The organism is Hymenobacter terrigena, from assembly GCF_054776515.1.
Genome location: NZ_BAAHBU010000005.1, coordinates 1 through 55,897, shown reverse-complemented (window position 1 = coordinate 55,897; position 55,897 = coordinate 1). Strand labels below are relative to the sequence as shown.

Here is a 55,897-nt window from a genome sequence, read left to right as displayed (position 1 = left end):
CAAAAGCAATGGCTTCTTCCATGTACACCATGGCCCCGGCCTCGGCAATGACTGTCTCGTTGGGGTCGAGCTCAATTTCAAGCACCTGGATATCGGAGCCGAGGATGCGGTAGTCAACGTCGTGGGAGGTCATGGCGGGGTGAATGGTTGGTGCGGCCAAAGATAGAGCCGCCACCATATCTACAAGCAGGCCGGCCATCTTTTCAGCCACCGGCAATTTGCTCCGAAAGGGTGGCCCGGTGCACAATATTTTGGCGGGCTTGCGTTGGGTATTATCTTTTAACTAATTTTATAGTTAAAGTTAACTGCCTTGCCGTATGCGCCTTACTCGTCTGCTCCTCCTGGGTTGTTTTGCTTTGCTGCTGGGTGCTTGTGCCGGTACGCGGAGCACCGCGCACTACGGCCCCCGGGGCTTCTGGCGGCCCAACCGCTTCGACCGGCACGGGCTGGAAACCGGGCACTGGCGCACGTATTACGACTCGGCCGCCCGGCAGCCGTTCACGGCGGGGCGCTACCGCCACGGCCGGCCGGTGCGCACATTTCGCTACTATGCTCCCACGGGCCAGCTCGACCGCAGCGAGCAGTACCGGCGTGAAGGATTTTGTGAGGTAACATACTGGCATCCGGGCGGGCAGGTGGCCCGCAGGGGCAACGCCCAGTGGGTGACGGGCAACGGCCAAACGCCTCGTTTCTACTGGTTTGGCCCGTGGACGAGCTACAACGAAGCCGGCCAAGTTACCAGCATCCAAACCTATGCCGACGGCACCTTGACCCGTACCGAAACCTACGAAAACGGCCAGCTCACGCAGGTCGAAACCTTCGACAAAGACAAGCGCACCCGCGTCGAAACCTACGTCGACGGCCAGCTTATCAAAGTAGAGTCCTTTGAAAAGGGCCTGCGCACGGGCACCACCAACACGTTGTAACCGTCGCCGCTTTATTCTTCCAGCGGGAGCTCGCCGCGGGTTTCGGCGGCTTCTTTGTCGGGGTCGCCTACGGTTTTTTTGCGTTTGGCCTCGCGGCTGGTGCGCTTGATGAAGTCCTCATCCGATTCCTCGGGCTCGGTGTGGCCGTCTTCGATGGGGAAGTCGGCGTCTTCGGCGTCATCATCGCCGGGCTTTTCGCCGAACTGGCCGGCGCGGTCCACCAGCTTTTTGTCGCGCACGTGGCGCCCCAGAAACTGGTTTATCTGCTCGATGGAGTAGTTGGACGTGATTTCGCCCAGCGGATTCACCCCAATCTCAAAGCCCTCCAATTCTTTGTGAACGCGGGCTTTTTTGGCGGGGTCGGTGGCCGCTTTCTTGGGTTTGACGGGTTTCTTAGCCATGACGGGATGCAGAGACGGAGAAATACTCCGCTGCTGTACGCGAAATCACAGGTTTGGGTGCTGGCAAGCGGACTTCAAGAACAAAAAAGCGAGTGTGCCGGCTCCCACGAGGCGGCACTTTTGGCCCGGTGCTTCAGCTGCGCCGGCTGCGGGCCTGCAGTTCGGCTTTGGAATTGATTTGCAGCTTATCATACACGGTGCGGATGTGGGCGCGCACTGTGTTCAGGCTGATGCCGAGGCGGTCGGCCACCAGCTTGTAGCTCAGGCCCTGCTCCAGGGCTTCCACAATCTGCTGCTCGCGTGGGGTGAGGGCAGTGGCAGGCGCGGCGGGCCGGAAGTAGCGCATCACGTGCCGCGCAATGGCCGGCGACATGGGCGAGCCCCCCGCCAGCACATCCAGCAGGGCCTGCCTGATGGCCGGCAGTGGCGTGCTCTTCACCAGATAGCCCACCGCCCCGGCGCACAGGGCTTGAAAAGTGCGCTCGGCATCCTGATACACGGTGATGAGCACCACCTCGGCCTGCGGGGCCATTTCCCGAATCAGCCCCACGCCCTCAATGCCCGTAGCGCCGGGCAAGCCGATATCGGACAGCACCAGGCGCGGCGCGGCGGTGCCATCGGCCAGCAGGCTCAGCAACTCCTCTACCGAGCCCACCACGGCCACGCACTCAAACTCCGGCTGTGCACACAGGTACGTATGCAGCACCTCGCGGATGGCGGGTTGGTCTTCCACAATGGCCAGGCGAATTTTCATGGGGCAAAGGTCCGGCGGATTTGCAAGCGGCGCTATCGCATGTTGATGCGATGCCCAGGTGGTGGCGCGGCCCTTGCAGGTCCAGCACGGCAAGTCGATTAGACGCTCTTCTTCAGCCCAAAGGCCCGACGCGGGCTGGCCAGCGGCACGGCCACCTGCACCCGGAAGCCGCCGCCGGTTACGGGGCCGGCAGTGGCGGCTCCGCCCATGGCTTCGGCGCGCGTGGCCATGTTGCGCAGGCCGTGGCCCGAGCGGCGGCCAGTATCAGTCTGGGCCGGGTCGGCGCTCGGGGCGTTGTCTTGCACTTCCAGCACCAATTGGGGCACGCTGCTGGCCACGTAGCGCAGGCGCACGGCCACGGCGGTGGCACCGGTGGCGTGCTTCAGCACATTGTGCAGGCTCTCTTTGTAGATAAGGTACAGGTTGCGGCGCAGGAGCACCGATAGCCGCTGGTCGGGGAGGTCGGTCGCGAAATCGAACGTTACGGCGAGGCCCGCCAGGCCCAGCACCTCGTAGGCATAGTCGCGCATGCGGTCCAGCAAGTCGGGCAGGTGGTCGTTGTGAGCGTCGATGCTCCACACCACGTCGTTGAGTTGGCGCACGGCCGAGCGGCTGGCTTCGGTGATTTCACCCAACTGCTGGCGCTGGCCGGCCGCATCGGCCAGGCCTTCCTGAAGTAGGCCGCTTTGCAGGGCAATCTGGCTCAGCAGGGTGCCCACATCATCGTGCAGGTCGGCGGCCAGGGTATTGCGGAGGGCTGTTTCGCGGCGGCGCTGGCGCTGGCGGTAGCGCCACAGCAGGGCTGCGCCACCCATGGTGGCCAGTAGCAGCAGCACCAGCAGGCCGGCGGCCTGGCGCTGCCGCCGCAGGCGGGCTAGTTCCTCCTGCTGGCCCAGCAGCTGCAGCTCGGCGCGGTGCTGGGCGGCCGCGTGGTTGAAGCGCAGGGCGGCGGTGCGGCGGCTCACGTCGGCCCCATGTAGGCTGTCGTTGTAGGTATCGAAGCGGCGCTGGTCCTGGTAGGCGGCGGCCCAACGGCCCTGTGCAGCGTGGGCCAGCGCCAGCACTTCGTAGGCCGCCCGCAGGCCTTCGAGGGACCGGGCCTGGGCGCTGGCCTGACGGCCGCGGGCGGCGTAGGCCAGGGCGCTGTCGGGGCGGCCCTGGTGCAGCCAGGCGCGGCCCAGCAGCGCCAGCAGCTGCGGCACCAGCAGCACGTCGTGGGCTTCGGCCGCCTCGTGCAGGGCCGTGCGGGCCAGGGGCAGAGCGGCGGCATGGTCGCCCAGCCGCTCGGTCACATCGGCCAGGTGGAAGCGCATGGTGCGCACTGTGCCCTGGTCGGCCACGGCAATGCGGTGGCTCACGGCAATGCTCAGGCCGTAGAAGCGGCGAGCTTCGGCCCAGTGCCCCTGGGCACGGTTGAGCTCGCCCAGCTCTGCCATAATCAGGTTGAGGCGGTCGGGGTAGTCGTGGTAGCGGGCAATGGCCAGGGCTTCCTGCAAGTATTGCCGGGCCGGGCCAAACTCGCCCAGCCGGGTATAAAGGCTGGCCGCGTGGATTTTCAGGCTGGTATGGAAGCGCCGCTCATTGCCCGTCGAGCTAATGGCCATGCCGCGCAGGCAGTAGTCAAGCGCCTCGGCCAGGCGGCCCTGCTGGTCGGCAATGCGGGCCAGCCGGCCCAGGCCCCGCATCTGCCCGCCCAGGTCGTGTAGGCGGGCAAACTCGCGGCGCGACTCTTCCAGCGGCTTACGGGCCGAGTCGTACTGGGCCAGGGCAATGTGGTAGTCGGCCAGGCTCAGCAGGGCCTCGGCCAGAAAATCGCGGTAGTGCAGGCGGCGGGCCAACCGGAGCGTTTCGCGGCGAACCGCGCCCACGGCACTCACGTCAACCTCCATTAGCTCATCGCTCAGGTCGAACAGCAGCTTTATCCGTATGGTGTCGGGCTGTGGGTGTGCCTGCAGCAAGGTCCGCAGGCTGTCGATGTGATGAGGGTTTGCCTGTACCTGTGCCGCAGCTTGCCCGGGCAGCACTAGGCCTGCGCCCAGTAGGCAGCAACATATAGCAATGCGGAAAGAGAGCAGGCAGCGCCCGTAAACAGCCACGGAAATAATAAACCAGAAGCCCCGCGTTTAGCAGAGCAAGAGCCTGAAAAATGCCACCTGAGTAATAACCAAATGCCAGTCAAAGGTATGCTGGCCTGAGAAATAGAGCAGGCTGCGGAAATTACAAGTTTATGACTAACTGCGTTGGAGCACTCGAATAGCTGAGCTTTCGATAATCCCATAAAAAAGTCCGGCTGCCTGTTAGCAGGCAGCCGGGCTGTAAGCAGCAGTCGAAACCGCCGCTACGCCGCTACGGGAATGGTAGCCACGGCCGTGCGCAGGCGCTCGGCCACTTCGGGCACACCCAGAATCACGAGCGTCTCGAACAAATCGGGGCCGGCGGCGGCACCGGTCACGGCCACGCGCAGGGCTTGTAGCACCTGGCCGGGCTTGAGGCCCTGGGCCGCCATGGTGTCGTTGAACAGCGTTTTCAGGCCTTCGGCCGAAACTTCGGGGGCGCTGGGCAGGGCTTCGGCGTAAGCTGTAAGGGCGGCGGCCACGGGGGCGTTCCACTTCTTGCTTACCACGGTTTCGTCGTAGGTATCGGGGGGCTGAAAGAAATACTTGGCCTCCTGCCAGAAGTCGTTCGGGAAGCTCACGCGCTCCTTCATCACCCCCACAATTTGCTCGGCCTTTTCCTGCGAGCACACAATGGCGTGCTCGTGCAGGGCCTTGAGCAGGTAGGGCGCCAGCTCGGCGTTGGGCTTGGCGCGCAGGTAGTGCTCGTTGAACCACTTCACCTTGTTCTGGTCGAATTTGGCGGGCGACTTGCTCACCCGCTCAATCGAGAAGGCTTGAATCAGCTCGTCCATCGAGAAAATCTCCTGCTGGGTGCCGGGGTTCCAGCCCAGGAAGGCCAGGAAGTTCACCAGTGCCTCGGGCAGGTAGCCGTCTTCGCGGTAGCCGCGGCTGATGGTGGCCTCGCCGGTTTCGCCGTCGGTGCCGTGCCATTCCAGCGGGAAAACGGGGAAACCGAGGCGGTCGCCGTCGCGTTTGCTCAGCTTGCCGGTGCCGTCGGGCTTGAGCAGCAGGGGCAGGTGGGCAAACTGCGGCATGGTCTTCTCCCAGCCCAGATAGCGGTAGAGCAGCACGTGCAGCGGCGCGCTCGGCAGCCACTCCTCGCCCCGGATTACGTGCGAGATTTCCATCAAATGGTCGTCCACAATGTTGGCCAGGTGGTAGGTCGGCATGCCGTCCGATTTCATCAGCACCTTGTCATCCACCGCCGAAGAATGCACCACCACCCAGCCGCGAATCAAATCCTGGAAACGGATTTCCTCCTTGCGGGGCACTTTCAGGCGAATAACGTACTGCGCGCCGCCATCCAACAGCGCCTTCACCTCGTCCTCGGGCAGGGTGAGGGAGTTGCGCATCTGGGCGCGGGTGATGGAGTTGTACTGTGGGTTGGGCACCTTGGCGGCCTGCAGGCGGGCGCGCATGGCGTCCAGCTCTTCGGCGGTGTCGAAGGCGTAGTAGGCGTGGCCGTCGGCAATGAGCTGGTCGGCGTATTGCTTGTACATGGGCTTGCGCTCACTCTGCTTGTAGGGACCGTGGGGGCCGCCCACGCCCTGGCCTTCGTCAATCACGATGCCGCACCAGGCCAGCGCTTCCAGGATGTATTCTTCGGCGCCGGGCACGAAGCGGTTTTGGTCCGTATCCTCAATGCGGAGCAGCATTTTGCCGCCCAGCTTGCGGGCCAGCAGGTAGTTATACAGGGCGGTGCGCACGCCGCCAATGTGCAGCGGCCCGGTGGGCGAAGGTGCGAAACGCACCCGGACTTCTCTCTCGGTCATAACAGAAAAAAAGCGCGCCCCGGAGTTCGGAACGCGCTGCAAAGGTAAGACGGTTGGCCGGTCGGCACGAAGCCCGGATTCGGCTCTTCTCAGGGGCTTCGCTATTCACTCGCCCCAGGGGTAGAGGTCGGGCGGCCCGTTTTCTTCGGCGTGAATTGCCAGCGGGTGCAAGGGCTTGGTGTGGTCCAAGAACGCGAAAGCGTCGTAGCGGTCAGGAATGAGTGAGGGCACGTAGTTGCCGAAATGCTCAAGCTGCGGTCGGTACACCACCCCGATGGCCCGGTGCCCAACGGCCCGCTCCAGCCGCGCATCACCCCGGATTTCTGCAGAAAACAGCAGCGCATTTTCGCCGCCCAGCTGCGCATGCAGCATGGCCTCCCAGGAATCACGCGGGGCGGCGGGTACGGGCATCTTCTCCAGCGGCGCGCCCCATTCCTTGCCCGCCACCACGCCGCCCTGGTACGAGCCAAAGCCCACGCTGAATACCTGCGCGCGGCCCAGCTGCTCCCGCGCCAGCTGGCCGATATTCACCATGTCTTCGCGCCGCATGTCGGTGTAGCGGGCATCGCCCACGTGCGTATTATGCGCCCAGATGATGGCCTTGCTGCCCGGCCCGTGCAGGCCTAGCAGGCGGTTGAGGGTTTCCATCATGTGCTCGTCGCGCACGTTCCACGAGGCCCCGCCGCCGCGCAGCATGGCTTTGTAGTAGCGCTCGGCATTCACGGCCACCAGGGCATTTTGCTCGGCAGCGAAGGCTTGTTCGCGTTCGGGCAGCGTAGCATAGGTGCGGGTGGCGGCCTGACGACGCAGCGCGCGGAGCACAGCCGTCACCTCGTCCTGGCAGTCTTCAGAAATGAAGGCTACGGCCCGTGCGTACTCCTGCGGGTCGTGGCCGTAGGGCTCAAAGCAGCGGAATGCTTGGCGGGCGGCGGTTATCGCGCCGTCGCCCTGCTGTTCAGCATACTGCAGCACGGCCTGCAACGATTCCCAAAGGCTGTACACGTCGAGGCCGTAGAAACCCACGCGGCCCTCGGCGGGCCGGTGCTGGTTTTGGTGGTGCAGCCATTCTACCAGGGCCGCAATTTCCCAGTTGCCCCACATCCAGGTGGGCCAGCGGTTGAATGTGCCCAGCAGGCGGGCCGCCGTGCCGTAGGTGTTCGTGTCCTGCTTAATGGCCGCGTTCACCTCGAAGCAGTCGGGCCAGTCGCCCTCCACGGCAATGAAGTCGAAGCCTTTTTCTGCAATCAGCCGCTTGCTCAGGGCCGTGCGCCAGGTGTAGTACTCGTGGGTACCGTGCGAGGCTTCGCCCAGCAGCACCACACGGGCCTCGCCAATGGCCGTTAGCACGGGGTCCAGGTCGGCCGCCGTGCGGAGTGGGTGGGTAGGAAAGGGCATTGCCATAACTGGCAGGGGTAGGCGCGGGCAGCGGTGCCCGGTCATGTTATTCTGCCTACGTGTTTGACCAGGTGCGAGTTAACGACGAGCTTGTTGGTCACTCCCTGGAATTCTCCTCCTATCCCCGGGCCTTAAATCCCAGCCAGAGCACCAACCCCAGCAGCGTTATGCCGCCCCGAATACCCCACGCCACGGCAGAACCCCACCGGTCAATCCACGTGAGGAAAACGTAGTGGATATTGGGGTTGATAAACGGCAGCGCCAAGGAAATAAGCCCAATAATGAGCAGCCCGAGTCCAAGTTCTTTCATGCGATGTGGGCGTTAGACCAAAAATAATTTTTCAGCCCAACGCCCACATTGCCCGGATATTATGCTTATGCGCCTACCGCGATGCAGGAAATTTCCACTTCCACATCGCGCGGCAGGCGGCTTACTTCTACCGTTTCCCGGGCCGGGGCCGTAGCGTCATCGAAGTAAGAGCCATACACTTGGTTGATGGTAGCGAAGTTGCCGAGGTCTTTCACGAAGATGCTGCACTTCACCACGTCGATCAGAGCGAGGCCGGCCGCGGCCAGCACAGCGGTCAGGTTCTTCAGCACCTGGTGCGTTTGGGCGGCCACATCGCCGGCCACCAGTTGCCCGCCCGCATCCAGCGGTATCTGGCCCGAAACATACACGGTATTGCCCGCCTTCACAGCTTGCGAGTAGGGGCCAATGGGGGCCGGAGCCTGGTCGGTAAGGATAATCTGGTGGGCCATGTGGTGATTTGGTGGATTTGTAGTTTGGGGAGTGGATTATGGAGCGCAAATAACGCGAAAAGCCGCCCCTGTTTCCAGAAGCGGCTTCTCCAAGGTAAGTTTTAGAAACCTACCAGTTTATAATTCACTGCTATTCCACCGTCACCGACTTCGCCAGGTTGCGGGGCTGGTCAACGTTGCAACCGCGCAGTACGGCAATGTGGTAGGAGAGGAGCTGCAACGGAACCACCGACACCAAAGGCATCAGCACTTCCGACGTGTGAGGTACCTCAATCACGTACTCGGCCATGGCCGGAATTACCGTGTCGCCCTCACTCACAATGGCGATGATGCGGCCCTTGCGGGCTTTTACTTCCTGAATGTTGCTCACCACCTTCTCGTACGAGCTGTCGCGGGTGGCAATCACCACCATTGGCATGTTCTCGTCAATCAGGGCGATGGGGCCGTGCTTCATCTCGGCCGCGGGGTAACCCTCGGCGTGGATGTAGCTGATTTCCTTAAGTTTCAATGCGCCTTCCAACGCAACCGGGAAGTTGTAGCCCCGGCCCAGGTACAGGAAGTTGGTGGCGTCCTTGAACTCCTCGGCAATTTCCAGAATCTGGGCATCCAGCTCCAGCGCCTTGGTCACTTTGGCCGGAATCGTCTCCAATTCCACCATCAGCTCACGCAGCTTGGTATCGGTGATGGTGCCGCGCTTCTGGCCCATAATCATGGCCAGCAGGGTCAGCACCGTTACCTGGGCCGTGAAGGCTTTGGTCGAGGCCACCCCAATTTCGGGGCCGGCGTGGGTGTAAGCACCCGCATCCGTAGCGCGGGCAATGCTGCTGCCCACCACGTTGCAAATACCGAAGATGGTCGCGCCCTTGCCCTTGGCCAGTTCGATGGCGGCCAGCGTATCAGCCGTCTCACCGCTCTGCGAAATCGCAATTACGATATCGCGCTCCGTGATAATCGGGTTGCGGTAGCGGAATTCCGATGCGTACTCCACTTCCACCGGAATGCGGGCCAGGTCCTCAATCAGGTATTCGGCCACCAGGCCGGCGTGCCAAGAGGTGCCGCAAGCCACGATGATGATGCGCTGGGCATTGATAAACTTCTGCTCGTAGGCCCGAATACCACCCATGTTCAGGTGGCCAGCTTCCAGCTCCAGGCGGCCGCGCATGGAGTCGAGAATGGAGCGGGGCTGCTCGAAAATCTCCTTCAGCATGAAGTGCGGGTAACCGCCCTTCTCGATGGAGTCCAGCTCCATTTCCAGCTTCTGGATGTATGGCGTCTGGCTAACGTCTTCGCGGCTGCGGATTTCCAACTGGCCGTCGCGGATAACCGCGATTTCATAGTCGTTCACATACACCACTTCGTTGGTGTACTCGATGATGGGCGTGGCATCGGAGGCGATGAAAAACTCGCCTTCGCCGATGCCAATCACCATCGGCGAGCCCTTACGGGCGGCGATGAGTTGGTTGGGCGCGTCCTTGCTGAGCACCACGATGGCGTAGGCGCCCACCACTTCGTGCAGGGCGAGGCGTACGGCCTCTTCCAGCGAGCAGTGGTTCTGCTTCTGGATTTCCTCAATCAGGTTCACGAAAACTTCCGTGTCCGTATCGGAATGGAATACGTGGCCCTGCTGCTGCAAGTGCGTTTTCAGTGCCGCGTAGTTTTCAATAATGCCGTTGTGGATGATGGCAATGCGCTCCGACGTGGAGTAGTGCGGGTGAGCATTCTCGTCGTTGGGCTCGCCGTGGGTGGCCCAGCGGGTGTGGCCCATGCCCACGTTGGCGTGCGTGTTCTTCTCGGCGATAAACGCCTCTAGGTCACTTACTTTGCCTTTCTTTTTGTAGACGGTCAGGTCGCCGTTGAGCAGCGCTACGCCCGCCGAGTCGTACCCGCGGTATTCGAGCCGATGCAGGCCTTTGAGGATGATGGGGCAGGCCTCACGATGGCCCAAATAAGCAACAATGCCGCACATGGCAAACGGGTTTAAAGAATTAAAAATCAGGAAGTCAAAGAGGCGGTTGATGAGCCCCTGCCCGGCGCTAGCGCTGGGAGTAGTATACCCGCAAAGTTATTTTTGCGGCATCAATAGCTGCCCGGTCAAGGCTCAGGGTATTCGAGCCAAGATTACCGTACGAGCGGAGGTTGGGCACCAGCACCAGGGCATCGGGGGTACTATCGAGTTTGTTGGTCAGGTAAGCCTGCAGGTAGGTCGTAACGGGAATGCTGTAATACGGTTGGGTTGAGGTCCCATCAACCAGCAAGCTATATGCGGGGTTTCCGGCGCCCACCTGGGTTGTGCCATCGGCCTGCACTACCCGGTCCACGGTCGTATAGTTCACTAATCGTTGCAACACCTCGTTCGCGCTGTTCACTTCCACGGCGAAAAGCCGAGCGGGGTTGGAATACAGGGCGTTGGAAAAAGGTTTGACCGGCACGCGCAACTCGGCGCGGTTGATGGTCAGGCCGGGCTTGGCGGCCAGGGCGGCCAGGCCCGTGAAGGTGATGCGCGTGCCCAGTCCGGTGCCTTCTTGCGCGTAGCTGGTGTTATTCAGGTCGCCCGAGGGCACGAAGCCGGGACGGGTGGCCAGGGCCTGTAGCGCAGTAGGCAGCGTATTGGTAATCTGGGTGTAGTAGCGCGGGTCGCCGGCTGCGGCCGTGCCACCGCTCCCGTATAGTGAGCCGAAATATATCGGAAAGTAGTGCGAAAGGACATTATTGGTGGCTCCCATTGAATGGAAATACACCACAATGCGCGGAATATTGGACTGGCCAAAGCTCAGGATGTTGCCCGTATGGCTGGCACTGGGGACTATGGCCAATCCTTTCAGCAAGGTATTAAGCTGGTCCTGCGAGAAGCTGGACGACTGCTGGAGCTTCTGAAAAAGCGTGGTGAAAAACGGCGACGCTACCGCGGGCTTCCCGGCCGAGGCCGTGGTGCGTTGTAATATCAGGCGCACGGTGGGGTCGGGCACGATGGTCGTCACCGCCGGGATGGCGGCGGTGGTGGCGGTGGCTGCTACGGCTGCCGTCACGGTTTGCACCTGCGTGCGGTCGAGGCGGCTGATCAGGTTCTGGCCCAGCAGGTTGCCTACCGGAGTACTGGTGCCCGCATCGTACACCTGCCGTTCATCAAGCGCAGTTGGGAGTTGGTAAACATCGTATGCCACCGGCGTGGTGCTGCCATTCACTTTGTCGAAACCCAGCACCATCACCACCGAATCCATCACCGGGGAGGTGAATTTGGACGGCAGCGAGTCGTTTACGGCCCCGTTCACCACGTTGAAATACGCCCGGGCTTCGGTCATGCCCGCCACGTTGTCGTTGAGGCGGCCGACGAGGAAGTGGTCCGTTTTTAGGCTTTGCACCGGTGCCAAGCGCACGGTGCCGCTCGTCACGGGCAAGTCCAGGTATTGGGTGCTGATGCCCGTGGTATCGGGCAGGTCCACGTTGAGGGCAGTGCCCGTGTCGCAACCCGTCAGGGCCAGTGCGGCAAACGCGACCAGCGGGGCACAGCGGCTAGTTAGCCAATTCATTGTAGAGCGCTAGGTAAGAAGAGTGCAGGTTTTCGTCGGTAGCCACCTGGCTGAGCTTGTTGTGCAGGGCGTATTCGTGGAACATGCCGTTCATGTTTTCCGAGAAGTCCTCGTCGGAACGCACCACGGTGTCGGCATACTCCATGCCCATTTTGATAAAGCCGCTAAAATCGGCAGTTTTCAACGAGGCCAGCATGGCGTCGTCGATGTCGAGCATCTTGGCTTTCTCGAGGATGTTGCCCTCGAATTTGTCTTCGAACTCGTTGTTGTAAATCGAGAACACCGATTTGGCGTCCTTGAACACCGGGTCTTTTTTGTAGGTGGTTTTCAGGTACAACGGAATCAAACCGGTCATCCAGTCGGAGCAGTGCACGATGTTGGGCGACCAGCCCAGCTTCTTCACCGTCTCAAGCACGCCTTTGCAGAAAAAGATGGCGCGCTCGTCGTTGTCGGCGTAGAATTTATCGTTTTTGTCGACCAAAGCCGACTTGCGGTGGAAATAATCTTCGTTATCGATAAAATAAACCTGCAACTTTGCCGTCGGAATCGAGGCAACTTTGATGACCAGCGGTTTTTCGTCATCGCCCACGGCGATGTTGATACCGGACAGGCGCACTACTTCGTGCAAACGGTTCTTGCGCTCGTTGATGATGCCAAAACGTGGCACGAAAATCCGGATTTCGCAGCCCATCTCCTGCATGCTGGCGGGCAGGCGCCGTAGCATTTCAGCCACCTTGGTGGTCTGGAGAAACGGGTCAATTTCGGTGGCCGCGTATAGGATTCGTAGCTTCGACATAAAGGAATTATTGAAGAGAATGGGACAAGGCCATGCTATGGGTGCACAAAATTAAACAATTTTGAGCGGAAATTCAACATAAGCTACTTTGGGGGCCGTTCCAATTGCCTTCCTCTCCTATGCAGATACTAACTACCGCCGCCGGGTTGCAAGCCTACACCGAGCAGGCGCGCCAAGCGGGCAAACGGGTGGGCCTGGTGCCCACCATGGGCGCCTTGCACGCCGGCCACATTCAGCTGGTGCAAGCTGCTCGTGCCGAGTGCAATGAAGTGATAGTCACCATATTTGTCAATCCTACGCAGTTCAACAATGCCGACGATTTCCGGCTCTACCCCCGGGTGCCGGAGGCCGATGCGGCCCTGCTAGAGCCGGCTGGTTGCACGGCCTTATTTGTGCCTTCGGTGGAGGAAATGTACCCCCGGCCCACGGTGCTGCGGTTCGATTTCGGGGCCTTGGAACAAGTGATGGAAGGCGCACACCGGCCGGGACATTTCAACGGTGTGGCCACGGTGGTGAGCAAATTGTTTCACATGGGCCGCCCGCACCGGGCGTATTTCGGGCAGAAGGACTGGCAGCAGGTGGCCGTGGTGCGGCAACTGGTAGCTGACCTGTCGTTCGACCTCGAAATCGTGGCCTGCCCCACCATTCGGGAAGCCGATGGACTGGCTATGTCGTCGCGCAACCGCCGGCTCGACGCATCGGCGCGGGCCGTGGCCCCGCTGCTTTACCAGGTGCTGAGCGCTGCTGCTGCCCAGGTGCGGCAGGGCGTGCGGCCGGCCCAGGTGCAAGCCGACGCGCTGGCTACGCTGGCCCAGGAGCCGAGCATCACCCCCGAATACGTAGAAATAGCCGATGCCCAAACCCTGCAGCCGCTGGCCGAATACGCGCCCGGCCGCCCCGTGGTGCTGTGCCTGGCCGCCCACCTGGGCGGCGTGCGGCTGATTGATAACGTGGTGGTGGATGGGTAGGCCCGGCCTAGCTGGGGCAGGGAAGAGGTTATCTTTGTGGCCCTAACCAATGCCCTTGGGCCAAGCTATGCACATTGAAGTAATGAAGTCCAAAATCCACCATGCAACGGTCACGCAGGCCGAATTGCACTACGTGGGCAGCGTGACGATTGACGAAGACCTGCTGGATGCCGCCAATTTCGTGGAAAACGAAAAGGTGACCGTGGTGAACGTGAATAACGGCGAGCGTTTCGAAACCTACACCATTCGCGGGGAGCGGGGCTCGGGCACCATTTGCCTGAATGGCCCGGCGGCGCGTAAAGTGGCGGTGGGCGATGTGGTTATCATTTTCTCCTACGCGCTGGTGGATTTTGCCGAAGCCCGGCAGCACAAGCCCACGGTTATTTTCCCCAACGAGCACAACCGATTGGCTTAAAACAATGAGTGAATGGGCAAATGAGTGAATGAGCGAATGACTCTCGCGGCCATTTGCTCATTCACTCATTTGCCCATTCACTCATTCGCCCATTTACTCATTGATTAAATGAAACACCTGCTTACGATTGTTAAATACGTGCTGCTGCTGAGCATTTCGGTGGCGCTGATGTGGTATGCGGTGCGCGGGCAGGACCTGTCGCGCATCGGGCACTACATTGCCACGGCCAATTATTTCTGGCTCACGCTCACGCTCACGCTCTCGGCGCTGGGCTATTTCAGCCGCGCCTATCGTTGGCAGATGCAGCTCAATGCCTCCCAGACGCCGGCCCCCTATTGGGCCGTGTACCACGCCATGATGGTGGGCTACCTCGCCAACCTGGTGCTGCCGCGCATGGGCGAAGTCATTCGCTGCTCGGTGCTGCGACGCACGAGCGGCGTGCCCGTGCAGGTGGCGCTGGGCACGGTGGTAACGGAGCGCGTGATTGATGTGCTCGTGCTGCTGGGCTTGATTGTGAGCCTGCTGCTGCTGGATTTCAATACTTTTTGGAATTTCGTGACGGTGCAGGTGCTGGGCGGGCGTTACGAGGCGTTGGCCCGCAACCGCACGCCGCTGCTCATTGCGGCCGTCATTGCGGGGGTGCTGCTGCTGGCGGCGGGCTACGCGCTGTTTCGCAACCTGGAGCGGCTGCGGCAGAATGCCATTTTCAACAAGGGCGTGCTGTTTGTGAAGGGGCTGCTGGCGGGGGTGTTCAGCGTGCTAAAGCTGGAGAAAAAGGGCGTGTTTCTATTGCACACGTTGTTTACCTGGGCTGTATACTACCTCATGGATTACCTGGCCTTCTTCTGTTTTCCCGAAACCTACAACCTCGATATGAAGGCCGGACTGGCCGTGCTCACCTTCGGAGCCTTTGGCATGGCCGCGCCGGTGGCGGGCGGCATCGGGCCGTTTCACGTGATGGTGCAGGGCATTTTGCTGGTGTACGGCGTGAGCAAAGAGGCCGGCATTGCCTACGCCCTGGTGGTGCACGGGGCCCAAACGCTGCTGGTGGTGCTCATGGGCGGCATCAGCTTCGTGGCCGTGGCCGCCGCCGACAAGCGCAGCCTGCTCACCGAAGCCGAGGCTCTGGCCGAGGAACCGCTTACCACAGAGTGACTGAGTGAGGGAGTGGTTGAGTGAAGGAAGGCTTTTCATTCTGTCGCCGCTTCAGTCATTCCCTCACTCAGTCACTCCCTCACTCATTGAATTATGTGGACAAAAGATAAAATCCTGACTCGTGAGCAGCTGCCGGCCACCCTGGCCGACTGGCGTGCGCAAGGCCGCAAAGTGGTATTCACCAACGGCTGCTTCGATTTGCTGCACCTCGGCCACGTCGACTATCTGGAGCAGGCCCGGCACCTGGGCGATGCGCTGGTGGTGGGCCTGAACACCGACATCTCGGTGCGCTGCCTCAAGCCGGGCCGGCCCATTCAGGACGAGGTGGCGCGGGCCCGCATTCTGGCCGCCCTGGCCTTCGTGGATGCCGTAGTGCTCTTTGGCGAGCCCACGCCCCTGGCCCTCATCGAGTTGGTGCAGCCTGACATTTTAGTGAAGGGCGACGACTACGCCGTGGAGCGCATTGTGGGCCACGAGCTGGTGCTGGCCCGGGGCGGGCAGGTGCTCACGGTGCCGCTGGTGGCGGGTTACAGCACCTCGCGCATCGTGGAGCACATCATCGCCACGCAATAGTCATTTTGGCAGGGCCGAAAGACTGCATCTTTTTTGCAGAGCAGGTGTTTTCATAGCAGTGCCGGGTAGCGGCCTGGGCCTCGGACACGTGGTCCGGACGCCAGCTCCTGGCCGCAATTAATCCCTTCATCTCATTTTCTTCCCATGTTTTCTTCCTATTGGCTCATCATTGTGCTGATGGCAGCCAGCGCGGCCATTCAATGGCGGCTGCGCAGCAAGTTCAAACAGTACGCCCAGGTTGGCCTGAGCTCGGGCCTGAGCGGGGCTGAAATCGCCGCCCGTATGCTGGCTGACCACGGCATCTACGACGTGCGCATAATCAGCACCGCCGGCCAGCTCACCGACCACTACAACCCCACCGACAAAACCGTAAACCTGAGCGAAGGCGTGTACGCCGAGCGCAGCGCGGCCGCGGCGGCCATTGCGGCCCACGAATGCGGCCATGCCGTGCAGCACGCCACGGCCTACTCCATGCTGCAGTTCCGGTCGGCGCTGGTGCCCACGCTCAGCGCCGTGTCGCGCTACATGCCCTGGATTTTGATGGCGGGCATTCTAATGCTGCGTACCAGCATCATTCCGCTGGGCGTAGGCATCGGTTTGTTTGCCCTCACCACGCTGTTTTCGTTCATCACCCTGCCGGTCGAGTTCGACGCCTCGCGCCGGGCGCTGGCCTGGATGGACCGGCGCGGTGTGGTGACCGTGCAGGAGCACGCCATGGCCAAAGATGCGCTGTGGTGGGCCGCCATGACCTACGTGGTAGCGGCCCTGGCCTCGCTGGCCACGCTGCTTTATTACGTGGGAATTTTCATGCGCCGCCGGTAGGCCACCGTCGCATTTTTCTCCAGCAAGAGCCGCCCTTCTGCTTGCAGAGGGGCGGCTCTTTTTATACCCCGGAAACTGGTGAGGGTGAGGAAATAGGGCACAGGTGCTGTTTTTTGTCAGGACTTAATTATTTAAATAATGAATATTAAGGTTTATCAAATCTAAAATACTACTTTGGCAGTTCCTTCCGCCTGTTGCCTGCGCCGATGCTTTGCCTCCGAAAGCCTATGGGTCAGCGGGTTCACCGCGTCGTGTCTGCCAAAGTCATGATTTCTTCTACCCCCACAGCCTTGGTGGCCGCCGCCCCAACGCTGCTTCGGCAAGGCCTGATAGCTACTCTGAAGGAGCAGTGGCCCCAGCTCCAACTCACTCTCACCGCCGATGCCACCCAGGTGGTGGAATTGGTCAATCACTCTGCTTTCAGCCTGCTGTTGCTGGATGAGCATCTGCCCGGCCGCCACCTGCCCGAGTTGCTAAGCCGGCTGCACCGCGCCCGGCCCAGCTTGCGCCTGGTGGTGCTCACGGACCATCAGGTGCCCGCTTCCTCGTCGGCCGCCCTCGGCAAGCTCCTGCAGTTGTCGCGCCATGTGCTGCCCCACGCCTTAGTTGGCGTGCTGGCGCAGTGGCTCGATGCACCGGGCCATCCTGCTGAGACTAGCCGCTCGCAGCGGGCCTGCGCCGTACCCGACCCGTTCAGCCGGCGCGAGCTGGAGGTGCTGCGTCTGGTGGTGGCCGACCATTGCAACGAGGAAATTGCCGACCGGCTTTGCCTGAGCGTGCGCACCGTGGAAAGCCACCGCCGCATGCTGCTCCAGAAAGCCGGCACCCGCACGCTGGTGGGCCTGGCCGCTCGCGCCGTGCGCGAAGGCTGGGTGGCGTGAAGTATCAGTGTTGGCACTGGTGCACATAGCGGGGGAAATGCGGTGCTTTATGCCGTCAATGCCGTGCAGTAAGCCGGCACTTGCCAGCGCTGGATTTTTTCACAACTATGGCAAATTGGAAAGGCATTATCGGGGCCAGCGTCACGCCTGCCGCTTGGGCCCATTGCCTCCGGCCAACCGATATAATGGGTTCCCTGTGCCGGAAGGGCCGGCGGTTGTGCCGCCAGCGTGCTGGCTAACCCTGGAGCAGTTTCGGGGCCGGTGAATAGTAGCGCGAACTTTCAGTCCGCGTCGCGGAACGACTTGTTGCGACGGCGTAGGAACGTAAACTAAAAAATCGTGCTACGGCATCTGTTCAACGACCTCGGAACTGTTCTAGCGGATTACCTCCAGGGAGCCTTTGAGACGCTGGTCGGAATGGCGGTTGCGCAGCAGGTAGTAATAAATGCCTGCCGACTGGTTGGGGGCGTTCCAGCGGTTGTCGTAGCTGTCCTGCCGGTACACCAGCCGGCCCCAACGGTTGTAGATGTCTAGGCTCCAGTCGCGGGCTTGCAGGCCAACGAGGCGAAAGGCTTCGTTCGCTAAGTCGCCGTTGGGCGTTATCACGTTAGGTATCTGGCACGCCACGGCCACGGTAGTATCGGTGCGCACACAGCCCTGGTAGTTGCGCACTTCTACCCAGTACCGGCCGGGCTGGCTTATCGTTAGCAGATTGTTAGCTGAGCCGTCGGACCAGCGGATGGTGGTGCCGGCAGGCTGCTCCGGTATGCTTAGCAGTGCCGAACTGGCGCATAGCCTTACCGTATCGGGCAGCTCGGCGGTTGGGAGCGGCGAAATAATAATGTTGCGATGGAAGCGATAGTATTGCCCACGCAAAGAGGTCGAAAGCTTGACCTCGAAGGTTCCGGCTACCGGGTAGGTACGCGTGGCAGAAGGGCCCTGCACGGAGTCGGCCACACCGGTCAGCGGGTCGTAAAACGTCCAAGTAAGCGGGCCCGTGCCGGTCGGGATTTCGTAGGGCGCAAACGACACCGTGGAACCTGCGCAAGCGGTTTCAGCCATGTAGTCGAGGGCCGGTGGTTGTAGGCGGACGATGTTTTGCAGGTTGTTGCCATTAGCACCCGTAATGTTGTTGACTGTCGTCGTTGGTAATCCAACGGGACGGTAATTCGCGGCCATTCCCTGCCGGTTAGGACGGTCTATGATGCCGAGCGTATTGCCGGAGGTAGCATAAATGCGGCCATCGGGACCTATTTCAATATCTGACATCGGCCGAAAATCTGGGTCTGTGACCAACGCTTTGTGGATGACAAACTTGGAGCTGCGAATGGCGGCTGTTGAACCCGCCCGTAAGTCGTATTGGTACAGGATAGTGGTATCAAAGGCACTGCTGGGGCCTGAACGCATCCCTTGAACCTGGTAAAGCTTGGAGGCGTCGGCCGAAAACTCAAAGTCGTAGATGAATGAGTTAGTGACGTCTGTGTCCAGTATGCGCGCATTGCTCAAAAGCCCCGTGCCCCCGTCAAAATCAAAAAGCTCGACTGGCGCATAAAGCCCGGCACGCACTAGTCGCTGGCCATCCGGCGCAAATTTCATCATGCTGATGTTCGTGCTTAGGCTGCCACCGGTACTGGTCACCGGCGTTCCATTAATACCAGACGGTGTCACCAAAAAGCTGTAGAAAGAATTGGTACCTAAACCATGCACCACTACCCACACGTCTCGGCGGTTGGTGTGCTGCATTCCCACCACACCCTCTGTGATTTTGCCGGTAGGGGTTGGCGTGGGCAAGCGCACGTTGCGCACCGCCGTGACGCCGCCCAACCCACCCCGAAGCGTCATTTCTACTTCGGTGTAGGACAGGCCGCCATTGAGTAGGTTTTGCTGGGAGTCGGTGGTGAAGATGTAGTAAAGCGACTGGCTTCCTGGCCGCTGCACAATCAGAGCACCGTGGTGGGCTCCAAATCCGGCGTTGAGTTGGGCAATGGCCCCGTTGCAGGTACTGCAGGCATCGGGCATGGGGTTGTGCTGGCTGTCCCAGACCGTGATGCCATTGGTGTAAAACAAGAGCCGGCCGCTAGCGTCGGAAATAGCGGAGCAGCTGCCGGCCGAGTTTCGGAAGCTGGTGGGAATAAAGGCAGGCCCCGAGGGCCGAAAATTCAGCCCATACAAAAAGTTGAAAGCCCAGTTGTTGTTCTCGCCTTGCGCCCGCGCCTGCTCCCAACCCGTCAGCAATAGCAAAAGAATAGTAAGAAAACGCATAGGCAGTGGGATGAGGAGAAAACTAACTTTTTCGGAACGATAAGGCAAAGCAAAAATTGAGCCCACCGCAGGCGGTATGCCCTGGTTTAAACGAACACGCCCCGCCGAACGAACGGCGGGGTGTGTTTATTGTCAAGCTCTTAGGGTTTTTACCCCAGCTTCTTATACCGCACACGCTTCGGCTCCACGTCGCCCAGGCGCTTGCGCTTGGCTTCTTCATAATCGGAGAAGTTGCCCTCGAACCACACCACCTCCGAGTCGCCCTCGAAGGCCAGGATATGCGTGGCCAGCCGGTCGAGGAACCACCGGTCGTGGCTGATGATAACAGCGCAGCCGGCAAAGTTTTCCAGGGCGTCTTCCAGCGCCCGGATGGCGTTAACGTCCAGGTCGTTGGTGGGCTCATCGAGCAGCAGCAGGTTTGCGCCCTGCTTCAGGGTCATGGCCAGGTGCACGCGGTTTTTCTCGCCGCCCGAGAGCATGCCCACTTTCTTCTCCTGGTCGCCACCGCCGAAGTTGAACTTGCTCACATAGGCACGAGAGTTCACCGGCCGGCCGGCCAGCAGCATGGTTTCGGTGCCGCCCGTGATGGTATCAAATACGCTTTTGTTCGGGTCCAGCGTGTCGTGCTGCTGGTCGATGTAAGCCGTTTGCACCGTGGGGCCCACTTCGAACGTACCCGCATCGGGCTCCAACTGGTGCGTGATGAGGCGAAACAGCGTCGTTTTGCCGGCGCCGTTCGGCCCAATGATGCCCACAATACCGCCCTGCGGCAGTGAGAAGCTCAGGTTCTCAAAAAGCAGCTTGTCGCCAAACGCTTTCGTGATGCCCTCGGCCTCAATCACCTGCGCGCCCAGGCGCGGACCGTCAGGAATGAACAGCTCCAGCTTCTGCTCCTTGTCCTTGGCCTCTTCACTGGCCAGCTTGTCGTAGTTGGCCAAGCGGGCTTTGCCCTTGCTCTGGCGGGCTTTGGGCGACATCCGCACCCATTCCAGCTCACGCTGTAGGGTTTTGGCGCGCTTGCTTTCCTGGTTTTCCTCTTGGGCCAGGCGAGCGGTTTTCTGCTCCAGCCACGAGGAGTAGTTGCCCTTCCACGGAATGCCCGAGCCGCGGTCCAGCTCCAGAATCCAGCCCGCCACGTTGTCGAGGAAGTACCGGTCGTGGGTCACGGCGATGACCGTGCCTTTATATTGTTGCAGGTGCTGCTCGAGCCACAGCACGCTCTCGGCGTCGAGGTGGTTGGTGGGCTCATCAAGTAGCAATACATCCGGCTCTTGCAGCAGCAGGCGACACAGGGCCACGCGGCGCTTCTCCCCACCCGAGAGGTTGCCAATGATGGCCTCCTGCGGCGGGGTGCGCAGGGCATCCATGGCGCGCTCCAACTTGGTGTCGAGGTTCCAGGCGTCGAGCTGGTCCAGCCGCTCCTGCACCTTGCCCTGGCGGTCGAGCAGCTTGTCGAAGTCGGCATCTTCGGCCCCAAAGGCCTCGTTGATTTCGTCGTATTCCTTCAGCAGGGCCACGGTTTCGGCCGCACCTTCCTCCACCACTTCGCGCACCGTTTTGGTAGGGTCGAGATGGGGTTCCTGCTCCAGATAGCCCACCGAGTAGCCCGGCGAAAACACGACTTCGCCCTGAAACTGCTTATCAACGCCGGCAATGATTTTCAGCAAACTCGACTTGCCCGAGCCGTTCAGACCCAGCACGCCGATTTTGGCCCCGTAGAAAAACGAGAGGTAGATGTTTTTAAGAACTTGCTTCTGCGGCGGGTAAATCTTACTCACGCCGGCCATGCTGAAGATGATGGTCTGGTCGCTCATGGGGTGGGGGTGGGGCTAATAAAAGAAATGCGACTGCAAAGAACGACAGCCGCCGCTTGCAACCCATACCCTGGCCTGGGTTACGGAAGCGGGTTGGTCCGGCCCTGGCTGCCGAACGGGCCGGTTTAGCCGGGGTTTACCGAATGCTACATCTTTTCATCACGTTTTTACCGTAAACTTGTACTCCCTTCCCGTCCGCGTTTCAGCCGCAGCCCCTACGTTCTTTTTTGTCTCTTCTGCCCAAGTACCCCACCCTCCTACCCACGAGCTTATTCCCTGTTATGGAACCAACCGACCACCTGCTGGCCGAAGCCAAGCGCTACGGCTACGTGGAAGCCGACGGCGTATGGCTACGCCCCGTGCTGGGCCAGCCCGCCCGCCGGATTGGCCTAGTCAAAGATTCGGACGATGCCGCCCTGCGGTACTTCAGCCAACGTTTTGAAGCCCTGCGCGCCAAAGTCGATTCGCTGCTCGAAAAAATGGAGGCCAGCGAAAACAAAGGCTCCTTCCTGATGAAGGCGCTGCACCTCAAAGAGCTGCTGCTGAGCTATGATGGCCTCGGCGATTTTGCCAGCCTGCACCGCCGCCTCACCGAGGCCGAGGACGCCATTGCCGTGACCGTGGCCCGCAACCGCGAAAAAAACCTGGCCACCAAAATCAGCTTCATTCACGAAGCCGAAGCCCTCAGCGAAAGCGTGGAATGGGTTTCGGCCAGCGAGAAGGTGAAGGACCTTCGCCAGGGCTGGCTCAAAACCGGCCCCGTCGACAAAGCCATGACCGATGAGCTGGAGCACCGCTTCCAGTTGGCCATTCAGGTATTTTTCGACCGTCGCAAAGCCTTCCAGGCCGATAAAAAGGCCATGACCAACCGGGTGCAAAACCGGTACCGCGACCTCATTCAGCAGGCCGAAGCCCTCAAAAACTCCGACCAGTTCGAAACCACCTCGCGCCAGCTCAAAGCGTTGCAGCAAGCCTGGCGCGAAGTAAACGGCAACTTGCCCAAAAAGCAGGCCTCCGAACTCTGGACACGTTTTCGCGCCGCCAACAACCACTTCTTCGAGCGCCTCAAGGTGCACATCGCCGCTCAGCAGTCGGCGGGTGCGCCCGGTGCTCCCGCCACCCCCGAGGTGCTGCTGGCCCGTAAACGCACCCTGGCCGAGCGTGCCGAAGCCCTGATGGCCATTCCGCCCCAGGAAGCTATTCACCAGGCCAAGTCCCTCCAAGCCGAATGGAAGCAGGTAGGTACCGTGCGCGGCGAGGAATCGGACCGTATCTGGCAGCGCTTTATGGTGGCCTGCGACAAGATTTTTGAGCTCAGCGCCCTCGAATACCACCTGCGCAAGCGCGCTGAGGGCACTCCCATGCCCTCGGCCCCGGCCGAGCGTGCCCGCTTCCGGGCCAGCACCCTGCGCGAGCTGCTCAAGGATGACCACGAGGAGCTTAACACGCTGCGCGCCAACCTCGACAACCTCAGCCCCAGCGCCGCCAACGATGCTTTTCGGCAGATGCTGCAAACCAAAATCCGGTCCTTCGAGCGTAAGATTCGCACGAAAAATGACCTAATTGCCTTGTTCAGCCAGCAGGCGCAGGCTGCGGGCTAACCTTGGCCAACATTTTGCGTTGTCGGTTGAAATGGCCCGGCCATTTGTATCTTGACGGGAAACTGTTACCTTCGCCCACCTTTTTTTATCCGCTTCACTATGTATTGGACACTCGAACTGGCTTCCTACCTGGAAGATGCTCCCTGGCCCGCCACCAAAGACGAACTGATTGACTTTTCTATCCGCTCGGGTGCGCCCATGGAGGTAGTAGAGAACCTGCAAGCCTTGGAAGACGACGGCCAGCCCTACGAAAATATCGAAGAGGTATGGCCCGATTACCCGACCAAGGAGGACTTCATGTTCAACGAGGACGAGTACTAAGAGTAGTAAGTATTAAGTAGTTAGTGTTTCACGGGAGACGCTTATTCGCGCTTTCGGGTCTTACTACTTATGGCTCAATACTCCATACTAATAGAAAATCTGGTTGCGGGCTACCCCGGTAGGGTGTTGGTCCGCAACCTTTTTTTGTGCCTGCCCGCGCCGGCTTTCGTGGCCGTGGTGGGGCACAACGGTAGTGGCAAAACCACCCTGTTTCGGGTGCTCACCGGGCAATTGCCGTATGAAGGGAGCGCCAAGTTGCACGGCCACGAAGTGCGCGACCTGCGCCGCGCCGCCACGGCGGGCCTGCTGGGTTACCTGCCCCAGCGCGGCAGCCTCGACTTCGCCATTGCTGTGCGCGAACTGGTGGTGATGGGCCGCTACCGCCACCACGGCCTGCTCAGCGCCTACGCCCCGGCCGATTATGCGCTGGCCGATGCCGCGCTGGCCCGCATAGGCATGGCCCACCTAGCCGCCCGCGATTTCACGCAACTATCAGGCGGCGAGCAGCAGCTGGTGTGGCTGGCCCAGCTCAGCCTACAAGATGCGCAGGTGTATTTGCTTGACGAGCCCACCCAGCAGCTCGATGTGTACTACCGTCGCCAGGTATTCACTCTGGTGCACGAATGGGCCACCCAGCAGGGCAAAACCGTGCTATGCAGCACCCACGACCTCGACAACCTACCTGAACTCACCGGCTACCTGCTCAACCTATCGGAGCCGGAGCTACAGCTGCGCCCCATTTCCGAAGCCTCAGTGCGCGAGGCGCGGGCGTGGCTGGAGCAGGCCCCAAGGCCAGTGGAATAAGGAATTACCGCCGGCCCGGCCGGCCGCGCAGCACCTGCCCGATGGACTGCATAAACGGGCCGGCCGACACCGAATTCATCACTCGCAGGTTGTCGGCCCAGGAAGTCTGCTCATCCAAAAAACGGAAGATGCGCTCCACCGGGTTGCGCTCGAATAGCTGTTGGAAGATGTCGCGCACGGTTTCGCCCCGCCGCTGCATGATGTCAAGTAGTAGCGTGTCGAACAGCCGGAACTGCCATTTGTCGCCGGTGGCGCCTGCGGGCGGGTGGCCGGTTTTGGCCAGCGCCGCTACCAGACGCGCCGAGTGCTGCTGAATGCGTTTGAAGGCGTAGCCGGTGCTGGGTTTGGCCCGGCCGCCCCGCGTGCCCAGGTTGATGATGTGCGCGCCGTTGCGGGCCGGCAGCGGGTGGTCCGTCATCGGAATCGCGCCTACTTCTTCGGCAGTGATGCGGTAGCTTTTCAGGCCCAGTGTATTGCTCAGGTATTCCCGAATAGCTGCTTCATATTCCGCTTTGGGTAAAACGGTTTCTGAAAATAACGTGTACTCAACCAGTGCTTTGCGGGTGGCAAACGGCAGCACGTACATGAACCTCGCCTCGTGCCGCTGCTCACCGCGAAAGTCCATAAACTCCACCGTGGCCGGGTCGAATACATCGGTATCCGTCTCAATCTCCCAGCCTACAAAATGCTGCAACAGGTAGCGGTGCTTCTCAGGTTGCTTCAGCTTCGCTAAGTCCGGTGGGCGACTATCGAAGCCGTAGCACGCGGTGTAGACTCCGCCAGCAGCGGTGGTGGCACGCACGCCAAGTGGTATATTTTCTACCTGCGCAACATTGCCGCGTACCCACGTGAATTGCGGATTATCAGCCAGCTCCTGCTGCACGAAACGGTAGTAGTCCAGCCCGTTGATGGTTTTGTAGCGGTAGCGACCCAGGTCGATAACGCGCTCGAAGCCGGGGCTGCGGAAGGCGATTTTACGCCACTCATGCGCCACGATGCCATCAAACATCCCCGGCTCATCGGCCCAGAACGACCAGGTTCGGTCGTTCTGCGTCTTGGCTTCGGGCTCGATAATCAGGACTCTTTTATCGGCTAGCCGAGGTTCTTGCGCAATGTGATACGCCAGACTCAGCCCCGCCGCCCCGCCGCCCACGATGAGGTAATCGAACGCAAACAGGGAATCGGTAGCGGGCATGGGAGTGGGAAATCAACCGCAAAAATGGTGAGCCGGCAAACAAAAAAGCCGAACCATACGGCCCGGCTTTCTCGGTAGCTGAACAACGGACTGCAGCCTTAGAAGTTCGGCGACAGCAGGTACTTGTGGTAGAAGTCGTCGATGATTTTCACGGCTTCGCTGGCATCGTCCACAATCTGCACCAGGTTCATGTCCTCGGGCGAGATGTTGTGCTCCTCGTGCAGCATCACGTCCTCAATCCACTTGAACAGGCCGTTCCAGTAGGCCGAGCCCACCAGCACGATGGGGAAGCGGCTGATTTTCTTGGTCTGAATCAGGGTCATGGCCTCAAACAGCTCATCGAGCGTGCCGAAGCCGCCGGGCATGCCCACGAAGGCCTGCGCGTACTTCACAAACATCACCTTCCGCACGAAGAAGTAATCGAAGTTGATGCACTTGTCCTGGTCGATGTAGATGTTGTGGGTCTGCTCGAAGGGCAGCTCAATGTTGAGGCCCACCGACTTACCGCCCTCGGAGCGGGCACCTTTGTTACCCGCTTCCATGATGCCGGGGCCGCCGCCCGTGATAACGCCGTAGCCGTGGCGCACCAGCTTGGCCGCAATCTCTTCGGCCATCTGGTAGTAAGGGTTGTCGGGCTTAGTGCGGGCCGAGCCGAAAATGCTCACGCAAGGGCCGATTTTGGACATCTTCTCGAAGCCCTCCACAAACTCGGCCATCACCTTGAAAATCTGCCAGGAGTCGGCGATTTTGATTTCGTTCCAGTCCTTGTCCACGAAGGCTTTGCGCAGGCGCTGCTCGTCTTCGAGGGCCATGGCGGTCTGGCCGTTGGTGGTCTGGCGCATCTCCGTGATGGAGGTGAGCTTGTCGTCGTTGACATTAGGCTGCTTGATGGTTTTGCCGCTGCCGGCATTCAGCATGTCGTCGGAGACCTTGGTTTTGCTGGTCTTGGCTTTTTTCAGTGTAGACATATTATTCAATTGGGAATTCCTGCAAAAACAAAATCGCCCCGAATGCGGGGCGACCAAAAGTAGGGCGTCAAAGTTATCGAATTGTTGCCAAATAAAAATGCTGCTGGTAGTAAGGAATTTTGTCTCTCATCCCGAGCGCCGCGAAGGCCCTTATCACGCCGAAATCGTTTGCAGTAAATAAACTGCTGCAAACGTGAGCAGGTCCTTTGTTGCGCTCGGGATGAGAGACGGTGGTTTTGTGTCTCTAATGGGCTCTATACCAGCTGCCGCAGTGCCATCTCGAAGGAACGCTGCGCGATGCCAGTGGGCTGCGCATTCTCGGCGTGCGCGCGTTCTAGGGCCGCGCCGATGATGCGCGAGGTATCGGCGAAAATGGCTTGGTCGGTGATTTCGGCGCCGGTTTCCATCAGGTAGGCAAACACGCGGGCCATGCCGCAGTTGGCGATGAAATCGGGGATGACGGCCGTGCGCTCATCGGCGAAAACGCCGGTGGGGCCGAAGAAAATCTCAGGGTCGGCAAACGGCACGTTGGCCCCGCAGCTGATGACCTTGAGGCCGCCAGCCACTAGTTGCTCCACCTGCGCGCGCGTCACAAGGCGCGAGGCTGCCGCCGGAATAAAAATGTCGGCCCCCATAGACCATACTTTCTCGTTCACTTCCTCAAAGGAGAGCAGGTTGTCGGCCGTCAAGGCATTGCCCCGGCGGGCCAGCAGCAGCGCCCGGATTTCTTCCAGCCCAAAGCCCTCGGTGCTCAGCAGCCCGCCGGCCCGGTCGATGATGCCCACGATGCGCACGCCCTGCCCGGCGAGGTAGTAGGCCGCCGCCGCGCCCACGTTGCCCCAGCCCTGGATGATGGCGCGCTGCCCGGTCATTTCGGTGCCGGGCCACAGGCGGTAGTAGTGGCGCACGGCCTCGGCCACGCCGTAGCCGGTGATGAGGTCGGCCACGGTGTATTTGCGGGCCAAGTTGGGCGAAAACGTGGCATCTTCCACCACTTTGATGACGCCCTGGCGCAGCTGGCCGAGTTTCTGAATCTTCTGGGGCTCGGTGGCGTGGTAGTAGCCGTTCACCACGCCTTCCTGCGGGTGCCAGAGGCCGTATTCCTCGGTGATGGCGATGACTTCGTGGATTTCGTCCACGTTGAGGTCGCCGCCGGTGCCGTAATAATTCTTCAGCAGCGGAAACACGGCGCGGTACCAGCGCTCCAGCACGCCGCGCTTGCGGGGGTCCTGCGGGTCGAAGTTGATGCCCGACTTGGCCCCGCCAATGGCCGGTCCGGACACCGTGAACTTCACTTCCATGGTCTTGGCCAGGCTCTCTACTTCGCGTTTGTCGAGACCTTTTCGCATGCGGGTACCACCACCGGCGGCTCCGCCCCGTAAGGAGTTGATGACAACCCAACCTTCGGCTTCGGTTTCGGCGTCTTTCCATTCAAAGACGATTTCGGGGCGCTTATTTTCAAACTTTGTGAGCAGGTCGAGCATAGAAAGAAAAGGGTAAGAAAGCCTGCCAATAAGCAGAACCACAAAGGTAGGTGCCACTGCTGAAGTGGCTGGCGGCCCAGAATAGTATTTCAGTAAGAAATGAAAATGGATAAATATTAAAGTATTTTAGGAATAGCAAACCCCTTTAACGCTATTTTGCGTAATGATTAGGAACTAGCTCAGCAGTACGGCTGTATTGCACTTATTCTACTCTTCCTCTTCTTCCCCCTTCACTTTTTATTGACTTCATGAAACCATTGCACTCGCGTGTAGAAGCGCAACAGTTGGACCGCGCTGCGGCTATGCTCAAGGTTCTCTCTCATCCCAAGCGCCTTGCCATTGTGGATTTGCTGGGAAAGACCAAGGGCAAAGACACCCAAATGTCGGTAACCGACATCTACCAAGCGCTTGATTTGCCTCAGGCCATTGCATCGCAGCACTTGATTACCCTAAAAGACCGGGGCGTATTGAAGTCCAGCAAAATTGGTACAAAGATTTACTACTCACTAGCAGTGCCCCAACTATTGAAAGTGATTGATACACTGGAAGATTACTCGGGCCGTATCTAAGCCTTCCCGTAGTAAAAGAAAAAGGCTGCCCCGCAAGAGGCAGTCTTTCTTATTTATGGGTATTCGGTTGGGAGCTAAAGGCGGCGTGCAGCGCCAGCACCTGCGGTAGCAGCGGGTGCACGTCATCGTTGGTTAGTACGTAGTCGGCCCGCGCCATTTTTTCTTCTTCGCTTAGCTGCTTGGCCATTATGGCTTGGACATCAGCAGGTGAGCGGTGCGGGTCGCGTTGCAGCACGCGCGCCGCCCGCACCGCCAGCGGCGCAAACACGGTGATGACCCGGTCGAGCTGCTTGTAGGAGCCCGCTTCAAACATAAGAGCTGCTTCTTTGAGCACGTAGGGATGGCCGGCCTGTGCCTGTGCCCCGGCCCAGTGCTCAAAATCGGTGCCCACGTGCGGGTGCACCAGTGCATTGAGTTGGGCCAGCAAAGCTGGGTTATTGAACACCGTGCCGGCCAGCACGGGCCGGTTGAGGCGGCCGGCGGCATCATAAGTAGTGGGGCCGAAGGCAGCGGTGAGCTGCTGGCGCAGTTCCATATCGTTTTCCATTACCCAACGGGCGCGGGTGTCGGCATCGTAAATGGGCACGCCCAGCGCGTGAAACAGGCGGCTAACAATGCTTTTGCCCGAACCGATTCCGCCGGTAATGCCGATGCGCAACATAAGAGAATGGAATTGGGAAAACAGCTGGAAACTAGCGCCGCGTCTGGCGCAGGCGCACCGTAGGCACGGAAGCCCGAATTCGGGCCGGCGTTTTCACGTCAGCCTCAACTTCCTCCGCCTTGCCGCGGGCTGAGGGCTGCGGCGGCACCACAGGGTAGGGACTGGGCAACTCGTTCACCAAGCTGGCCGGCCCCCGAAACGTCACCATTGCGGGCGTGAAGCTGGCCTTGTAGCGCCGGGCCGAGTCGGGCGGCAGGGCCAGGGGCAGGCGGCGGCTGGCGTAGCGGTCGAAGGTGAGGCGCAGCGTATCGCCGGCCCATTCGGTTACCTGCACGCCTTCCAGCGCGTTTTGCAGGCCGCGGCGCCAGGCGGTAGCGGGCAGGTAGCGGGTGCCGGGCAAGGGCACGGGGCGCAGGTCGGCGGGGTGCGTGCCCCAGCCCAGGTTGGCCCGCAGCAGCCGCCAGCCCTGGCCCGTGACCGTGACGGGCAGCGCCGTCGGCAAGGGCCGCATGGGCACATAATGTACGGAGTCGTAGTGCCAGGCCAGTGGGAAGTCGATGCGGGTGGTGTAGGTCTTATTCAAGGCATTCATCTGCCAGAACAAGCCCGCCGCCAGCAGGCAGGCCGTGATGGCCCGGTAGAAGCTGGGCTCTTGGCCCGCGAAAGGCCGCACGAACCAGCGCAGCAGCCAGCTTGCCCGATTCAGCGGCCCGTCCATGACTTAGGCGGCGGTAATGGTGTCGGCCCCAGTACCGGTGTTGGCTTTGTTGCCCACTTCGCGGGCAATGGCCGAGCGGTCGAAACGCAGCTTGGTGCCGCGGTCTACTTCCACGACCACGGTGTCGTCGGTGAGCTCCACAATCAGGCCATGCAGGCCGCCGATGGTGACAATGCGCGAGCCCTTGGTCAGCGACTGGCGAAAGGTTTTGGCATCGTTCGCCCGCTTTTGCTGCGGCCGAATCATAAAGAAATAGAAGACGCCAGCGGCAATCAGCAGGAAAAGCGGCTGAGCATAGTCGGCGCCGCCGGCAGCTTGCAGCAAAAGGGTCAGGAACATGGCGTTTGGGTAAGAAGCTGGAAAAGGCTAGTTGGCCTTGGGAGTGAGTACGTTGCCTTTGATGAGAATGGTGGTGATGGTGGGCTGCGTATTGGCCCGCACCGCCACCTGCTTGCTGATGATGCCCTGCTTGCCGCGGCTGTCGAACTGCACTTCCAGCTTGCCCTGGGCCCCGGGAGCTACCGGCTCCTTGGTCCAGCTGGGGGTGGTGCAGCCGCAGGAAGCGGTAGCGTCCTCAATCAGCAGCGGCGACTTGCCGGTGTTGGTAAAGGTAAACGTGTGGTGCACTTTGGTGTCGGGCTGAATGTCACCGAAATCAAACTCGGCTTCAGCAAATTTCATCACCGGGGCGTTGGGGTTGACGGCGGCTTCGTCGCTCACCACGTTGGGGTTGTCCACGGTGGGGTTAGCGGCGTCAGATTCGACGGTTGCGGCGGCGTTAACGCCTTCGGTGCCTACTTCGGCGGTTTTGTCGTGGTTGCAGGCCGCCAGCGAGAGCGCGGCGGCCAGTATGAGGTATTGTTTCATTGAAAAACGAAAAGCAGTGGTCCAGCTGAGTCAACTCAGCCGGACCACCGAAAAATTACAGCTTGGCAATAATGCTCTGGGCGAACTGGCTGGTGCTGGCTTTGCCGCCTAGGTCGCCGGTGCATTCTTCTTTGTTCATGAGCGTGGCTTCCAGCGCTTTGTCGATTTGCTCGGCCTTGACGTGCTCACCGAGGTGGTGCAGCATCATGATGGCCGAGCGGAGCAGGGCCGTAGGGTTGGCTTTGCCCTGGCCGGCAATGTCGGGGGCCGAGCCGTGCACGGCTTCAAAGATGGCCATGTTGTCGCCGATGTTGGCGCCGGCCACCACGCCCAGGCCGCCCACGAGGCCGGCGCAGAGGTCGGATAGCAGGTCGCCGAACAGGTTGGTGGTCACAATCACGTCGAACTGCTCGGGCTTGTTCACGAGCTGCATGCACATGTTGTCGATGATTTTGTCCTCGAACACAATTCCCGGAAACTCGTTGCTGGCCTCTTTGCAGGCGTTGAGCATCAGCGTGCCGGCCATTTTGATGATGTTGGCCTTGTGGGCCAGGGTCACCTTCTTGCGGCCGTGCTTGGCGGCGTAGGCAAAGGCGGCGCGGCAGATTTTGCGCGAACCCTCCACCGTGACGCGGGCAATGGCGTCGGCAATGCCGAGGCGCTCGTCGTACACTTCCAGGCCCGAGTACAGGCCCTCGGTGTTTTCGCGGAAGAGCACCAGGTCGATGCCTTCGTAGCGGGTGTGGATGCCGGCCGTGGTTTTGCTGGGCCGCACGTTCTGGTAGAGGTCGTACTTCTGGCGCAGCGTCACGTTGATGCTGCGGAAGCCCTTGCCGACCGGCGTGGTAATCGGGCCTTTTAGGGCCACCTTATTCTTTTCCAGCGACTTGAGCAGGGCGTTCGGAATCAGTTCGCCCGATTGGTCGAACGTGGTCTGCCCCGCATTCTGCTCCTCCCACTGAATGGGCACCTGCGCGGCAGCAAAAATATCGGTTACCGCTTTCGTGATTTCGGGGCCTATGCCATCGCCGGGAATAAGGGTTACTACGTGCATCGTACTGGTAATAAATGACTGGATGAGAAAGCAAAGAACGGAATGGGTGAATGAGCGAAGACTGAATTTTCATCGGCCGTTCACCCATTCTCCCATTCCGTCAAGCACTTAGACACCCGTAAAAAAATTAAGCGCCCTTGCGGGAATTGATTTGGTTGATGAGTTGGTCCACATCGCCGAGCAGCTGTTCGGCTTTGGATTTGGCATCAGAAATCACGCGCTGGCCTTCGCTTTTGGCCGAGGACTGGCCCACGCCTTCGCGGCTGGTTACGAGGCTGTCGGTGAGGTCGGCGAGCACCGAGCGGTACTTTTCGAGCTGGTAGCTGAGCCAGGAGCGGGTTTCGGTGCCGGTTTCGGGGGCGTAGAGCAAGCCAAGGGCTGCGCCGGTGAGGGCGCCGCCCGCGAAGCACAGGATGCCGGTGGTGGTTTTGCTAGCCATGGTCGTCGAGGATTGGGGGAAGAGAGGTGAGAATGTTTTCAGGCCTGCGTACGCAGAAATGCGGCCGTAGATGCAAAAGTGGCTATATCGGCTCAATGTTCAGCCGCAAGCCATAATGTTGCCGTTCGCCCGCACCTGCTGCTTACTGGTTATCCAGCAGGCCGCGGCCCGATTTGCGAATGTCGCCGCTGGCGGCCAAATCCGTCGCCAGCTTGTCCAGAATGCCGTTAACAAATTGTTTGCTTTTGGGCGTGCTGTAGAGCTTGCTGATTTCAATGTACTCGTTGATAGTGACTTTCACCGGAATGCCGCGGAACAGCTGCATCTCGGTAAGCGCCATTTTTAGGATGATTTTGTCGAGCAGCGCCACGCGCTCCACGTCCCAGTTCTGCACCGAGCCGGCGATGAGCTTCTCCATCTTGTCGTCCTCGATGAGCGTCTGCTTGTAGAGCGTTTCGGCAAACTCGCGGTCGTCCTGCCAGTTGGCCGAGAGGTTCATCAACTCCTGCGTAGGCTCGGCGGTGAAGGGCAGCATTTTCAGCGTCTTCAGCACCAGGTTGCGTACGATGGGCCGGTTTTCCTCCCAGTTCAAATCGGCCGCTTCGAGCTGACGCGGCAGCGCTTCGCCTTTGAAAACGAAGTCTTTGTAGATGTGACGCAGGATTTCGAGGTCCGTGTCGTAGTCCATCTCGGGCTGAGCAATGTCCTTGCCGTTGAGGTAGGCCAACACGGTTTCGTCGGCTTTCATTTCGCTCCAGGCGGCGCGCAGGGCTTCCACTTCCTCGGCCCCTTCCCAGGCTAGCTTGCGGCGGATGGTCTGGCCCTGCAGCTGCTCGTTGGCCATCAGCTTGGCAATGGCCTTGTTCTGGTGCAGGCGGGTGGCGTCCAACGCATCCTCGCGCGGGCCGAGGCGGCGGCGCTCTTCGCGGCTCTGCTCTTCCTCAATCACGCCGAGCAGGGCGGCGGGCAGGTTCAGCAGGTGCAGGTACTGGTCGTGGATGCTTTCGGCACCCACCAGCAACTGCCCGGCGTAGAAATCAGCGTCCTTCTTCACTTGGTTCTGGAAGGAGTTGATGGCGTCGGCCACGGCCTTGTCCACGGCTTTGTCGTCCGTTTTTTCGGGCGCGATGCCGGTGCGGTACCAGTCGCGCAGCTGGGCTTCGCCCATTTTGCGCTGGCCTTCCAGCAGGCGGCGGTCGGGGGCCTCTTTGGCCGTCAGGTCGGGCTCGAAAGCCGCCGCGATGCGGTCTTGCGCCAGCATTAAATCAGCTCCCACTGCCTGGTGGTAGGAGTAGAGCGACTGCATGACTTTGATACGGAGGAGGCGGCGATTTAACATAAAGGGTTGAGTTTTGAATGTTGAGTGTTGAGTTTTGAATGGTGAGGGTTGGGCTGGCAGCTCAACAATGTGCTGAAAAACTGCCAACCCAACCCTCATCATTCAAAACTCAACACTCCTAATACGTCGACTTCACCCGGCCCACGCTGGCGATGCGCTCCTTGGCCTGCCGGATGGCGGCGGCCTGCGGGTGCGTGCCTTCTTCTTCGGCCTTGGCCAAAACCTGGAGGGTGAAATCGTAAATTTTTTCGGTCTGGGTGAGGGCACCCTGGCGGCTGGCTCCCGTCACTTCGGAATACACGTTGATGAGGCCGCCGGCGTTGATAAGGAAGTCGGGGGCGTACACGATGCCGCGGCGCACCAGCTCCGGGCCGTGGATATTTTCAACCTTAAGCTGGTTGTTGGCGCAGCCGGCCACCACGCGGGCCTTTAGGCGCGGAATGGTGTCGTCGTTCAGCGTGGCACCCAGCGCGCAGGGCGAGTAAATGTCCATTTCCTGGTCATAAATCGCGTCCAGGCCCACGGCGGTGGCGCCGAAGCGGTTGGCCGCATCCAGGGCGCGGTCTTCGTAGTAGTCGGTCACGATGAGCTTCGCCCCCTCTTTCTGGAGGTGTTCCAGCAGGTAGGTGCCCACGTGGCCCGTGCCCTGCACACCAATGCGCTTGCCAGCGAGGCTCTCCGAGCCGAAGGCTTTTTTGGCGGCGGCTTTCATGCCCATGTACACGCCGTAGGCCGTCACCGGCGACGGGTCGCCGCTACCGCCCATGCTCTCGGGCAAGCCGGCTACGTGCTTGGTTTCCATGCGGATGTACTCCATGTCCTTGGTGGTCATGTTTACATCTTCAGCGGTGATGTACTTGCCGTTCAGGTTCTGCACGAAGCGGCCGAACTTGCGCAGCAGGGCTTCGGTCTTCATCGTTTTGGCATCGCCGATGATGACGGCCTTGCCACCGCCCAGGTTCAGGCCCGAAATGGCGGCCTTGTAGGTCATGCCGCGCGAGAGGCGCAACACGTCGTTCAGGGCTTCCGCTTCAGAAGCGTAGTGCCACATGCGCGTGCCGCCGAGGGCCGGCCCAAGCACGGTGTTGTGGATGCCGATAATGGCCTTGAGGCCCGTCTCGTGGTCGTGGCAATACACGACTTGCTCGTGCTGATGCTCGGCAATCTGGCCGAAAATCGACTCGGGGGCGATGATTTGGGTTTCAATCATGGGAATGAATTGAAGGTTGGTGGGAATTGTAGGATGGATGGTTGGGAAGAGTACGGCGTAACTTTGTTGGGTCTTATACGGAGAACCCGGCCCGGCATGCAAAGCGCAGCGAAGCATCTCGTTCGGGGAAGTAAATCAATCGTAAAAAAGATTGAATACTCTGCACGCGAGATGCTTCGCTGCGCTCTGTATGACGTTCCAGATTCTCTTTCAGGCCGCAAAAGTACCGCTATTTTCCTGAACCGGCCCTCTTCCCACCCTGCCCGTGCGCGCATTATCCGCCGTTAATCCGTTCATCTTCCGCTACAAGTGGCATTTCCTCGCCGGGGTGCTGTTCGTGGCGCTGAGCACCTTGCTGGCCATTTTTCCGGCCCAGCTGGTGCGCTACGCCTTCGATTTGGTGAACGAGGGCATCGACCTCTACCACCTCTACGCCGGTACGCAGGCCCAAAGCGGCGTGTACCAGCTGTTTGGGCGCAACGTGCTGTTCTATGGCGTGCTCATCATTGCGCTGGCGCTGGGGCGCGGCATCTTCCTGTTCTTCATGCGCCAGACGCTCATCGTGATGTCGCGCCACATCGAAAACGACCAGAAGAACCAGATTTACCAGCACTACCAGTCGCTGCCGCTCAGCTTCTATCGCCGCCACAGCACCGGCGATTTGATGTCGCGTATTTCGGAGGACGTAAGCCGTGTGCGGATGTACCTCGGGCCGGCCATCATGTACTTCCTGCAATTGGTGTTGCTGTTCCTGCTCATCGTGCCGCTCATGCTCATGGTGAACGTGAAGCTGACGCTCTACACGCTGCTGCCGCTGCCCATTCTGTCCGTTAGCATCTTTTACGTTAATAACCTGATAGAGCGGAAGTCCGACGAAATCCAGCGGGCGCTGTCGGGCATGACCACCTTTGTGCAGGAGGCCTTTTCGGGTATTCGGGTGCTGAAATCCTTCGTGCGGGAAGCCGATTCGCACGCGCAGTTCTCGGCGGCCAGCAACGAGTACAAGGAGAAGTCCTTGAGTCTGAACTTCGTGAACTCGCTGTTCTTTCCGCTCATTCTGTTCCTCATTGGCCTGAGCACGCTCATCACCGTTTGGGTGGGCGGGCAAGAAGTCATTCGCGGCACCATCACTACGGGCACCATTGCCGAGTTTTTGATTTACGTGAACCTGCTCACCTGGCCGGTCACGGCGCTGGGCTGGACCTCCTCGCTGGTGCAGCGGGCGGAGGCTTCGCAGGCCCGCATCAACGAGTTTCTGGACCAGAAAACCGACATCATCTCGCGTCAGAACGTGGAGCGCGAGCTGGAAGGCGATATCGTGTTTGAGAACGTGTCGTTCACTTACCCCGATACCGGGATTCAGGCCCTGAAAAACGTGAGCTTCCGTGTGAAGCCGGGCCAGACGCTGGCGGTTATCGGCAACACCGGCTCGGGCAAAAGCACCGTGGCCGCGCTGCTCTGCCGCCTCTACGACGTGACGGCCGGCGACATCAAAGTGGATGGCGTGGATGTACGCGACTACTCGTTGCGCGCCCTGCGCGGCCAGATTGGCTACGTGCCGCAGGACGTGTTCCTGTTTTCCGACACCATCCGCAACAACATCAACTTCGGCCTCGATGAGCCCGACGAGGCGCGCATGCTGCAAGCCGCCCGCGATGCCGACGTGTACGAAAACATCCTCGCTTTCCCCGAAGGCTTCGATACCAAAGTGGGCGAGCGGGGCATCACGCTTTCCGGCGGCCAGAAGCAGCGCGTGAGCATGGCCCGCGCCCTAGTAAAGGAACCCAAGATTCTGATTCTGGACGACTCGCTTTCGGCCGTTGATACCAAGACGGAAAATGCCATTCTCGGTAGCCTGCAGCGCATTATGGCGGCGCGCACCAGCCTCATCATCTCGCACCGCGTGAGCTCGGTGAAGCTGGCCGATGAAATCCTGGTGCTTGACGACGGGGTAATTGTGCAGCACGGCACCCACGATGCGCTGATGGCTGACGCCGAAGGGTTGTATAAGGCCTTGTACGACCGGCAACTGCAAACCGAGGAGGCGTAGCGTAGCGCGGACTTTTAGTCCGCGAATCACATCATTTCACTCGCGGACTGAAATTCCGCGCTACGTCCTTATGAACCAACGCCTCGCCCACGTTACCCTGCTCGTTCGCAATTACGACGAAGCCATTGCCTTTTACACCGATGTGCTGGGTTTCACCCTGACCGCTGACCTGGACATGGGCGGCGGCAAGCGTTGGGTAGTAGTAGCACCGCCCGGCGCAGCCGGTTGCGGCCTGCTCCTGGCCGAAGCCAAAACCGATGAGGAAAAGCGCGGCGTGGGCAACCAAGGCGCCGGCCGGGTCTGGTTGTTCCTGCACACCGATGACTTTTGGCGCGACCATCCGGTGCTGCAAAGCCGCGGCCTGCGCTTCCTCGAAACGCCGCGCTCCGAAGTCTACGGGCACGTTGCCGTCTTCGAAGACCTGTACGGCAACAAGTGGGACCTGCTGGAGCCGCTGAATGAATAGATTTTGCCTGAACAACAAAAAAGCCGTCATGCTTAACATGACGGCTTTTTTGTTGTCTTTTTTTACGCAAAACGAGCGGAAATGCTACTGCCCAATCATGACGCGGCGCATGCCGGTTTTTTCATAGGCTGTGCAGCGCACGATGTAGGCGCCGGCGGGCAACTGACTCACGTTGAGCACGGCCGGGGTCTGCCCGTTCAGCATGGTGTGGGTGATGACGGGACGGCCGCCGGCATCGGTCACTTCCACGCGGGTGGGGCCGGGGTTGTCGGTTTTCACGGTGAGTTTGCCGGCCACGGCATCGGCTTTCACCTTGATAGCGTTGGGGTTGGCGGCGGGCGTTTCGGGAGCCAGCGCGATGCGGCTTGGGCCCTCGGCCGCTGGTGCAGCGGTAGCCGCCACTGCTGCCGTAGCGGGGGGGGCTACCACGCCGCTGGGCAAAATTGCTTCTTCTTTAGCCGGTGCAGTTGCCGCGGCTGCGGGGCTGGCGGGAGTGGGGGCCTGCGCCTGCGCCGCCGCCGAAGCCAACGTGCTGGCCAACACAAGTAGTAATAACTTTTTCATAAGTAGGATAAGAACAAGATGAGGTAAAACGGCTTGCGTAAAGCTAAGCAATTCCGGGACTGGTTGGGCCAAAACCGCTCCAAAAACTGGCCCCAGGCCACTGCGGCTAAAACTTTATTTGCTGCTGGCTTGCACAGGAATCAAAAATACCCTTACCTTTGTCGCTCCAATACCAATCGGGGTGTAGCGTAGCCTGGTATCGCGCCAGCATGGGGTGCTGGAGGTCGTAGGTTCGAATCCTGCCACTCCGACGGAAGAGCAGCCGCTCTTGTAAAGCCTCCGAACTTCTGGGTTCGGAGGCTTTTTTCGGCCGCTAATATTGGAACAAGAAAACCGGCTGCCCCATCGGCCGGCTTTCGGGGTGTAGCGCAGCCCGGTAGCGCGCGTCGTTCGGGACGACGAGGCCGTAGGTTCGAATCCTGCCACCCCGACCCGAGAATCCGAAGAGGCCCGTATCAGCAATGGTACGGGCCTCTTTTGTGTGCCTATGCCATGCTGTTCGATAATACACGCTTCATGATTGGAGAAATGTGGTTATCTTCATACAGCCAACAGATTAGCGCGGCTAGTATTGCTCAACTACTTACCGGGAAGCCATGAAAACACTGCTTACGCTACTGGTGCTGCTGAGCGCCGCCGGCTTGGCTCCGCGAGGTGCACAAGCCCAGTGCCACGCAGCCTTTGTTCCCTACACTGCCTACCATCACCGCCCCCACCATGATTCATGTGAGGTGAAAAAGCCTTTTGTGCCAACCCGCATGGGCGGTTCCATCGGGTTGCTGGGGGCCACGGACCGGGCGGCCACTCCTTACCTGGGCGTGGAGGCCGAAGCGCACTACTGGCTGCTACCCCGCTGGAGCGCCGGCCTGCGCGGCAGCTTCACCGGCGAAATGCCGGCCGCCCACGCGCCGGCCGAGGTGTACGCCGGGGCGGCACAGCCCCGACTGGTGCTTTTCAGCGCTACCTGGAACAACCAGCTGTTGCTGGCCGAAAACACCCGCTGGCGGCTGGCCGCCGAAGTAGGGGCGGGCTTGGGCGGGGCCAGCCTCTACGATAATGCCCAGCAGGTGCAGCGCAAAGGGCAGGGGTGCGGCTGCACCACCGCCAAGCGCCTCGATACGGCCGTAGCCCCGGTGACGGAGCTTGGCCTGATGGCAACGTACAAGCTGCGGCGCATTGATGGGCCGTGGCTAACGCTGCGCGGCGGCTACCGGCAGTGGTACGCCAGCGCCCCGTTCGGAGCGGCCGACCAGTTTTCGGCCTACCTGCTGAGCGTGGGAGTGAGCGTGCCCGATGTCACGCGCAAGCGCTAAGGCGCCCGGCTATTTCACGCCCACCCACACTTCTGATTCCTCATTGGCCCCGAAGCGCTCCAGATAGAAGTCGCCGCGCTGGGTAAGTTTCTGCGCTTTCACGGCTTCGAGGGCAGCGGGGTAGAGCTTGTTGGGGGCCAGCAGGTAGCTCACGCCGCTGAGGCGGGCGGCTAAGATGCGCTGCCCGGCGGGCACCATACGGTAGCGAAAGCCAGCGGGCAGGACCTGCGTGGTATCGGCCACAGCGAGGCCGATAAAGGCCCGGATGGTGTCGTGGGCCGTTTCGGGGTCGTTAAGGTAAAGGTTGGCGAGGTCGCCGTGTAGGCGGGCCTGGGCATCCTTGGCCTGGCGAAACAGCTTGCCGAAGGCATCGCCAGTGACTTTGCCGTGGAAGGGCTGGCCGGCCAGGTACAGCGGTGCGGCGGTGGTTTCGAGGGTGACTTTGGGCTCGCGGGTGCCGCCGAGGTAAACGTAGGTGCCAGCCGCGATGAGGGTGAGCAGGATGATGGCGAGAAAGAGGTAGCGCATTTTAAGGGTTTATCATTTACAACTCGCTGGCCACGATGTACTGCATGCGGTAGAGCTGGGCATAATAGCCGCCCTCGATGCGCAGCAGCTCCTCGTGGGTGCCGGTTTCCTTGATTTCGCCCTTGTCGAGCACGATGATTTTATCGGCTTTCTGGATGGTGCTCAGGCGGTGGGCGATGACGAGCGAGGTACGGCCCTGCATCAGCTTCTCGATGGCCTGCTGGATGAGTTCTTCGGTTTCGGAATCGACGGAGGACGTGGCTTCATCCAGCACGATGATGTGGGGCTGGTACACCATGGCCCGCACGAAGCTGATGAGTTGACGCTGGCCCACGGAAAGCGTGGCGCCGCGCTCCATCACGGGGTAGCTAAGGCCTTCGGGCAGGCGCTCGATGAAGCGGCGGGCGCCTACGAGGTCGGCGGCTTCCCAGATTTGTTGGTCGGTGATGGCTTTGTTGCCGAGCGTGATGTTGTCGCGGATGCTGCCAGCGAAGAGGAAAACATCCTGGAGCACGATGCCGATTTGGCGGCGCAGCAGGCTGAGGTCGTACTCACGCAGGTCGCGGCCGTCGATTAAGATGCTGCCGCTCTGGATATCGTAGAAGCGGCTCAGCAGGTTGATGATGCTGGTTTTGCCCGCCCCGGTGGCGCCTACGAAGGCGATGGTCTGGCCAGGCTTCACGTGGAAGCTGATGTCCTTGAGCACCCAGTCGGGCTCATTGTAGGCAAACTTCACGTTTTTGAATTCCACGTCGCCTTGCAGTTCGGCGGGGGCGAAGGTGCCGCTGGGGGCAATCAGTTCTTGGTTGTCGAGCAGCTTGAGCAGGCGCTCGGTGCTCACCAGGCCCAGCTGCAGGGTGTTGAACCGGTCGGCAATCTGGCGGATGGGGCGGAAGAAAAGCGCATTGTACATGATGAAGGCAATGAGCGCGCCCTTCGAAATCGAACCTTCAATCTGGCCCTGGGCGGCGTACCACACCAGCAGGCCCACGCCGATAGCACCCAGTACTTCGGCCACCGGAAAGTAGATGCTGTAGTAAAGCACCGAGCGGATGTTGGCCTCGGTGTGCTCCTTGTTGATGGCGGCGAACTTGCGGTACTCGCGCTCCTCGTTGTTGAAAATCTGCACCACATTCATGCCCGTAAGGTGCTCCTGCACGAAGGAGTTGAGCTTGGCCACGGCCGTGCGCACGTCCTGAAACGAACCTTTGATTTTCTCCTTGAACACGTAGGTGCTGAACAGCAGCGGTGGAATCACCGAGAGGCTGATAAGCGTCAGCCGCCAGTCGATGTAAAACATGAAGGCCATGATGAAGAGCAGCTGCAAAATGTCGCCTACCATGGCTGCTAAGCCCTCGCTGAACACGTCGGAGAGGGTTTCAACATCGGAAATGTTGCGGGTGACGAGCACGCCGATGGGCGTCTGGTCGAAGAACTTGAGTTTGAGGCTGAGCAGGTGGCGGTAGAGGTCGGTGCGGATGTCGCGCACGATGTACTGGCCCAGCCAGCCGCCGTAGTACGTCTGCAAATAGCTCACGCCGGCGTGGGCCACCAGCAGCACCAGCAGCAAGAGGAACATAAAGTTCAGCCCCTTCATATCGCCCTGCTCGATGCTGACATCGACCATGCGCTGAATGAGAAACGGCCGCAGCGTGCCCAGCACGGCCGTGGCCACGGTGAGCACAATCAGGCCGATAAAGACGCGCCGGTAGGGGCGCACGTAGCCGAGCAGGCGGCGCAGCACGGCCCAGTCGAAGACCTGGCCGGTTTTGGTGGCGGAAGTGGTGGGGTCCATAAGTAGGGCAAAGGTCGGGAGGAAACCGTGGGCATTCCACTGGCCCCGCTTTTCAATGAATTCAATGGTGCGAGCACCCTACTGTGCCCGGGCGGGACGTGAGAACAAGGCAGCCAGCACCAGCGACAGAGTAGCTGTTGGGCGCATAAGCAAGCAGTGAAAAGGAGTGCCAAGGATGGTCCGCTACAGTGCGCAAAAACAATTCCTTGCCTGCAGCGCCGTTCAAGTTAAGCCGCGCCAGCCGTTACTCCGGCACCACGCCCGGCTCGTATTCCACACGGCTCAGGAAAAGCCCTTTGGCTGGGGCGGCACTACCGGCATCCACCCGCTGCTGGGCCCACAGCAACTCCTGAAACTGGCGCGGCGTAATCTTGCCCCGGCCCACGTCGAGCAGCGTGCCCACCACCAAGCGCACCATGCCCCGCACAAAGCGGTTGGCCCGGATGTGGAATCGCCAGCCACCCGGCGCAGGGTGCCAGCCGGCGGCCGTGCAGTAGCATACGTAGTGGTTTTCGCCGCCCTTTACCTTCGAGAAGGTAGTGAAATCGAACTGCCCCACGAGGTAGCCGGCCGCCTCGTTCATGGCCGCAATGTCGAGTGGGCGGTCCACGAACAGGGCCTGGTCGCGCCGGAAAGGGTCGGGCTGGGTCACCACGAAGTAGTCGTAGTTGCGCTCCTCGGCCGAGAAGCGGGCGTGGGCCTCGTCGGGTACGGGGTGCAAGCGCAGCGCGCCAATGTCGGGCGGCAGAGCGCGGCGCAGGCGGTAGAGCAGCACATCGAGCGGCAGGGTGTCGGGCAGGTCGGCATCGAAATGCGCCACCTGGTGGCTGGCGTGCACGCCGGTATCGGTGCGGCCGCTGCCCAGGCAGTAGGTGGGGTGGCGCAGTATCTGGGTCAGGCAGCGGTCGATTTCGGCCTGCACGGTGGGCTGGCCCGGCTGAATTTGCCAGCCGCGGTAGTTGGTGCCGTCGTAGGCAAGGTGCAGGAAGTAGCGCATGAAGCGCAAAAGTACGGCCGCTATTCCACCACGCGCCGGGCCAGGGCCGCCGTTAGATACCAGCGTGTCTAGGGTTGGCACAAAAACATTGGCGCGTAAAAAAGTAGGGGCGGTGCTTGTCCCCACCCGCCGTGTACGCCGCTATAACAGTCGTGCCACAGCGGGCGGGGACAAGCACCGCCCCTACAAGGGTTTCTACAGCTCTACAGCTTCTCGTAAATCACGGCGGCGCCCTGGCCCACACCGACGCACATCACGGCCAGGCCGTAACGCATGCCCTCGCCGCGGCGGTGCATCTCGTGCAGCAGCGTGGCGGTGATGCGCGCGCCCGAGCTACCCAGCGGGTGGCCCATGGCAATGCTGCCGCCGTTCACGTTCACCTTGGCCATGTCGAGGCCCAACTCGCGCACGCAGGCAATGCTCTGGGCGGCGAAGGCTTCGTTGAGCTCAATCAAGTCGATATCGGCCAGTGTGAGGCCGGCGCGTTGCAGCACCTTTTGGGTGGCCGGAATCGGTCCGAGACCCATCACCGAGGGGTCTACGCCGGCCACGGCCGAAGCCACCACCCGGGCCAGCGGCTTCAGGTTGTACTTCTTGAGCGCGTCCTCGCTCACCATGAGCACGGCCGCCGCGCCGTCGTTGATGCCGGCCGAGTTGCCGGCCGTTACGGTGCCGCCCTCGGGCTGGAAGGCGGGCTTCAGGGTGGCCAGCTTCTCCAGGGGCGAGAAGCGGGGCTGCTCGTCGGCATCAAACAGGGCCGTGTCGCCCTTGGGGTTGGGAATGAACACGGGCACGATTTCCTTGCGGAAACGGCCTTTCTCCAGCGCCCGGGCGTATTTGCGCTGGCTCTCGAAGGCGAAATGGTCCTGCTCCTCGCGGGTCACGCCGTACTGCTTGGCCACGTTTTCGGCCGTCTGGCCCATGGCGTAGGGGTAGTGCAGCTTGCTCAGCTTGGGGTTGATGAAGCGCCAGCCCAGCGTGGTGTCGTGGGCCGTGAGCTCGCGCCCGAAGGCCGATTCCGACTTGGCCATCACAAACGGGGCGCGGGTCATGCTCTCGGCCCCGCCGGCCAGGTACACGTCGCCCTCGCCGCACTTGATGGCGCGGGCTGCGTCCATGATGCTCTGCAAGCCCGAGGCGCAGAGGCGGTTCACCGTATTGCCGGGCACCGTGATGGGCAGGCCGGCCAGCAGCGCGGCCATGCGGGCCACGTTGCGGTTGTCTTCCCCAGCCTGGTTGGCGGCCCCGATGATGACATCTTCGACGGCGGCTTTATCAACAGAAGGGTTGCGGCGCATGAGCTCGCGGAGCACGTGGGCGGCAAGGTCGTCGGGGCGAACGCTGCTGAGCGCACCCCCAAATTTTCCAATCGGGGTGCGCACGGCATCCACGATATAAGCAGTTGGCATTCGTAAGGTAATAATGGCGGCGCAAGCGCCGGATGGGATTAAATTTGCAGCCCGGGTACTGGCCCGGACCTGTTCTACACTACAACAAAGATGATACAAAGAATCCAAAGCGTGTTTTTGCTTTTGCTGGCCCTGGCCATGTTAAGCCTGCTGGCGCTGCCTCTGTGGCACAAAGTCGACGGTCTCACCGGCCAGGAATTAATCCTCACCGCCTTCGGTTTCGATGCCAAAGGCCTCACCGTACCGGCCGGCATCGGGCCAGTATGGCTCATCGGCGCACTGGCCGCCGCCTCGGCCGCGCTGGCTATTTTCGAGATTTTCCAGTTCCGCACCCGCATGAAGCAGCTCATGCTGGGCTCCATCAACCTGCTCCTCATCACCGCCACCCTCGGCGCCGAGTTCTACTTCCAGACCAAAGGCGAGCAACTGCTCAACATCAAGCTCGAAGGCCAGGTGCTCATTGCCTTCTACCTGCCCACGCTGGCCCTGCTGCTCAACCTGCTGGCCAACCGCTTCATCCGTCGCGACGAGCAGCTGGTGCGCAGCGCCGACCGCCTCCGCTAGGCAGTTGTTGAATACAAAAAAAGGCGGCTGTCATCATGACAGCCGCCTTTTTTTGTGTCCAGTTGCGGCTACTCAACCTAGCGCTGGGAAGCGTTGTTCAACGCATCTTCGACCGCCTTGGCCCCGCTTTCCGTCTCGAATACGTCATACACCCGGTTGAAATTCTCCGGGTCGCTGACGTGCGAGTAGGCGAACGTAGCCAAATCAATACGGCAAGCCTCGGAATTGATGGTGCGCAGCAGGCGGCTCAACTCATCGGCTCGCAGGCTGCGCTGGGCCAGGCCATCCTTGGCGGCGCTCAGCTTGCTGGCTTCCGAAATGCGGCCCTGCACGTTTTTTACCAACGCATCCACGTCCTGCGGGGCTAGGCTGCGGTAGCTGCTTGTGGCCGTGCCGGGATAGTTGCCGGGCGTGGGACCGGTGTTATAGCCGCCACCATTGGGGGTGTTTGGGTTATTGCCGTAGCCACCGCCGCTCGGAAAATTCGGGTTATTGCCGTAGCCGCCCCCGCTCGGGTAGTTTGGGTTGGTGCCGTAGCTGGGGCCGGTGTTTGGGATTGGAGCAGCATTGTAGCCACCGTTGTTGTAGGGGTCATTCCCATAGCTGCCTTGGTTGCCATAGCCACCGCCTTGGCCGTAGGGCGCGGGGCTGTTGTAGCGGCCGCCATTATTATAGTAGCCATTGCCACCGTACCCGGGCGCGTACAGCGCCACCGCATTCACCTGCTGCAAGTAGAGCGGCCGGCCGGGCCGTGTTACCAGCACAAACGTAGTTTCAAGGCCGGGCTCCAGCCACACGCGGCTGCGGAAGCGCACCGCCCCGCCATAAGCCGTGGGCACGCTGAAATCGGCCCAGTGCTGGCCTGGCATTAGCTGGTCGACGTGTACCTGCCGGGCCATGCCGCGCGTGAGCGGCCGCCCATCAAGGACCAATCCAAACGGCACCCCACGCTCCGACGAAAAGTTGACGTTGGCCGGCATGGGTGGGTATGCCAGCGCAGGAGCCACGGCGGTAAATAAACCCCCCAGTGCCAGAAGTAGAGCCTTTTTCATTGCAGTAAAGGAGAAATAACCGACCAGAAAATCCGGCCGCTGCTCAGCTATTTCCAAAACCTGTGCCACGTTTCAGCATTGGCCGAAACTCTTGGTTCACCGTAGCCCATGGCTTCCTGTCGGACAGCAAAAAGCCCCCGCAACATCAGCTGCGGGGGCTTCTCAACTCTAAGCGAAGTGCTCAGGCTACTTCGCTATCCGGGTCACTTTGAACTCGGTGCGACGGTTGCGCTGGTATTCTTCTTCCGTCTTCGGCTTCAGCACGATGGGACGGGTTTCGCCGTAGCCCTTGGCCGTGATGCGCGATTTGGAAATGCCTTTGCTCACGATGTAATCAACGGCGGCTTGGGCGCGCTGCTGCGAAAGCTTCAGGTTATAAGCGTCCTTGCCGCGCTGGTCGGTGTGCGAGCTCAGCTCGATGGAGATTTTGGGGTTATCCACCAGCGTCTGTACCAGCGTATCGAGGCGGATGGCGGCATCCGGCCGGATGTTGTACTTATTGTAGTCGTAGAGAATGTCTTTGACTTCAATGGCTTTGGCCAGAATGATTTTGTTCAGCGTCAGGGTCACCGGCAGCTGAATGTCATTGTTCAGGTTGGGCAACTGGTCTTGGCTGGGCTTGCGGCCCACGGTGCTCAGCGTGGCGCGCGACGAGAAGTCGCCGGCACGCTCAGCCAGCAGGTTGTAGCTGGTCACCGAGTCCAGTTTCAGGCTGAATTTGCCATCCGGGCCGCTGGTAGCGGTCTGGCGCTGGCCGTTGGCACCGGTCACCGTCACGGTGGCACCGGCTACGGGCAGGGTGGTTTTGGCTTTGTCGTCGTGCTCCAGCACGGTGCCATCGGCATAGAAGGTCACCAGCTTGAGCGGCTTCTTCTTGAACATATAGATGTCGTCCGAACCCTTGCCACCGGCGCGGTTCGAGCTGAACAAGCCCGTGTTGTCAGCCATCGGCACTGGGGCAAAGTCGTCGGCAGTGCTGTTCACATCGGCGCCCAGGTTCACGGGCTGGCCGTTTTTCACCATGAAGAGGTCGAGCTTGCCCAAGCCGGGACGTCCGTCCGACGCGAAGTACAGCGTGCCATCCGGCGCTACGCCGGGGAAGTTGTCGTTGCCGGCCGTGTTGATGCTTTCGCCGAGGTTTTCAGCCGGCGAGAAGCGGCCATTCGGGCCAAGCGTGGCCTTGTACAGGTCGTTGCCGCCCTGCCCGCCCTTGCGGCTCGAAGCGAAGTACAGCGTCGTGCCGTCCGGCGCGAAAGCCGGGGAGAAATCATCGGCCGTGCGGTCGTTGATGTTCGCCAGCACTGGCTCACTCCAGGCACCAGCCTTGAGGTAGGAAATCCAGAGGTCAACGCTCAGGTAGCCTTTTTTGCTGCCGTCGTTGGAGCGGGCAAACACCATCGTCTTGCCGTCGGGCGTGTAGGTGGCGCTGGCTTCGTGCTTGTTTTCGGAGTTAAAGGGGCCTTCGAGCTTGCGCACCGTGCCGCCGGTCATGGCCGCGGCGTTGTCGAACTTGATGGCGTAGAGGTGGTTGAAGTTCTCGCCGTTGCCGAGGTATTTCTTACCGTCACGGCCGGAAGCAAACACGAAGTCGCCGGTACCGGCCACCATCGTGCCACCAAAATCGGAGCTGGCCGAGTTCAGCGCGTCCACGGGCATCACGTCGTACTTGTTCTTGATAGCGGCCACGGCCTTGCTGGCCGCGGCGTTCTTGCTCTCGGTTTCGGCGCGGGCGGCCAGGGTGCGGTTGCCGCCGCTGGTGGCGTAGCTCGCAAACTGCGCCGCGGCCTCGTCGTACTTGCCGTTGGCTTTCAGGGCCTCGGCGTAGCGGAAGCCAGCGTCGGCGTTTTTCACCCCACCGTCCAGTGCGGCTTTGTAGTAAGGCTCGCTTTGCTCAATCCGGTTCGAGAGGCGGTATGCCTCGCCGATGCGGAAGTTGGAGATGGCAGCACCCTTGCCTTTGGCCACATCGGCCTTGTACAGGGGGATAGCCAGCTCATACTGGCCACGGGCGAACTGCTTGTCGCCCTTGCTCATAGCACCGCTAGTGGCACAGCCGCTCAGGAGCGCGACAGAGCCAGCCGCAGTGCAGACGAATAATAGTTTCCTCATAGGTGAAGTGGGGTGGTGGTGTGGGGAGGGAGAGGGGAGGAATCAGGAATTTTCCCGATTAGGCATTTTTGGGTTAGCAATAATACTAGGTTTAAAGAGGATTCACGTAAGCGGTCCGTTTTTTTCTTCCTGCCCGAAGTAGCGAACCAGCCAGGTTTGGCTGGCTGGACGGGGCCAGTGGGTATCCAATTCACCCTTAGTCGCTAGCGTATTGTCAAAATAAAACGTGTCCGGTCCTATCGTTCCGGCCGCTACGGCGGCTTTCAATTCACTACGCTTCAACAACTGTATCGTACCGGCCTGTAAAAAAGCCAGGCGGGATTTTTCCAGTAGTTCCACATCCAGTTGCTTCTCTAGCTGAGCCACAAAACGCACCGAGGCATCAATAGAGCAGCCGCTTGCCCCGGCCCCGCCTTCATCCAAGCCAATTACCAAAAACTGCTGGTGCAGGAACTCCGCCGAGGCCAGCAGGCTGCGGCCGTGGCTGGTCCATTCCTCCGCGAACCGGGCCAGGCTGGGCATCACGCTCACTATCTCCGGGCCGCTGAGTGGGCGGCTGGCCTGGTAAATCCACACCCGGGCTTCGGGCGGGAGCTGGTCGAAGGCGACGTACATAAGGAAGCAGTTTAAAGCAATGGAAGCTATTGGGCTACTCCCCAAAGGGAAGCGCCACAATCCTCCAAAGGTATGGGGGTAAACGAAGCCAAGCATATTTTCTTGTCTCCGCTTACCCCCAGAGGTGCATTCGCACCCTTAAAAATTAGGCATTGATGCCCTCGGCCGAAGCCACCAGTTCGGCCAGGTCAAACACCTGCACCTTGCTTTCCTGCTCCTTGTTCTTCACGCCGTCGCTCATCATCGTCATACAGAAAGGACACGATACGGCGATGATGCTGCCCTGCAAATCGTGGGCCCCTGGGGCACTGGTTTCGGTTTCCACGCCGGCCAGATTGGCTAGTGCCTCGGCCTTGCCGGCGAGGGTAGCCAGCGCCTCTTCGGTACGCTCGATGTTGATTTCTTTTTTGCCGGGCTCGGCTTCTTTCCACATCTGGGCGCCGCCGGCGCCGCAGCACAGGCCGTTGGCGCGGCTGCGCTTCATCTCCACCAGGTCGGCATCGAGGGCGGCCAGCACATCGCGCGGAGCTTCGTAAATATTGTTGGCCCGGCCCAGGTAGCAGCTGTCGTGGAAGGTGATGCGGCGGCCCTTGAAGCTTTCGCCGCCAGTCACGCCCACTTTGCCTTCGTTGATGAGCTGCTGCAAATACGTGCTGTGGTGAATCACCTCGTAGTCGCCGCCCAGTGCCGGGTATTCGTTTTTAATGGTGTTGAAGCAGTGCGGGCAGGCCGTCACGATTTTCTTGATGCCGTAGCCGTTCAGGGTCGTGATATTTTGCATGGCCTGCATCTGAAACAGAAACTCGTTGCCGGCGCGCTTGGCGGGGTCGCCGGTGCAGCTTTCTTCCAGGCCCAGCACGGCATACTTGGTGCCCACGTGTTCCAGAATGCGCACGAAAGCACGCGTTACGCGCTTGTAGCGGTCATCAAATGCGCCAGCGCAACCCACCCAGAACAGGATTTCGGGCGACTCATTGCGGGCCGCCAAATCGGCCATGACGGGAACGTTGATTTGCTTTTTGGTGGGAGCTTCAGAGGAAGTGGGGGACATAAGAAGTGGTAATGACGCGGTTGTCATCCTGAGCGTGAAGGACCTTATCACGTCCTCGCCGCAGTGAATTAGTAAACTTGGCGAAAGCAGCGGGGATAAGATGCTTCCTTCATCAGCATAACCGGCGATTTATGCTACTACTACAGCCGGCTTCTCCGCCGCAAACAAATCATCAGCCCAGTTAAACCGGTCCGACGGCGAGAAAGCCCACGGCGCGCCGTTGTTCTCGATGTTCGAGAACATCACGTTCAGCGAGTTCGGCGCGGCCGATTCTTCCAGCACCAGAAAGCGGCGCATTTCAATGATGCTTTCCAGCGGGTTGATGTTCACGGGGCAGCTTTCCACGCAGGCGTTGCAGGTGGTGCAGGCCCAGAGTTCTTCGGGCGTCACCTTGCCGCGCAGCAGCGTCGCGTTGGCCAGGTCGGTAATGGGCTCGTGTTTGGCCTCTTCGCCGTACACATTGGGCCGGAAGATGAGCGGCGAGTTATACTTTTCTTCCATCCGGTCGCGCGTGTCCATGATGATTTTGCGCGGCGAGAGTAGCTTGCCCGTCAGGTTGGCCGGGCACACCGAGGTGCAGCGGCCGCACTCGGTGCAGGAATAGGCGTTCAGCAGGTTGGTCCAGGGCAGGTCGTCCACGTCCTTCGCCCCGAAAGGCGTGGGAGCCAAGGCTGAGCCATCGGGCGCGGTAGGAGCGGGGGGCACCACGAAGCTGGGGTCCATCATCGCCTTCACCTCGTTGGTGATGCTTTCCACGTTCGAAAACTGCCCCTGCGGCACCAGCCGCGAATACCACACGTTCGGAAACGCCATGATAATGTGGAAGTGCTTCGAACTGGGCAGGTAGTTCAAGAAAAGCAGGATGCCCGTGATGTGAATCCACCAGCCCAGCCGCTCCAGCACATGCAGCGTGCCTTCGTTGCCGGGCAACAGGCCCACCAGCAGATTGCTGATGGGAAAAGTGCCTGGCAGGTCTTCGCCGCGCAGTTCATGCAGCTTCAAATCGGCCGTGTTCATAAAGAACAGCGCCACCATCAGCGCCACCTCTATATAAAGGATGATGTTGGCGTCCATCTTCGGCCACAGCCGCAGCTCCGGCCCCGTGAAGCGCTTGAGCGGCGGGTTGCGGTTGCGGCGCCACCAGAACGCGGCCACCGCCACAATCACCAGCGCAGCTAGTATTTCGTTGGTCGCCATCAGCAAGTCATACACCGGCCCGAGAAACTTCAACGCCCGATGAAAACCGAAGATGTTGCCAAACAGCCCATCCACCACAATCTCAATCACCTCAAGATTGATGACCAGAAAGCCCACGTACACCACCAGGTGCAACAGCGCCGGCGTCATGCGCTTGAACATTTTCTGCTGCCCAAAGGCTACCAGCAGGGTTTTCTGAAACCGTTCGGCCGCATTGCCACTCATGTCGCGCTCGCGCCCGACCAGAATGTTGGCCCGGATTTTCCGGACCTGCCACGTGAAAAAGCCAAAAGCCGCTACCAGGAGCAGTAGAAAGAGGATGGATTGCAACATGCGGTAAAGGTAAGCAGTTGGAAACGTTTGGGGCTGCAATATACTCGGCATGCCTACTACTTTTTAAAAACTACCCACTTATTCAGACTTTTTTTGCCCGGGTTCTTGCGTCGTTGCGTTGCTTTCGTACCTTTGCGGTCCCCTAAGCAACCTAAAGGCGCTACGGGGAGAAGGCAACATAGCTCAGTTGGTAGAGCACAGCACTGAAAATGCTGGTGTCGTTGGTTCGATTCCAACTGTTGCCACGAAAAAGGCCCTCTGCAATTTGCGGAGGGCCTTTTTGTTTTTCTGCCCAGGTATTTCGCACAAAATAGTTGTGAAGGAAGAATGAGCATTCCATCTTTGTGCAGCTGCATGTAAAATACTTAACATGGTATAGTTAGGTTGAATTACCATTCAGATTGTTGCCCCTGACTATTACCGATAATCATAAATCCTTTTCCCACCTTTTCTCATTTCATTTTACCGCATGACAACACCATTACTTAATAGTCCCACGCTCCGGCGTTGGGCGCTGATGCTGGGCAGCCTGCTCGGAACCGGCGCGGCAGCGCAGGCCCAGACGCTGAACTACAGCACCACCACCGCTGCCAACGTAGCCGGCACATACACCGACCTGAGTACGACGGGCACCGCCATCAGCACCGCCAATACGGACGATGCCAACTCGGCTGCCCAAAACATTGGCTTCACGTTCAACTACAACGGAACTGCATTTACACAGTTCGTGCTGAACACAAACGGGTTGATACGCTTGGGTAGCGCGGCTCCCTCGGTGGCGAACATGTTTGGCGTGTACGAAACCGGGCAAACAGCCACGGGGGTCGACCCGATTGCCAGCACCAACGCTGCCGACGTTAACCTGATTATGCCGTTCAACTTCGACCTGACGGCGGGCACGGGGACCCCTGAATACCGCGTAACCACCACCGGCACCTCGCCCAACCGGGTGTGTACCATCCAATGGAAAAACGTGAGCGACAAGTCGGGCACTTCGCGCCTGAGCCAGTACGCTAACTTCTCCTTCCAAACCAAGCTTTACGAGACTTCCAACCGCATTGAGTTTGTGTACGGTACGGCCACGGCCTCGGCCAACACCGCCATCTCGCGTTTCCCAAGCGTAGGTATCAAAGGCTCTGGTTCGGCCAACGGACAGACAGTTCTGGCAAACAAGACTACCGGCGCCGCCGCTTGGTCAACTACAACTTTCATTTCGGGCGTATATAGCGGCACCACCCACAACTTCAACTCTACGGCGCTGCCCGACGCGGGCCGCACCTACCGCTTCGACACCGGGACGCCGGTGGTACCCACTCCGCCCGCCAACGACGACTGCGCGAATGCCGTCACCCTGACGCCGGGGGCCACCTGCACCGCCACCACGGGCACCACTGTGGGCGCTACCCAGTCGCTACCAGCCATTGTCTGCGGCGGCTTCACGGGCAACGCTGATGACGACGTGTGGTATAAGTTCGTGGCCACGGCCACGGCGCACACCGTCACGGTAGTCGGCAGCGCCACCTTCGATGCTGTAGTGGATGTGCGCAGCGGTACTTGTGCCAACAGCACCAACATCGGCTGCGCCGATGCCACCCTGGGCGGCGGTACCGAAACGGCCACACTCACCGGCCTCACCGTGGGCAGCACCTACTACGTGCGCGTATATACTTACGACACGACCACGGATACCTTCACCATCTGCGTGAGTGGAGCCACTGCTGCCCCGGCCAACGACAACCCGACCGGTGCCATTGCCCTGACGGTGGGCAGCACCTGCACGCCCACCAACGGCACCAACGTGGGCGCCACCACCACCACGGCCAGCGGCTACGCCAACCCCGGCACCTGCGGCATCGCCGTCAACCCCAAGGACGTGTGGTATTCCTTCACCACGCTGGCCGGCCAGACGGCTGCCACGGTGACGGTGACCGGCGCCCCCGCCGGCCTGGTGCGCGTGTTCTCGGCCGCCAGCAACGCGGGTCCTTTCACGCAAGTGAGCTGCTCGGCCGGCACCACCAACAACACGGTGGCCGGGCCGGTGAGCCTGACGGGCCTGACGCCCAACACAACCTACTACATCTCCGTGGCCGGCTACGGCTCGGCCGACACGCAAGGCGCATTCACCATCTGCGTGACCAGCGGCAGCACCGGTACGACCTGCGCGGGCGTGACCAACGTGGCCACCGCCAACCCCAGCTCGACGGCTACCGCCTCGGCGGTGAACATTACCTTTACGCCCGCCGCCGGTGCCACCAACTACACCGTAACGCTGAACACCACGGGCAGCACCAGTGCCCCGGCCACGGGCACCATTACGGCCAGCCCGCTGGCCCTCTCCGGCCTGACGCCTAACACGTCTTATACCGTCACCATCACCACCAACTGCTCGGGTGGCGGCACGTCGACCCCGGTCACTTTCGTGTTTACCTCGCCGGCGGCCTCCACGGCCACGCCGCCCGCCAACGACAACTGCTCGGGTGCCATCACCCTGACGCCGGGCACCACCTGCACCGCCACCACGGGCACCACCGTGGGCGCTACGCAGTCGGAGGCGGCCATTGTCTGCGGCGGCTTCACGGGCGATGCCGACGACGACGTGTGGTATAAGTTCGTGGCCACGGCCACGGCGCACACCGTCACGGTGGTGGGCAACGGCACATTTGATGCCGTGGTAGACGTGCGCAGCGGTACTTGTGCCAACAGCACCAACATCGGCTGCGCCGATGCCACCCTGGGCGGCGGTACCGAAACGGCCACGCTCACCGGCCTCACCGTGGGCAACACCTACTACGTGCGCGTTTATACCTACGACAGCGGGGCTACGGGCACCTTCACCATCTGCGTAACCGGTGGCAGCACCGGCACCACTTGCGCCGGCGTAACCAACGCGACGGTTGTTACTAGCGGTGGTACCGCCACCACTGCCACGGCCACGCTGACCTTCACGGCCGCCGCTGGCGCCACCAACTACACCCTGACGCTGAACGATACGGCCGGCACCGGCACCCCCTCGACCGGTACGCTGTCTGGTTCGCCCATCAGCCTCACGGGCCTGACGCCAAACACCTCGTACACGGTTACGATTGTAACGAACTGCTCGAACGGCGGCACTTCAACGCCGGTAACGGTGGTATTCACCTCGGGCCCCGCCGTGGCCCCGCCGGCCAACGACAACCCGACCGGTGCCATTGCCCTGACGGTGGGCAGCACCTGCACGCCCACCAACGGCACCAACGTGGGCGCCACCACCACCACGGCCAGCGGCTACGCCAACCCCGGCACCTGCGGCATCGCCGTCAACCCCAAGGACGTGTGGTATTCCTTCACCACGCTGGCCGGCCAGACGGCTGCCACGGTGACGGTGACCGGCGCCCCCGCCGGCCTGGTGCGCGTGTTCTCGGCCGCCAGCAACGCGGGTCCTTTCACGCAAGTGAGCTGCTCGGCCGGCACCACCAACAACACGGTGGCCGGGCCGGTGAGCCTGACGGGCCTGACGCCCAACACAACCTACTACATCTCCGTGGCCGGCTACGGCTCGGCCGACACGCAAGGCGCATTCACCATCTGCGTGACGGGTACGGGCACCACGCCCTGCGCGGCTCCGACGGGCCTGACGGCCGGTAGCATCACCACCACGGGCGCTACGCTCACGTTCACGGCGCCGACTGCCGGCGCTACGGGCTACACCGTGACCTACACGGCTGCCGGCGGCACGGCTCAGACGCAAACCGCTACGGGCTCGCCTGTGGTACTCACCGGCCTGACTTCGGGCACGGCTTACACGGTGAGCGTGGTAACGAACTGTGGCAACGGCCAAGCCTCGTCGGCCGCTACGACCACCTTCACCACCCTGACGCCCTGCACGGCCGTAACAGCCCTAACGGCTGGCAGTATCACGGCTACCGGTGCTACCCTCACCTTCACCGGTGCCAGCGCCGGTACTAGCTACACCGTAACCTATACGGCTGCCGGGGGCACCGCCCAAACTCAGACTGCTACCGGTTCGCCGGTAACCTTGACGGGCCTTTTGTCAGGCAAGCAGTATTCAGTAAGCATCGTGACCAATTGCGGTACGGGCCAGACCTCGCCTGCTGCCACGACTACCTTTACTACGCTGGCCCCTGCCCCAACCAATGCAACTGCCAGCAATGTAACGGCTACGGGTGCCAGCATCAACTTCACGGCCGCTACGGGTGCTACCAACTACACCGTAACCTACACGGCTGCCGGGGGCTCACCAGTCACCGTCACGGCTACCAGCTCGCCGGTCGTGCTCACGGGTCTCACGGGCGTCACCGTCTACACCGTTACCATCGTAGCCAACTATCCAGGTGGCGGCGTTTCGAGCCCAGCCACGCTGACCTTCACCACACTGCAGGGCTTGAGCGTACGTGCCAAACTGGCTGGCGGTGAAATGGCCGTGTATCCCAACCCCGCTCACCAGGCCTTTACTGTAAGCCTGCCAGCAATAAGCAACGTCCGCACTGCCCAGCTGGAGCTGGTAAATGCACTAGGCCAGACCATGAGCCGCCAGACCGTTAGCCTCACGGCCGGCGGTACCCGCATTCCGGTTGATGCTACAGGTCTTGCTACCGGCGTTTATTCGGTTCAGGTTCGTGTTGGTGGTGAAACTGCCATCACTCGTCTGGTTATCGAATAACGAGCCTGCATTTGCACAAAAAAGCCCTGCCAGCATGCTGGCAGGGCTTTTTTGTGCAAATGCAGGCTTATGATGATTCCAAAATCCTTTAGTAAATCGGACTCATTTCAACTCTTTTTCTCCTGCTTCTTGCGCATTCCATAATTATCCGTACTTTTGCACTCCCAAATCGAACGGGGGCGGGCATTAAGAGCAGCGAAAAAGAAATTTCTCTTCAGTCTTGCTTCTTGAAAAAAGCCCCGTACCTTTGCAGCCCGCCAGAATCAAACGGATTTACGGCCTCGAAAAGCAACTTAATAACCGCAACGAAAGTTGAGAAATAAGTTTGAAAATCGAAAAAGTTTCTTACCTTTGCACCCCGAATCGCACTAACCGAGTGCTGCTCGTCGCAAAGCAGGCGAAATGAAAAAATAAATTTCACCTTTCGCTTGTAAGCTGAGAAAAACAAGTTACCTTTGCACTCCCAATTGCAAGAGAGGGAAAACGAAGCGAGAAACACGGGCTGGTAACGGCCACACGGTCACCTCAATTGGAAGTGACACACGTTCTTTGAATGGTTGGAAAAGACAAATAGTAAGGGCTACAAGTCGCAAGGCAAGTAGCAGCAATTACAAGCGTAACACGAAA

Annotated in this window: 50 protein-coding genes and 3 tRNA genes (1 of these 53 cut by a window edge); 19 read left to right on the top strand and 34 right to left on the bottom strand. The window is 60.5% G+C overall.

What is annotated here, in order from left to right:
• Positions 1–133, bottom strand: the start of a protein-coding gene (locus ACYU7Q_RS19485; RefSeq protein ID WP_460611129.1) for an AIM24 family protein. It extends 650 nt beyond the left edge of the window; only the first 133 of its 783 coding nucleotides appear in the window; it begins with the start codon at positions 131–133; its stop codon lies off the left edge, out of view.
• A 184-nt stretch (positions 134–317) separates the two neighbouring features.
• Between ACYU7Q_RS19485 and ACYU7Q_RS19480 the strand changes: the two genes are divergently transcribed.
• On the top strand, positions 318–926 hold the full coding sequence (locus ACYU7Q_RS19480; RefSeq protein WP_460611128.1) for a toxin-antitoxin system YwqK family antitoxin: 609 nt from the start codon (positions 318–320) through the stop codon (positions 924–926).
• 11 nt (positions 927–937) lie between these two features.
• Here the strand turns inward: ACYU7Q_RS19480 and ACYU7Q_RS19475 are convergent, their stop codons facing one another.
• The 10 genes from ACYU7Q_RS19475 to ACYU7Q_RS19430 form a co-directional block, all read right to left on the bottom strand.
• Entirely contained in the window at positions 938–1,327 is a 390-nt protein-coding gene (locus ACYU7Q_RS19475; protein ID WP_460611127.1) for a hypothetical protein, read from the bottom strand.
• A 133-nt stretch (positions 1,328–1,460) separates the two neighbouring features.
• Positions 1,461–2,081 carry a response regulator transcription factor gene (locus ACYU7Q_RS19470; protein ID WP_460611126.1) on the bottom strand — a complete coding sequence of 207 codons (621 nt, stop codon included), beginning with the start codon at positions 2,079–2,081 and terminating at the stop codon, positions 1,461–1,463.
• Between the two features lie 98 nt (positions 2,082–2,179).
• Complete coding sequence (locus tag ACYU7Q_RS19465; protein WP_460611125.1) at positions 2,180–4,039, bottom strand: ATP-binding protein; 1,860 nt, start codon at positions 4,037–4,039, stop codon at positions 2,180–2,182.
• Between the two features lie 380 nt (positions 4,040–4,419).
• A complete protein-coding gene (gene gltX / locus ACYU7Q_RS19460; RefSeq protein WP_460611124.1) occupies positions 4,420–5,970 on the bottom strand; it encodes a glutamate--tRNA ligase in 1,551 nt (516 codons plus the stop codon).
• Positions 5,971–6,075: 105 nt separating this feature from the next.
• A complete protein-coding gene (locus tag ACYU7Q_RS19455; RefSeq protein ID WP_460611123.1) occupies positions 6,076–7,365 on the bottom strand; it encodes an erythromycin esterase family protein in 1,290 nt (429 codons plus the stop codon).
• A gap of 118 nt (positions 7,366–7,483) precedes the next feature.
• Positions 7,484–7,675: a hypothetical protein gene (locus ACYU7Q_RS19450; protein WP_460611122.1), complete on the bottom strand. Its 192-nt coding sequence runs from the start codon at positions 7,673–7,675 to the stop codon at positions 7,484–7,486.
• A 65-nt stretch (positions 7,676–7,740) separates the two neighbouring features.
• Positions 7,741–8,124: a RidA family protein gene (locus tag ACYU7Q_RS19445; protein WP_460611121.1), complete on the bottom strand. Its 384-nt coding sequence runs from the start codon at positions 8,122–8,124 to the stop codon at positions 7,741–7,743.
• Positions 8,125–8,254: 130 nt separating this feature from the next.
• Positions 8,255–10,090 carry a glutamine--fructose-6-phosphate aminotransferase gene (glmS, locus tag ACYU7Q_RS19440; protein ID WP_460611120.1) on the bottom strand — a complete coding sequence of 612 codons (1,836 nt, stop codon included), beginning with the start codon at positions 10,088–10,090 and terminating at the stop codon, positions 8,255–8,257.
• Between the two features lie 67 nt (positions 10,091–10,157).
• Positions 10,158–11,651, bottom strand: a complete 1,494-nt coding sequence (locus ACYU7Q_RS19435) for a DUF4270 family protein (RefSeq protein WP_460611119.1) — start codon at positions 11,649–11,651, stop codon at positions 10,158–10,160.
• Positions 11,635–12,447, bottom strand: a complete 813-nt coding sequence (locus ACYU7Q_RS19430) for a glycogen/starch synthase (protein ID WP_460611118.1) — start codon at positions 12,445–12,447, stop codon at positions 11,635–11,637. The genes ACYU7Q_RS19435 and ACYU7Q_RS19430 overlap by 17 nt, the downstream gene beginning before the upstream one ends.
• 119 nt (positions 12,448–12,566) lie before the next feature.
• Here ACYU7Q_RS19430 and panC point away from each other — a divergent pair, with 119 nt between their 5' ends.
• From panC to ACYU7Q_RS19400, 6 genes are all read left to right on the top strand, one after another.
• Entirely contained in the window at positions 12,567–13,415 is an 849-nt protein-coding gene (gene panC, locus ACYU7Q_RS19425; RefSeq protein WP_460611117.1) for a 4-phosphopantoate--beta-alanine ligase, read from the top strand.
• Between the two features lie 67 nt (positions 13,416–13,482).
• Positions 13,483–13,830, top strand: a complete 348-nt coding sequence (gene panD / locus ACYU7Q_RS19420) for an aspartate 1-decarboxylase (RefSeq protein WP_198069639.1) — start codon at positions 13,483–13,485, stop codon at positions 13,828–13,830.
• 108 nt (positions 13,831–13,938) lie between these two features.
• Positions 13,939–14,985 carry a lysylphosphatidylglycerol synthase transmembrane domain-containing protein gene (locus tag ACYU7Q_RS19415; RefSeq protein WP_460611116.1) on the top strand — a complete coding sequence of 349 codons (1,047 nt, stop codon included), beginning with the start codon at positions 13,939–13,941 and terminating at the stop codon, positions 14,983–14,985.
• 93 nt (positions 14,986–15,078) lie between these two features.
• Positions 15,079–15,558, top strand: coding sequence for a nucleotidyl transferase family protein (gene rfaE2 / locus ACYU7Q_RS19410; RefSeq protein WP_460611115.1), 480 nt, complete (start codon positions 15,079–15,081; stop codon positions 15,556–15,558).
• Positions 15,559–15,702: 144 nt separating this feature from the next.
• On the top strand, positions 15,703–16,380 hold the full coding sequence (locus ACYU7Q_RS19405; protein WP_460611114.1) for a zinc metallopeptidase: 678 nt from the start codon (positions 15,703–15,705) through the stop codon (positions 16,378–16,380).
• Positions 16,381–16,646: 266 nt separating this feature from the next.
• The gene (locus tag ACYU7Q_RS19400) at positions 16,647–17,261 is read left to right on the top strand and encodes a LuxR C-terminal-related transcriptional regulator (RefSeq protein ID WP_460611113.1); all 615 of its coding nucleotides are present in this window, start codon (positions 16,647–16,649) and stop codon (positions 17,259–17,261) included.
• A gap of 375 nt (positions 17,262–17,636) precedes the next feature.
• Here ACYU7Q_RS19400 and ACYU7Q_RS19395 read toward each other — a convergent pair whose 3' ends face one another.
• Complete coding sequence (locus ACYU7Q_RS19395) at positions 17,637–19,523, bottom strand: T9SS type B sorting domain-containing protein (protein ID WP_460611112.1); 1,887 nt, start codon at positions 19,521–19,523, stop codon at positions 17,637–17,639.
• A gap of 149 nt (positions 19,524–19,672) precedes the next feature.
• Entirely contained in the window at positions 19,673–21,337 is a 1,665-nt protein-coding gene (ettA, locus tag ACYU7Q_RS19390) for an ABC transporter ATP-binding protein (RefSeq protein WP_460611111.1), read from the bottom strand.
• Between the two features lie 281 nt (positions 21,338–21,618).
• Between ettA and ACYU7Q_RS19385 the strand changes: the two genes are divergently transcribed.
• From ACYU7Q_RS19385 to ACYU7Q_RS19375, 3 genes are all read left to right on the top strand, one after another.
• A complete protein-coding gene (locus ACYU7Q_RS19385) occupies positions 21,619–22,938 on the top strand; it encodes a DUF349 domain-containing protein (protein WP_460611110.1) in 1,320 nt (439 codons plus the stop codon).
• A 99-nt stretch (positions 22,939–23,037) separates the two neighbouring features.
• Entirely contained in the window at positions 23,038–23,259 is a 222-nt protein-coding gene (locus tag ACYU7Q_RS19380) for a DUF2795 domain-containing protein (RefSeq protein WP_035561220.1), read from the top strand.
• Between the two features lie 69 nt (positions 23,260–23,328).
• Entirely contained in the window at positions 23,329–24,063 is a 735-nt protein-coding gene (locus tag ACYU7Q_RS19375) for an ABC transporter ATP-binding protein (protein ID WP_460611109.1), read from the top strand.
• A gap of 4 nt (positions 24,064–24,067) precedes the next feature.
• On the opposite strand, the gene ACYU7Q_RS19370 is transcribed toward ACYU7Q_RS19375, so the two are convergent.
• The 3 genes from ACYU7Q_RS19370 to ACYU7Q_RS19360 all read right to left on the bottom strand — a co-directional run bounded on the left by ACYU7Q_RS19370 (position 24,068) and on the right by ACYU7Q_RS19360 (position 27,710).
• A complete protein-coding gene (locus ACYU7Q_RS19370; RefSeq protein WP_460611108.1) occupies positions 24,068–25,258 on the bottom strand; it encodes a Rossmann-fold NAD(P)-binding domain-containing protein in 1,191 nt (396 codons plus the stop codon).
• Positions 25,259–25,356: 98 nt separating this feature from the next.
• Positions 25,357–26,100 carry an LOG family protein gene (locus ACYU7Q_RS19365; RefSeq protein WP_460611413.1) on the bottom strand — a complete coding sequence of 248 codons (744 nt, stop codon included), beginning with the start codon at positions 26,098–26,100 and terminating at the stop codon, positions 25,357–25,359.
• Positions 26,101–26,480: 380 nt separating this feature from the next.
• Positions 26,481–27,710 carry a Glu/Leu/Phe/Val dehydrogenase dimerization domain-containing protein gene (locus ACYU7Q_RS19360; protein WP_460611107.1) on the bottom strand — a complete coding sequence of 410 codons (1,230 nt, stop codon included), beginning with the start codon at positions 27,708–27,710 and terminating at the stop codon, positions 26,481–26,483.
• Positions 27,711–27,958: 248 nt separating this feature from the next.
• Between ACYU7Q_RS19360 and ACYU7Q_RS19355 the strand changes: the two genes are divergently transcribed.
• Positions 27,959–28,279, top strand: coding sequence for an ArsR/SmtB family transcription factor (locus ACYU7Q_RS19355; protein WP_198069649.1), 321 nt, complete (start codon positions 27,959–27,961; stop codon positions 28,277–28,279).
• A gap of 49 nt (positions 28,280–28,328) precedes the next feature.
• Here ACYU7Q_RS19355 and coaE read toward each other — a convergent pair whose 3' ends face one another.
• From coaE to ACYU7Q_RS19315, 8 genes are all read right to left on the bottom strand, one after another.
• Positions 28,329–28,940, bottom strand: a complete 612-nt coding sequence (coaE, locus tag ACYU7Q_RS19350) for a dephospho-CoA kinase (protein WP_460611106.1) — start codon at positions 28,938–28,940, stop codon at positions 28,329–28,331.
• Between the two features lie 31 nt (positions 28,941–28,971).
• Positions 28,972–29,658, bottom strand: a complete 687-nt coding sequence (locus ACYU7Q_RS19345) for a YbbR-like domain-containing protein (RefSeq protein ID WP_460611105.1) — start codon at positions 29,656–29,658, stop codon at positions 28,972–28,974.
• Between the two features lie 3 nt (positions 29,659–29,661).
• Positions 29,662–29,997: a preprotein translocase subunit YajC gene (yajC, locus tag ACYU7Q_RS19340; RefSeq protein ID WP_460611104.1), complete on the bottom strand. Its 336-nt coding sequence runs from the start codon at positions 29,995–29,997 to the stop codon at positions 29,662–29,664.
• Between the two features lie 27 nt (positions 29,998–30,024).
• Complete coding sequence (locus ACYU7Q_RS19335) at positions 30,025–30,525, bottom strand: DUF1573 domain-containing protein (protein ID WP_460611103.1); 501 nt, start codon at positions 30,523–30,525, stop codon at positions 30,025–30,027.
• Between the two features lie 55 nt (positions 30,526–30,580).
• On the bottom strand, positions 30,581–31,579 hold the full coding sequence (locus ACYU7Q_RS19330) for an isocitrate/isopropylmalate dehydrogenase family protein (protein ID WP_460611102.1): 999 nt from the start codon (positions 31,577–31,579) through the stop codon (positions 30,581–30,583).
• 127 nt (positions 31,580–31,706) lie between these two features.
• Positions 31,707–32,018: a YtxH domain-containing protein gene (locus tag ACYU7Q_RS19325; RefSeq protein ID WP_460611101.1), complete on the bottom strand. Its 312-nt coding sequence runs from the start codon at positions 32,016–32,018 to the stop codon at positions 31,707–31,709.
• Between the two features lie 142 nt (positions 32,019–32,160).
• Complete coding sequence (gene nusB, locus ACYU7Q_RS19320) at positions 32,161–33,357, bottom strand: transcription antitermination factor NusB (RefSeq protein ID WP_460611100.1); 1,197 nt, start codon at positions 33,355–33,357, stop codon at positions 32,161–32,163.
• Between the two features lie 118 nt (positions 33,358–33,475).
• Positions 33,476–34,567: a Glu/Leu/Phe/Val dehydrogenase dimerization domain-containing protein gene (locus ACYU7Q_RS19315; RefSeq protein WP_460611099.1), complete on the bottom strand. Its 1,092-nt coding sequence runs from the start codon at positions 34,565–34,567 to the stop codon at positions 33,476–33,478.
• A 265-nt stretch (positions 34,568–34,832) separates the two neighbouring features.
• Here ACYU7Q_RS19315 and ACYU7Q_RS19310 point away from each other — a divergent pair, with 265 nt between their 5' ends.
• Both ACYU7Q_RS19310 and ACYU7Q_RS19305 read left to right on the top strand, forming a co-directional pair.
• Entirely contained in the window at positions 34,833–36,617 is a 1,785-nt protein-coding gene (locus ACYU7Q_RS19310) for an ABC transporter ATP-binding protein (protein ID WP_460611098.1), read from the top strand.
• Positions 36,618–36,687: 70 nt separating this feature from the next.
• On the top strand, positions 36,688–37,083 hold the full coding sequence (locus ACYU7Q_RS19305; RefSeq protein WP_460611097.1) for a VOC family protein: 396 nt from the start codon (positions 36,688–36,690) through the stop codon (positions 37,081–37,083).
• Positions 37,084–37,167: 84 nt separating this feature from the next.
• Here the strand turns inward: ACYU7Q_RS19305 and ACYU7Q_RS19300 are convergent, their stop codons facing one another.
• Positions 37,168–37,647 carry a T9SS type A sorting domain-containing protein gene (locus ACYU7Q_RS19300; RefSeq protein ID WP_460611096.1) on the bottom strand — a complete coding sequence of 160 codons (480 nt, stop codon included), beginning with the start codon at positions 37,645–37,647 and terminating at the stop codon, positions 37,168–37,170.
• Between the two features lie 177 nt (positions 37,648–37,824).
• On the opposite strand from ACYU7Q_RS19300, the gene ACYU7Q_RS19295 reads away from it, so the two are divergent.
• From ACYU7Q_RS19295 to ACYU7Q_RS19285, 3 genes are all read left to right on the top strand, one after another.
• Positions 37,825–37,898, top strand: a tRNA-Pro gene (locus tag ACYU7Q_RS19295).
• Positions 37,899–38,004: 106 nt separating this feature from the next.
• A tRNA-Pro gene (locus tag ACYU7Q_RS19290) sits at positions 38,005–38,078 on the top strand.
• Between the two features lie 165 nt (positions 38,079–38,243).
• Entirely contained in the window at positions 38,244–38,960 is a 717-nt protein-coding gene (locus ACYU7Q_RS19285) for a hypothetical protein (RefSeq protein ID WP_460611095.1), read from the top strand.
• A 9-nt stretch (positions 38,961–38,969) separates the two neighbouring features.
• On the opposite strand, the gene ACYU7Q_RS19280 is transcribed toward ACYU7Q_RS19285, so the two are convergent.
• The 4 genes from ACYU7Q_RS19280 to ACYU7Q_RS19265 form a co-directional block, all read right to left on the bottom strand.
• Positions 38,970–39,488: a hypothetical protein gene (locus ACYU7Q_RS19280; protein ID WP_460611094.1), complete on the bottom strand. Its 519-nt coding sequence runs from the start codon at positions 39,486–39,488 to the stop codon at positions 38,970–38,972.
• Positions 39,489–39,504: 16 nt separating this feature from the next.
• Entirely contained in the window at positions 39,505–41,283 is a 1,779-nt protein-coding gene (locus tag ACYU7Q_RS19275; protein WP_460611093.1) for an ABC transporter ATP-binding protein, read from the bottom strand.
• A 244-nt stretch (positions 41,284–41,527) separates the two neighbouring features.
• The gene (gene truA / locus ACYU7Q_RS19270; protein ID WP_460611092.1) at positions 41,528–42,280 is read right to left on the bottom strand and encodes a tRNA pseudouridine synthase A; all 753 of its coding nucleotides are present in this window, start codon (positions 42,278–42,280) and stop codon (positions 41,528–41,530) included.
• A gap of 203 nt (positions 42,281–42,483) precedes the next feature.
• Complete coding sequence (locus ACYU7Q_RS19265) at positions 42,484–43,689, bottom strand: thiolase family protein (RefSeq protein WP_460611091.1); 1,206 nt, start codon at positions 43,687–43,689, stop codon at positions 42,484–42,486.
• Positions 43,690–43,779: 90 nt separating this feature from the next.
• Between ACYU7Q_RS19265 and ACYU7Q_RS19260 the strand changes: the two genes are divergently transcribed.
• Complete coding sequence (locus ACYU7Q_RS19260; protein WP_460611090.1) at positions 43,780–44,253, top strand: DUF4293 family protein; 474 nt, start codon at positions 43,780–43,782, stop codon at positions 44,251–44,253.
• Between the two features lie 77 nt (positions 44,254–44,330).
• Here ACYU7Q_RS19260 and ACYU7Q_RS19255 read toward each other — a convergent pair whose 3' ends face one another.
• From ACYU7Q_RS19255 to ACYU7Q_RS19235, 5 genes are all read right to left on the bottom strand, one after another.
• Positions 44,331–45,305 (bottom strand): DUF4476 domain-containing protein, encoded by a 975-nt coding sequence (locus ACYU7Q_RS19255; protein ID WP_460611089.1) that lies wholly within the window; start codon positions 45,303–45,305, stop codon positions 44,331–44,333.
• Positions 45,306–45,491: 186 nt separating this feature from the next.
• Positions 45,492–47,414, bottom strand: a complete 1,923-nt coding sequence (locus ACYU7Q_RS19250) for an OmpA family protein (protein ID WP_460611088.1) — start codon at positions 47,412–47,414, stop codon at positions 45,492–45,494.
• 102 nt (positions 47,415–47,516) lie between these two features.
• Positions 47,517–48,029 (bottom strand): hypothetical protein, encoded by a 513-nt coding sequence (locus ACYU7Q_RS19245; RefSeq protein WP_460611087.1) that lies wholly within the window; start codon positions 48,027–48,029, stop codon positions 47,517–47,519.
• A gap of 145 nt (positions 48,030–48,174) precedes the next feature.
• Entirely contained in the window at positions 48,175–49,026 is an 852-nt protein-coding gene (locus ACYU7Q_RS19240) for a (Fe-S)-binding protein (RefSeq protein ID WP_460611412.1), read from the bottom strand.
• Positions 49,027–49,209: 183 nt separating this feature from the next.
• Positions 49,210–50,610: a 4Fe-4S dicluster domain-containing protein gene (locus ACYU7Q_RS19235; protein ID WP_460611086.1), complete on the bottom strand. Its 1,401-nt coding sequence runs from the start codon at positions 50,608–50,610 to the stop codon at positions 49,210–49,212.
• 172 nt (positions 50,611–50,782) lie between these two features.
• Here ACYU7Q_RS19235 and ACYU7Q_RS19230 point away from each other — a divergent pair.
• Together ACYU7Q_RS19230 and ACYU7Q_RS19225 are read left to right on the top strand one after the other, a co-directional pair.
• Positions 50,783–50,855 (top strand) — tRNA-Phe (locus ACYU7Q_RS19230).
• A 224-nt stretch (positions 50,856–51,079) separates the two neighbouring features.
• Positions 51,080–55,270, top strand: a complete 4,191-nt coding sequence (locus tag ACYU7Q_RS19225; protein ID WP_460611085.1) for a beta strand repeat-containing protein — start codon at positions 51,080–51,082, stop codon at positions 55,268–55,270.
• Positions 55,271–55,897 lie beyond the last annotated feature (627 nt).

Excerpts from the sequence above, each read along its gene's own strand:
- ACYU7Q_RS19330 (WP_460611102.1), bottom strand. The coding sequence starts at position 31,579 with ATGCACGTAGTAACCCTTATTCCCGGCGATGGCATAGGCCCCGAAATC.
- ACYU7Q_RS19305 (WP_460611097.1), top strand. The coding sequence starts at position 36,688 with ATGAACCAACGCCTCGCCCACGTTACCCTGCTCGTTCGCAATTACGAC.
- ACYU7Q_RS19445 (WP_460611121.1), bottom strand. The coding sequence starts at position 8,124 with ATGGCCCACCAGATTATCCTTACCGACCAGGCTCCGGCCCCCATTGGC.
- ACYU7Q_RS19370 (WP_460611108.1), bottom strand. The coding sequence starts at position 25,258 with ATGCCCGCTACCGATTCCCTGTTTGCGTTCGATTACCTCATCGTGGGC.
- ettA (WP_460611111.1), bottom strand. The coding sequence starts at position 21,337 with ATGAGCGACCAGACCATCATCTTCAGCATGGCCGGCGTGAGTAAGATT.
- ACYU7Q_RS19275 (WP_460611093.1), bottom strand. The coding sequence starts at position 41,283 with ATGGACCCCACCACTTCCGCCACCAAAACCGGCCAGGTCTTCGACTGG.
- ACYU7Q_RS19235 (WP_460611086.1), bottom strand. The coding sequence starts at position 50,610 with ATGTTGCAATCCATCCTCTTTCTACTGCTCCTGGTAGCGGCTTTTGGC.
- ACYU7Q_RS19245 (WP_460611087.1), bottom strand. The coding sequence starts at position 48,029 with ATGTACGTCGCCTTCGACCAGCTCCCGCCCGAAGCCCGGGTGTGGATT.
- ACYU7Q_RS19435 (WP_460611119.1), bottom strand. The coding sequence starts at position 11,651 with ATGAATTGGCTAACTAGCCGCTGTGCCCCGCTGGTCGCGTTTGCCGCA.
- rfaE2 (WP_460611115.1), top strand. The coding sequence starts at position 15,079 with ATGTGGACAAAAGATAAAATCCTGACTCGTGAGCAGCTGCCGGCCACC.
- ACYU7Q_RS19475 (WP_460611127.1), bottom strand. The coding sequence starts at position 1,327 with ATGGCTAAGAAACCCGTCAAACCCAAGAAAGCGGCCACCGACCCCGCC.
- ACYU7Q_RS19455 (WP_460611123.1), bottom strand. The coding sequence starts at position 7,365 with ATGCCCTTTCCTACCCACCCACTCCGCACGGCGGCCGACCTGGACCCC.
- panC (WP_460611117.1), top strand. The coding sequence starts at position 12,567 with ATGCAGATACTAACTACCGCCGCCGGGTTGCAAGCCTACACCGAGCAG.
- ACYU7Q_RS19355 (WP_198069649.1), top strand. The coding sequence starts at position 27,959 with ATGAAACCATTGCACTCGCGTGTAGAAGCGCAACAGTTGGACCGCGCT.
- ACYU7Q_RS19415 (WP_460611116.1), top strand. The coding sequence starts at position 13,939 with ATGAAACACCTGCTTACGATTGTTAAATACGTGCTGCTGCTGAGCATT.
- yajC (WP_460611104.1), bottom strand. The coding sequence starts at position 29,997 with ATGTTCCTGACCCTTTTGCTGCAAGCTGCCGGCGGCGCCGACTATGCT.
- ACYU7Q_RS19430 (WP_460611118.1), bottom strand. The coding sequence starts at position 12,447 with ATGTCGAAGCTACGAATCCTATACGCGGCCACCGAAATTGACCCGTTT.
- truA (WP_460611092.1), bottom strand. The coding sequence starts at position 42,280 with ATGCGCTACTTCCTGCACCTTGCCTACGACGGCACCAACTACCGCGGC.
- ACYU7Q_RS19260 (WP_460611090.1), top strand. The coding sequence starts at position 43,780 with ATGATACAAAGAATCCAAAGCGTGTTTTTGCTTTTGCTGGCCCTGGCC.
- ACYU7Q_RS19240 (WP_460611412.1), bottom strand. The coding sequence starts at position 49,026 with ATGGCCGATTTGGCGGCCCGCAATGAGTCGCCCGAAATCCTGTTCTGG.
- gltX (WP_460611124.1), bottom strand. The coding sequence starts at position 5,970 with ATGACCGAGAGAGAAGTCCGGGTGCGTTTCGCACCTTCGCCCACCGGG.
- coaE (WP_460611106.1), bottom strand. The coding sequence starts at position 28,940 with ATGTTGCGCATCGGCATTACCGGCGGAATCGGTTCGGGCAAAAGCATT.
- ACYU7Q_RS19335 (WP_460611103.1), bottom strand. The coding sequence starts at position 30,525 with ATGAAACAATACCTCATACTGGCCGCCGCGCTCTCGCTGGCGGCCTGC.
- ACYU7Q_RS19450 (WP_460611122.1), bottom strand. The coding sequence starts at position 7,675 with ATGAAAGAACTTGGACTCGGGCTGCTCATTATTGGGCTTATTTCCTTG.
- ACYU7Q_RS19325 (WP_460611101.1), bottom strand. The coding sequence starts at position 32,018 with ATGGCTAGCAAAACCACCACCGGCATCCTGTGCTTCGCGGGCGGCGCC.
- ACYU7Q_RS19225 (WP_460611085.1), top strand. The coding sequence starts at position 51,080 with ATGACAACACCATTACTTAATAGTCCCACGCTCCGGCGTTGGGCGCTG.
- ACYU7Q_RS19360 (WP_460611107.1), bottom strand. The coding sequence starts at position 27,710 with ATGCTCGACCTGCTCACAAAGTTTGAAAATAAGCGCCCCGAAATCGTC.
- ACYU7Q_RS19380 (WP_035561220.1), top strand. The coding sequence starts at position 23,038 with ATGTATTGGACACTCGAACTGGCTTCCTACCTGGAAGATGCTCCCTGG.
- ACYU7Q_RS19280 (WP_460611094.1), bottom strand. The coding sequence starts at position 39,488 with ATGCGCTACCTCTTTCTCGCCATCATCCTGCTCACCCTCATCGCGGCT.
- ACYU7Q_RS19315 (WP_460611099.1), bottom strand. The coding sequence starts at position 34,567 with ATGATTGAAACCCAAATCATCGCCCCCGAGTCGATTTTCGGCCAGATT.
- glmS (WP_460611120.1), bottom strand. The coding sequence starts at position 10,090 with ATGTGCGGCATTGTTGCTTATTTGGGCCATCGTGAGGCCTGCCCCATC.
- ACYU7Q_RS19300 (WP_460611096.1), bottom strand. The coding sequence starts at position 37,647 with ATGAAAAAGTTATTACTACTTGTGTTGGCCAGCACGTTGGCTTCGGCG.
- ACYU7Q_RS19480 (WP_460611128.1), top strand. The coding sequence starts at position 318 with ATGCGCCTTACTCGTCTGCTCCTCCTGGGTTGTTTTGCTTTGCTGCTG.
- ACYU7Q_RS19285 (WP_460611095.1), top strand. The coding sequence starts at position 38,244 with ATGAAAACACTGCTTACGCTACTGGTGCTGCTGAGCGCCGCCGGCTTG.
- ACYU7Q_RS19400 (WP_460611113.1), top strand. The coding sequence starts at position 16,647 with ATGATTTCTTCTACCCCCACAGCCTTGGTGGCCGCCGCCCCAACGCTG.
- ACYU7Q_RS19365 (WP_460611413.1), bottom strand. The coding sequence starts at position 26,100 with ATGCGCCAGACCACCAACGGCCAGACCGCCATGGCCCTCGAAGACGAG.
- ACYU7Q_RS19255 (WP_460611089.1), bottom strand. The coding sequence starts at position 45,305 with ATGAAAAAGGCTCTACTTCTGGCACTGGGGGGTTTATTTACCGCCGTG.
- ACYU7Q_RS19265 (WP_460611091.1), bottom strand. The coding sequence starts at position 43,689 with ATGCCAACTGCTTATATCGTGGATGCCGTGCGCACCCCGATTGGAAAA.
- ACYU7Q_RS19250 (WP_460611088.1), bottom strand. The coding sequence starts at position 47,414 with ATGAGGAAACTATTATTCGTCTGCACTGCGGCTGGCTCTGTCGCGCTC.
- ACYU7Q_RS19375 (WP_460611109.1), top strand. The coding sequence starts at position 23,329 with ATGGCTCAATACTCCATACTAATAGAAAATCTGGTTGCGGGCTACCCC.
- ACYU7Q_RS19395 (WP_460611112.1), bottom strand. The coding sequence starts at position 19,523 with ATGCGTTTTCTTACTATTCTTTTGCTATTGCTGACGGGTTGGGAGCAG.
- ACYU7Q_RS19470 (WP_460611126.1), bottom strand. The coding sequence starts at position 2,081 with ATGAAAATTCGCCTGGCCATTGTGGAAGACCAACCCGCCATCCGCGAG.
- ACYU7Q_RS19345 (WP_460611105.1), bottom strand. The coding sequence starts at position 29,658 with ATGGACGGGCCGCTGAATCGGGCAAGCTGGCTGCTGCGCTGGTTCGTG.
- panD (WP_198069639.1), top strand. The coding sequence starts at position 13,483 with ATGCACATTGAAGTAATGAAGTCCAAAATCCACCATGCAACGGTCACG.
- nusB (WP_460611100.1), bottom strand. The coding sequence starts at position 33,357 with ATGTTAAATCGCCGCCTCCTCCGTATCAAAGTCATGCAGTCGCTCTAC.
- ACYU7Q_RS19405 (WP_460611114.1), top strand. The coding sequence starts at position 15,703 with ATGTTTTCTTCCTATTGGCTCATCATTGTGCTGATGGCAGCCAGCGCG.
- ACYU7Q_RS19385 (WP_460611110.1), top strand. The coding sequence starts at position 21,619 with ATGGAACCAACCGACCACCTGCTGGCCGAAGCCAAGCGCTACGGCTAC.